Origin of the sequence: Chromobacterium sp. LK1 (assembly GCF_001043555.1) — a bacterium.
Taxonomy (GTDB): Bacteria; Pseudomonadota; Gammaproteobacteria; order Burkholderiales; family Chromobacteriaceae; genus Chromobacterium; species Chromobacterium aquaticum.
In genome coordinates this window covers 1-56,394 of sequence record NZ_LDUI01000015.1, presented here as the reverse complement: position 1 = coordinate 56,394, position 56,394 = coordinate 1, and the positions used below count along the sequence as shown (strand labels likewise).

The 56,394-nt window shown below is 62.0% G+C and carries 53 protein-coding genes and 3 tRNA genes (1 of these 56 only partly in view); 38 read left to right on the top strand and 18 right to left on the bottom strand.

What is annotated here, in order from left to right; all coding sequences use genetic code 11:
* From VI26_RS07240 to greB, 13 genes are all read left to right on the top strand, one after another.
* Positions 1-411, top strand: partial view of an OmpA family protein gene (locus VI26_RS07240; protein WP_048409077.1) — the 3' portion only. 267 nt of this gene lie to the left of the window's left edge; only the last 411 of its 678 coding nucleotides appear in the window; its start codon lies off the left edge, out of view; it ends in the stop codon at positions 409-411.
* A 172-nt stretch (positions 412-583) separates the two neighbouring features.
* Positions 584-1,519: a bifunctional riboflavin kinase/FAD synthetase gene (locus tag VI26_RS07235; protein ID WP_048409076.1), complete on the top strand. Its 936-nt coding sequence runs from the start codon at positions 584-586 to the stop codon at positions 1,517-1,519.
* Entirely contained in the window at positions 1,516-4,293 is a 2,778-nt protein-coding gene (ileS, locus tag VI26_RS07230) for an isoleucine--tRNA ligase (RefSeq protein ID WP_048409075.1), read from the top strand. Before VI26_RS07235 ends, ileS begins: the two co-directional genes overlap by 4 nt.
* Positions 4,294-4,431: 138 nt before the next feature.
* Positions 4,432-4,920 carry a signal peptidase II gene (gene lspA / locus VI26_RS07225; RefSeq protein ID WP_048409074.1) on the top strand — a complete coding sequence of 163 codons (489 nt, stop codon included), beginning with the start codon at positions 4,432-4,434 and terminating at the stop codon, positions 4,918-4,920.
* Positions 4,921-4,947: 27 nt separating this feature from the next.
* On the top strand, positions 4,948-5,889 hold the full coding sequence (ispH, locus tag VI26_RS07220) for a 4-hydroxy-3-methylbut-2-enyl diphosphate reductase (RefSeq protein ID WP_048409073.1): 942 nt from the start codon (positions 4,948-4,950) through the stop codon (positions 5,887-5,889).
* A gap of 156 nt (positions 5,890-6,045) precedes the next feature.
* Complete coding sequence (gene htpG / locus VI26_RS07215; protein ID WP_048409072.1) at positions 6,046-7,941, top strand: molecular chaperone HtpG; 1,896 nt, start codon at positions 6,046-6,048, stop codon at positions 7,939-7,941.
* A gap of 128 nt (positions 7,942-8,069) precedes the next feature.
* Positions 8,070-9,575, top strand: coding sequence for a hypothetical protein (locus tag VI26_RS07210; protein WP_048409071.1), 1,506 nt, complete (start codon positions 8,070-8,072; stop codon positions 9,573-9,575).
* A 67-nt stretch (positions 9,576-9,642) separates the two neighbouring features.
* Positions 9,643-10,491, top strand: a complete 849-nt coding sequence (locus VI26_RS07205) for a ScpA family protein (RefSeq protein ID WP_048409070.1) — start codon at positions 9,643-9,645, stop codon at positions 10,489-10,491.
* A gap of 77 nt (positions 10,492-10,568) precedes the next feature.
* Entirely contained in the window at positions 10,569-11,102 is a 534-nt protein-coding gene (locus VI26_RS07200) for a GNAT family N-acetyltransferase (protein WP_048409069.1), read from the top strand.
* Between the two features lie 67 nt (positions 11,103-11,169).
* Complete coding sequence (gene scpB, locus VI26_RS07195) at positions 11,170-11,802, top strand: SMC-Scp complex subunit ScpB (RefSeq protein ID WP_048409068.1); 633 nt, start codon at positions 11,170-11,172, stop codon at positions 11,800-11,802.
* A gap of 44 nt (positions 11,803-11,846) precedes the next feature.
* Positions 11,847-13,247 (top strand): pseudouridine synthase, encoded by a 1,401-nt coding sequence (locus tag VI26_RS07190; protein ID WP_048409067.1) that lies wholly within the window; start codon positions 11,847-11,849, stop codon positions 13,245-13,247.
* Complete coding sequence (locus VI26_RS07185; RefSeq protein ID WP_156183786.1) at positions 13,172-13,750, top strand: NUDIX domain-containing protein; 579 nt, start codon at positions 13,172-13,174, stop codon at positions 13,748-13,750. Before VI26_RS07190 ends, VI26_RS07185 begins: the two co-directional genes overlap by 76 nt.
* 30 nt (positions 13,751-13,780) lie before the next feature.
* Positions 13,781-14,335, top strand: a complete 555-nt coding sequence (gene greB, locus VI26_RS07180; RefSeq protein WP_048409066.1) for a transcription elongation factor GreB — start codon at positions 13,781-13,783, stop codon at positions 14,333-14,335.
* A gap of 69 nt (positions 14,336-14,404) precedes the next feature.
* On the opposite strand, the gene VI26_RS07175 is transcribed toward greB, so the two are convergent.
* On the bottom strand, positions 14,405-14,674 hold the full coding sequence (locus VI26_RS07175) for a zf-TFIIB domain-containing protein (protein ID WP_048409065.1): 270 nt from the start codon (positions 14,672-14,674) through the stop codon (positions 14,405-14,407).
* Between the two features lie 77 nt (positions 14,675-14,751).
* Positions 14,752-15,219: a MarR family winged helix-turn-helix transcriptional regulator gene (locus VI26_RS07170; RefSeq protein ID WP_048409064.1), complete on the bottom strand. Its 468-nt coding sequence runs from the start codon at positions 15,217-15,219 to the stop codon at positions 14,752-14,754.
* Between the two features lie 86 nt (positions 15,220-15,305).
* Between VI26_RS07170 and VI26_RS07165 the strand changes: the two genes are divergently transcribed.
* Positions 15,306-16,463, top strand: coding sequence for a PLP-dependent aminotransferase family protein (locus VI26_RS07165; protein ID WP_048409063.1), 1,158 nt, complete (start codon positions 15,306-15,308; stop codon positions 16,461-16,463).
* 43 nt (positions 16,464-16,506) lie between these two features.
* Here the strand turns inward: VI26_RS07165 and VI26_RS07160 are convergent, their stop codons facing one another.
* From VI26_RS07160 to minC, 6 genes are all read right to left on the bottom strand, one after another.
* Positions 16,507-18,543, bottom strand: a complete 2,037-nt coding sequence (locus VI26_RS07160; RefSeq protein WP_048409062.1) for a M3 family metallopeptidase — start codon at positions 18,541-18,543, stop codon at positions 16,507-16,509.
* A 152-nt stretch (positions 18,544-18,695) separates the two neighbouring features.
* Positions 18,696-19,055, bottom strand: coding sequence for a VOC family protein (locus VI26_RS07155; RefSeq protein ID WP_048409061.1), 360 nt, complete (start codon positions 19,053-19,055; stop codon positions 18,696-18,698).
* An 86-nt stretch (positions 19,056-19,141) separates the two neighbouring features.
* On the bottom strand, positions 19,142-20,080 hold the full coding sequence (locus VI26_RS07150) for a LysR substrate-binding domain-containing protein (protein ID WP_048409060.1): 939 nt from the start codon (positions 20,078-20,080) through the stop codon (positions 19,142-19,144).
* A gap of 3 nt (positions 20,081-20,083) precedes the next feature.
* Positions 20,084-20,341 carry a cell division topological specificity factor MinE gene (gene minE, locus VI26_RS07145; RefSeq protein ID WP_019104116.1) on the bottom strand — a complete coding sequence of 86 codons (258 nt, stop codon included), beginning with the start codon at positions 20,339-20,341 and terminating at the stop codon, positions 20,084-20,086.
* 3 nt (positions 20,342-20,344) lie between these two features.
* On the bottom strand, positions 20,345-21,157 hold the full coding sequence (gene minD / locus VI26_RS07140) for a septum site-determining protein MinD (protein WP_048409059.1): 813 nt from the start codon (positions 21,155-21,157) through the stop codon (positions 20,345-20,347).
* A 26-nt stretch (positions 21,158-21,183) separates the two neighbouring features.
* Positions 21,184-21,900, bottom strand: coding sequence for a septum site-determining protein MinC (gene minC, locus VI26_RS07135; protein ID WP_048409058.1), 717 nt, complete (start codon positions 21,898-21,900; stop codon positions 21,184-21,186).
* 382 nt (positions 21,901-22,282) lie between these two features.
* Here minC and VI26_RS07130 point away from each other — a divergent pair, with 382 nt between their 5' ends.
* Positions 22,283-22,849 (top strand): phasin family protein, encoded by a 567-nt coding sequence (locus VI26_RS07130; RefSeq protein WP_048409057.1) that lies wholly within the window; start codon positions 22,283-22,285, stop codon positions 22,847-22,849.
* 47 nt (positions 22,850-22,896) lie between these two features.
* Here VI26_RS07130 and VI26_RS07125 read toward each other — a convergent pair whose 3' ends face one another.
* Both VI26_RS07125 and ppa read right to left on the bottom strand, forming a co-directional pair.
* Entirely contained in the window at positions 22,897-23,622 is a 726-nt protein-coding gene (locus VI26_RS07125; protein ID WP_048409056.1) for a hypothetical protein, read from the bottom strand.
* A 290-nt stretch (positions 23,623-23,912) separates the two neighbouring features.
* A complete protein-coding gene (gene ppa, locus VI26_RS07120) occupies positions 23,913-24,440 on the bottom strand; it encodes an inorganic diphosphatase (protein ID WP_048409055.1) in 528 nt (175 codons plus the stop codon).
* Between the two features lie 131 nt (positions 24,441-24,571).
* Between ppa and coq7 the strand changes: the two genes are divergently transcribed.
* Together coq7 and VI26_RS07110 are read left to right on the top strand one after the other, a co-directional pair.
* Positions 24,572-25,192, top strand: a complete 621-nt coding sequence (gene coq7 / locus VI26_RS07115) for a 2-polyprenyl-3-methyl-6-methoxy-1,4-benzoquinone monooxygenase (RefSeq protein ID WP_048409054.1) — start codon at positions 24,572-24,574, stop codon at positions 25,190-25,192.
* A gap of 131 nt (positions 25,193-25,323) precedes the next feature.
* Positions 25,324-25,977, top strand: coding sequence for a hypothetical protein (locus VI26_RS07110; protein ID WP_156183785.1), 654 nt, complete (start codon positions 25,324-25,326; stop codon positions 25,975-25,977).
* A 56-nt stretch (positions 25,978-26,033) separates the two neighbouring features.
* Here VI26_RS07110 and VI26_RS07105 read toward each other — a convergent pair whose 3' ends face one another.
* The 4 genes from VI26_RS07105 to VI26_RS07090 form a co-directional block, all read right to left on the bottom strand.
* Positions 26,034-27,065: a DUF475 domain-containing protein gene (locus tag VI26_RS07105; RefSeq protein WP_048409052.1), complete on the bottom strand. Its 1,032-nt coding sequence runs from the start codon at positions 27,063-27,065 to the stop codon at positions 26,034-26,036.
* Between the two features lie 114 nt (positions 27,066-27,179).
* Positions 27,180-28,403 carry a DUF1615 domain-containing protein gene (locus VI26_RS07100; protein ID WP_048409051.1) on the bottom strand — a complete coding sequence of 408 codons (1,224 nt, stop codon included), beginning with the start codon at positions 28,401-28,403 and terminating at the stop codon, positions 27,180-27,182.
* A gap of 66 nt (positions 28,404-28,469) precedes the next feature.
* Positions 28,470-29,204, bottom strand: a complete 735-nt coding sequence (locus tag VI26_RS07095) for an ABC transporter substrate-binding protein (RefSeq protein WP_048409050.1) — start codon at positions 29,202-29,204, stop codon at positions 28,470-28,472.
* A 358-nt stretch (positions 29,205-29,562) separates the two neighbouring features.
* The gene (locus VI26_RS07090) at positions 29,563-30,270 is read right to left on the bottom strand and encodes a peptidoglycan DD-metalloendopeptidase family protein (RefSeq protein ID WP_048409049.1); all 708 of its coding nucleotides are present in this window, start codon (positions 30,268-30,270) and stop codon (positions 29,563-29,565) included.
* A 288-nt stretch (positions 30,271-30,558) separates the two neighbouring features.
* Between VI26_RS07090 and VI26_RS07085 the strand changes: the two genes are divergently transcribed.
* The 3 genes from VI26_RS07085 to tdh all read left to right on the top strand — a co-directional run bounded on the left by VI26_RS07085 (position 30,559) and on the right by tdh (position 33,749).
* Positions 30,559-31,278: an ABC transporter substrate-binding protein gene (locus VI26_RS07085; RefSeq protein ID WP_197081410.1), complete on the top strand. Its 720-nt coding sequence runs from the start codon at positions 30,559-30,561 to the stop codon at positions 31,276-31,278.
* 196 nt (positions 31,279-31,474) lie between these two features.
* Entirely contained in the window at positions 31,475-32,674 is a 1,200-nt protein-coding gene (locus VI26_RS07080) for a glycine C-acetyltransferase (RefSeq protein WP_048409047.1), read from the top strand.
* Between the two features lie 49 nt (positions 32,675-32,723).
* Positions 32,724-33,749 carry an L-threonine 3-dehydrogenase gene (gene tdh / locus VI26_RS07075; RefSeq protein WP_048409046.1) on the top strand — a complete coding sequence of 342 codons (1,026 nt, stop codon included), beginning with the start codon at positions 32,724-32,726 and terminating at the stop codon, positions 33,747-33,749.
* A 319-nt stretch (positions 33,750-34,068) separates the two neighbouring features.
* Here tdh and VI26_RS23765 read toward each other — a convergent pair whose 3' ends face one another.
* Positions 34,069-34,878, bottom strand: a complete 810-nt coding sequence (locus VI26_RS23765; RefSeq protein ID WP_048409045.1) for an SPOR domain-containing protein — start codon at positions 34,876-34,878, stop codon at positions 34,069-34,071.
* Positions 34,879-35,015: 137 nt separating this feature from the next.
* On the opposite strand from VI26_RS23765, the gene ndk reads away from it, so the two are divergent.
* The 17 genes from ndk to VI26_RS06985 all read left to right on the top strand — a co-directional run bounded on the left by ndk (position 35,016) and on the right by VI26_RS06985 (position 53,067).
* Positions 35,016-35,441 (top strand): nucleoside-diphosphate kinase, encoded by a 426-nt coding sequence (gene ndk, locus VI26_RS07065; protein ID WP_048409044.1) that lies wholly within the window; start codon positions 35,016-35,018, stop codon positions 35,439-35,441.
* A gap of 97 nt (positions 35,442-35,538) precedes the next feature.
* Entirely contained in the window at positions 35,539-36,633 is a 1,095-nt protein-coding gene (gene rlmN / locus VI26_RS07060) for a 23S rRNA (adenine(2503)-C(2))-methyltransferase RlmN (protein ID WP_048409043.1), read from the top strand.
* On the top strand, positions 36,630-37,373 hold the full coding sequence (gene pilW / locus VI26_RS07055; protein WP_197081409.1) for a type IV pilus biogenesis/stability protein PilW: 744 nt from the start codon (positions 36,630-36,632) through the stop codon (positions 37,371-37,373). Before rlmN ends, pilW begins: the two co-directional genes overlap by 4 nt.
* Positions 37,374-37,375: 2 nt before the next feature.
* Positions 37,376-38,305, top strand: a complete 930-nt coding sequence (locus tag VI26_RS07050; protein WP_048409042.1) for a RodZ domain-containing protein — start codon at positions 37,376-37,378, stop codon at positions 38,303-38,305.
* A gap of 13 nt (positions 38,306-38,318) precedes the next feature.
* Positions 38,319-39,602, top strand: coding sequence for a flavodoxin-dependent (E)-4-hydroxy-3-methylbut-2-enyl-diphosphate synthase (gene ispG, locus VI26_RS07045; protein WP_048409041.1), 1,284 nt, complete (start codon positions 38,319-38,321; stop codon positions 39,600-39,602).
* Positions 39,603-39,658: 56 nt separating this feature from the next.
* On the top strand, positions 39,659-40,930 hold the full coding sequence (hisS, locus tag VI26_RS07040) for a histidine--tRNA ligase (RefSeq protein ID WP_048409040.1): 1,272 nt from the start codon (positions 39,659-39,661) through the stop codon (positions 40,928-40,930).
* Positions 40,931-40,944: 14 nt separating this feature from the next.
* Positions 40,945-41,574, top strand: coding sequence for a tetratricopeptide repeat protein (locus VI26_RS07035; protein ID WP_048409039.1), 630 nt, complete (start codon positions 40,945-40,947; stop codon positions 41,572-41,574).
* 4 nt (positions 41,575-41,578) lie between these two features.
* On the top strand, positions 41,579-42,718 hold the full coding sequence (gene bamB / locus VI26_RS07030) for an outer membrane protein assembly factor BamB (RefSeq protein WP_048409038.1): 1,140 nt from the start codon (positions 41,579-41,581) through the stop codon (positions 42,716-42,718).
* Positions 42,719-42,731: 13 nt separating this feature from the next.
* Positions 42,732-44,159 (top strand): ribosome biogenesis GTPase Der, encoded by a 1,428-nt coding sequence (der, locus tag VI26_RS07025; protein ID WP_048409037.1) that lies wholly within the window; start codon positions 42,732-42,734, stop codon positions 44,157-44,159.
* A gap of 89 nt (positions 44,160-44,248) precedes the next feature.
* Positions 44,249-44,506 (top strand): RNA chaperone Hfq, encoded by a 258-nt coding sequence (hfq, locus tag VI26_RS07020; RefSeq protein ID WP_039756760.1) that lies wholly within the window; start codon positions 44,249-44,251, stop codon positions 44,504-44,506.
* Positions 44,507-44,603: 97 nt separating this feature from the next.
* The gene (gene hflX, locus VI26_RS07015; protein WP_048409036.1) at positions 44,604-45,734 is read left to right on the top strand and encodes a ribosome rescue GTPase HflX; all 1,131 of its coding nucleotides are present in this window, start codon (positions 44,604-44,606) and stop codon (positions 45,732-45,734) included.
* The gene (gene hflK, locus VI26_RS07010) at positions 45,721-46,935 is read left to right on the top strand and encodes an FtsH protease activity modulator HflK (protein WP_048409035.1); all 1,215 of its coding nucleotides are present in this window, start codon (positions 45,721-45,723) and stop codon (positions 46,933-46,935) included. The genes hflX and hflK overlap by 14 nt, the downstream gene beginning before the upstream one ends.
* Positions 46,936-46,938: 3 nt before the next feature.
* Entirely contained in the window at positions 46,939-47,820 is an 882-nt protein-coding gene (hflC, locus tag VI26_RS07005) for a protease modulator HflC (protein ID WP_048409034.1), read from the top strand.
* Positions 47,821-47,937: 117 nt separating this feature from the next.
* Positions 47,938-49,089, top strand: a complete 1,152-nt coding sequence (locus VI26_RS07000; protein WP_048409033.1) for an ATP phosphoribosyltransferase regulatory subunit — start codon at positions 47,938-47,940, stop codon at positions 49,087-49,089.
* Between the two features lie 34 nt (positions 49,090-49,123).
* Positions 49,124-50,419, top strand: coding sequence for an adenylosuccinate synthase (locus VI26_RS06995; RefSeq protein WP_048409032.1), 1,296 nt, complete (start codon positions 49,124-49,126; stop codon positions 50,417-50,419).
* 102 nt (positions 50,420-50,521) lie between these two features.
* Positions 50,522-51,565, top strand: a complete 1,044-nt coding sequence (locus tag VI26_RS06990) for an oxidoreductase (protein WP_048409031.1) — start codon at positions 50,522-50,524, stop codon at positions 51,563-51,565.
* 113 nt (positions 51,566-51,678) lie between these two features.
* Positions 51,679-53,067 (top strand): MFS transporter, encoded by a 1,389-nt coding sequence (locus tag VI26_RS06985; RefSeq protein WP_231580971.1) that lies wholly within the window; start codon positions 51,679-51,681, stop codon positions 53,065-53,067.
* Positions 53,068-53,112: 45 nt separating this feature from the next.
* Here the strand turns inward: VI26_RS06985 and VI26_RS06980 are convergent.
* The 3 genes from VI26_RS06980 to VI26_RS06970 all read right to left on the bottom strand — a co-directional run bounded on the left by VI26_RS06980 (position 53,113) and on the right by VI26_RS06970 (position 53,488).
* Positions 53,113-53,199: transfer RNA gene (locus VI26_RS06980), tRNA-Leu, on the bottom strand.
* Between the two features lie 62 nt (positions 53,200-53,261).
* Positions 53,262-53,348: transfer RNA gene (locus tag VI26_RS06975), tRNA-Leu, on the bottom strand.
* Between the two features lie 53 nt (positions 53,349-53,401).
* A tRNA-Leu gene (locus VI26_RS06970) sits at positions 53,402-53,488 on the bottom strand.
* An 81-nt stretch (positions 53,489-53,569) separates the two neighbouring features.
* On the opposite strand from VI26_RS06970, the gene rnr reads away from it, so the two are divergent.
* A complete protein-coding gene (rnr, locus tag VI26_RS06965) occupies positions 53,570-56,191 on the top strand; it encodes a ribonuclease R (RefSeq protein ID WP_082150937.1) in 2,622 nt (873 codons plus the stop codon).
* Positions 56,192-56,394: the final 203 nt, after the last annotated feature.

Below are 56,394 nucleotides of genomic sequence, written 5' to 3'. Positions count from 1 at the left end.
GTACTGTTCGACTTCGACAAAGCCAAGCTGCGCGGCGATGCCAAGAACGAACTGGACCCGCTGGTTGAAAAGCTGAAAGCCAACGCTGGCAAAGGCTACCTGAAGTCTGTTGAAGTTGCTGGCTACACCGACTTCATGGGCTCCGCTGCCTACAACAACCGTCTGTCGCAAGAACGCGCTGACGCGGTTAAGAACTACTTCGTAGCCGCTGGCGTTCCGGCCGACAAAGTGTCCTCCGTTGGTCGTGGCTCCGCTGAAGCCAAGATGACCGCCGAGTGCAAGGCCAAATTCCCGAAATTCCAGAAGAAAGGTTCCAAGCAGAACCTGGCTATCAAGGAATGCATCGAGTCTGATCGTCGCGTTGAGCTGACCATCGACGCGGTTAAAGAATCGCTGGTTGAGAAGAAGTAATCTTACTCAAACAATCGGTTTGAAAAGCCCCGCTAATAGCGGGGCTTTTTATTTTGCTGCATGGCGGAAAAGCATTGGCCCGCCGCTGGAGTCCAATTGTGTTCCATGTCTGGACGCTTTCCATGGCGGGCAGATACAATCGAAGGTTTTCAGGACGCAATAAGACCAGCACATGCAGGTATTCTTTGGAGATCCGCAGCGTTACCGGCTGTCAGCCTGCGCCTTGACCATCGGTAATTTTGACGGCGTGCATCTTGGCCATCAGAAAATGCTGCAACGGCTGCGGCTGGAGGCCGATGCGCGCGGCTTGCCGACGGCCCTGTTGACCTTCGAGCCGCACCCACGCGAATTCTTCACGCGAGATAATCCTCCTGGGCGCTTGTCCACGCTGCGCGACAAGTTGGCGTTTCTGCAGCGGCTGGGCTTGGTCGACTATGTGTTTGTCTACCGCTTCAATCGCGGCTTCGCCGGCATGTCGGCGCCGGACTTCATCGACAAAGTGCTGGTGCGGGGTTTGCAGACCAAGTATTTGCTGATTGGCGACGATTTCCAGTTCGGCGCCAAGCGTCAGGGCAATTTCGAAATGCTGAGCTCCTGTAGCCACTTCGTTACCGAGGCGATGCCCACGGTGCTGGCCATGGGCGAGCGGGCATCCAGCACCCTGGTGCGCGAACGGCTGGCCGCCGGCGACCTGGGGGGCGCGGAACACTTGCTGGGCCGTGAGTACCAGATTTCCGGCCGTGTGGTGCATGGCAAGAAACTGGGGCGTACCATAGGCTTCCCCACCGCCAACATCCATTTGCCGCATCTGCGGCCGGCGCTGCAAGGCGTGTTCGTGGTGCAGGCGGAAACCGCCGATGGCGTGCTGGGGGGCGTGGCCAGCCTGGGGCTGAACCCGACGGTCAGCGACACGCCGGACTACAAGCTGGAAGTGCACCTGTTCGATTTCGCTGGCGATCTCTACGGCCAGCGGCTGACGGTGCGATTCTTGAAGAAACTGCGCGATGAGGCGCGGTATGATGATTTATCGGCGCTGATCGCTCAGATCGAAAAAGACGCGGCCAGCGCCAAGACCTATTTGACAAGTTTGCAGCGAGAGCAGGCATGAGCATCGATTATCGTAAAACCGTAAACCTGCTGGATACCCCCTTCGCCATGCGCGGGGATCTGGCCAAACGCGAACCGGCCTGGGTCAAGCGCTGGCAAGAGGAGAAGCGCTATGAAAAGCTGCGCAAGCTCTCCGCCGGCCGACCCAAATTCATCCTGCACGATGGCCCGCCGTACGCCAACAACGATATCCACCTGGGCCACGCGGTCAACAAGGTGCTGAAGGACATCATTGTCCGCTCCAAGACGCTGGCGGGTTTCGACGCGCCCTATGTGCCGGGCTGGGACTGTCACGGTCTGCCGATCGAACTGATGGTGGAGAAGCTGCACGGCAAGGATATTCCCGCCGCCAAATTCCGCGAACTGTGCCGCGAATACGCGAAAGAGCAAGTGGCGCGTCAGAAGAAGGGCTTCATCCGCCTGGGCGTGTTGGGCGATTGGGACAATCCCTATCTGACCATGGATTTCAAGACCGAGGCCGACATCGTGCGCACCCTCGGCAAGATCTTCGAGAACGGCTATCTGAGCAAGGGCGAGAAGCCGGTGCACTGGTGCATTGAGTGCGGCTCCTCGCTGGCCGAGGCCGAAGTCGAATACGAAGACAAGGTGTCGCCGGCGATCGACGTCGGTTTCAAGCTGGTGGACACGGCCAAGGCGGGTGAAATCTTCGGCGCGGACGCCTCCGGCGCGATGGCGGTGATCTGGACCACCACGCCGTGGACCTTGCCGGCCAACCAGGCCGTCGCCGTCGGCGCGGAACTGGTTTATCAATTGCTGGATACCCCCAAGGGCAAGCTGGTCCTGGCCAAGGACCTGGCCGAGGCGGCGATGAAACGCTATGGCGTTGAATCTTGCCAAGTATTGGGCGAGGCCAAGGGCCGGGCGCTGGAGTTGTTGCAGCTGCAACACCCGTTCTACGCGCGTCAGGTGCCGGTGATCCTGGGCGATCACGTCACCACCGACGCGGGTACCGGCCTGGTGCACACCGCGCCGGCGCATGGCCTGGAAGACTTCCAGGCCGGCCTGCATTACAAGTTGCCGGTGGCCAACCCGGTGGCCGACAACGGCTGCTACAAGTCCGGCACCGAGCTGTTCGCCGGCCTGCTGGTCTGGGACGCCAATCCGCGCATCATCGAAACGCTGGAAGAGCACGGCGCGCTGGTGCACAAGGCCAAGCTGGAGCACAGCTACCCGCATTGCTGGCGCCACAAGACCCCCATCATTTTCCGCGCCACGCCGCAGTGGTTCATCGGCATGGACAAGCCCGGCCACGGCGGCGAGACCCTGCGCTCCATCAGCCAACGCGCGGTGGATGCCACCGAGTTCTTCCCGGCTTGGGGTCGCGCGCGTCTGGACGCGATGATCAAGAACAGCCCGGACTGGTGCGTGTCGCGCCAGCGTAATTGGGGCGTGCCGATGACCTTCTTCATCCACAAGGACAGCGGGGAATTGCATCCGCGCTCGGCGCAATTGCTGGAAGAAGTGGCGCTGCGCATCGAGCAGCAGGGCATCGAAGCCTGGTTCAGCCTGGATGCCAAGGAGTTGTTGGGCGAGGAGGCCGAGCACTACCGCAAGCTGTCCGATACTCTGGATGTGTGGTTCGACTCCGGCTCCACCCATTTCGCCGTGCTCAAGCAGCGCGCCGAACTGGCCTGGCCGGCGGACCTGTACCTGGAGGGCTCGGACCAGCACCGCGGCTGGTTCCAGTCCTCGCTGAAAACCGGTTGCGCCACCATAGGCCGCGCGCCGTACAAGCAGTTGCTGACCCACGGTTTCACCGTGGACGACAAGGGCTACAAGATGTCCAAGTCGCGCGGCAACGGCATTGCGCCGGAAGAGATCTGCGGCACCCTGGGCGCCGACATCCTGCGCCTGTGGGTGGCCAGCGCCGACTACTCCGGCGATATGTCGCTGTCGCAGGAAATCCTGAAGCGCACGACGGAAAGCTATCGCCGCTTGCGTAATACCATCCGCTTCCTGCTGTCCAATCTGTCGGACTTCGATCCGCTGGAACACACCGTGCCCTTGGCCAATATGGTGGAACTGGACCAGTACGCGCTGCTGCGCGCGCGCGAAGTGCAGGAAAAGGTGGTGGGCGAGTTGTACTCGCGTTATGCCTTCCATCACGTGGTGCAGGAAGTGGTGGGCTATTGCTCCGAGGACCTGGGCGCTTTCTACCTGGACGTGATCAAGGACCGGCTGTACACCACCAAGGCCGACAGCCACGCGCGCCGCAGCGCGCAGACCGCGCTGTACCATATCACCCGCAGCCTGCTGCTGATGGTGGCGCCCATCCTGTGCTTCACCGCCGACGAGGCGTGGAATGTGTTGGTGGACAGCGAGGAAGAATCGACCCTCTATCACATCTGGCACGAATTCCCGGCCCAGGCCGCCGAACGCGAAGCGGCCTTGGCCGCCAAGTGGCAGGCCATCCGCGAACTGCGCGCTCAAGTGAACAAGCAGATCGAAGAACTGCGCAGCGCCGAGCAACTGGGCTCCTCGTTGCAGGCGGAAATCGAGATTGAAGCCGACGACGTCTTGCTGCCGTGGCTGCACAGCCTGGGCGATGAACTCAAGTTCGTGCTGATTGTCTCTAAAGCCAGCGTCAAGCAAGGTGAACACACTCGCGTCAGCGTGGTGTCGTCCACGCAGCAGAAGTGCGAGCGCTGCTGGCACTACCGCGCCGACATCGGCAGTCATGCCGGCCATGGCGCGGTGTGCGGTCGTTGCGTGGATAACATCGACGGCAAGGGCGAGTTCCGCAAGTTCGCCTAAGTTTGGCGGGCCGTTAGCCATCGCTTGACGAGGCTGGGCCGGAGGCAGTGGAGCGCAAGCTCCGCGCTTCCGGCGCTTTGATATCTAGAGTGCGCGGCGCTTCGCTTAAGCGCAATGGAAGGTCTGATGGATTCTGCAATGACTATGCCCAAGGCTAGGCAATGGCCGAAGTGGTTTGCGCTGGCCGCGGTGATCGTGCTGCTGGATCAATTGTCCAAGATCTATTTCAACGGCAATTACCAGTACGGCGAAGTCCGGGAAGTCATTCCCGGCTTTTTCGGATTTACCTTGTTGTACAATCCGGGCGCGGCGTTCAGCTTCCTGCACGACGCCGGTGGCTGGCAGAAGTATCTGTTTTCCGGCCTGGCGTTCGCCGTGTCCGGCTGGCTGGGCTGGAACATCTTCAAGAACCGCTTCAGCGGGCTGATGAGCCTGGCCGCGGCCTTCATCATGGGCGGCGCGCTCGGCAATGTGATAGACCGCATCGTCCACGGCCATGTGATCGATTTCATCCAGGTGCACTACTACAGCAGCTGGTCGTACCCGGCTTTCAATCTGGCGGACTCCTTCATCTGCGTCGGAGCCGCCTTGATGGTGCTGGACAGTTTCAGAAAGCCGCGCGCCTGAGCGCCGCGGCTTGAGCAAGGATTTGTGATGACGAAGACCATCATGCTGGCCAATCCGCGCGGCTTCTGCGCCGGAGTGGACCGGGCCATCGCCATCGTCGAGCGGGCGATCGAACTCTACGGCGCGCCGATCTACGTGCGCCACGAAGTGGTGCATAACCGCTTCGTCGTCGAGAACCTGCGCGCCAAGGGCGCGGTGTTCATCGAAGAACTGAAGGACGTGCCCAGCGGCAGCACCCTGGTGTATTCCGCCCATGGCGTGCCGCTGTCGGTGCGCGAGGAGGCCGCCGCTTTGGGCCTGCAGGTATTCGACGCCACCTGTCCCTTGGTGACCAAGGTGCATGTCGAAGTCAAGCGCATGCACAAGGCGGGCATGGAAATCATCATGATAGGCCATGCCGGCCATCCCGAGGTGGAAGGCACCATGGGCCAGGTGGATGGCAATATGTATCTGGTGGAAAACGTGGCCGATGTCGCCAAGCTGCGGGTGCGCAATCCGGCGGCGCTGTCCTATGTCAGCCAGACCACGCTGTCGGTGGACGAGACCCGCGACATCATCGCCGAACTGAAGGCGCGCTTTCCCGAGATCTCCAGCCCGAAGAAGGACGATATCTGCTACGCCACGCAAAACCGCCAGGACGCGGTGAAGGTGTTGGCCGACGAGTGCGACATCGTGGTGGTGGTGGGCTCGCCCAATAGCTCCAACTCCAATCGCCTGCGCGAAGTGGCCGCGCTCAAGGGCGTGGACGCCTATATGGTGGACAACGCCGGTCAGCTGGAGGAGGCGTGGTTCGCCGGCAAGCAGCGCGTTGGCGTCACCGCCGGCGCCAGCGCGCCGGAAGTGCTGGTGCAGGCGGTGATAGACCAGATCAAGGCGTTTGGCGCCGACAGCGTCAGCGAACTGGCCGGCGTGGAGGAGAGCACCGTGTTCGCGCTACCGCCGGCCTTGCGCGAAGACAAGCGCGCCTGAGTCCATCAAGTCCTGAGCCAAACCGCCCCGCGATTTCGTCGCGGGGCTTTTTCATGTCCGCGCGGCGACGATCCTGGGTTGCGGGCAGGGGTATTGAAAACCCCGGGACAGCCCTTATCTGATGCGCATCGTTGACCAACTTTCGACCAAGTCACCATGAGCGCATTGAAAGAAACCCTGGGTTTTCAGACCGAAGTCAAGCAGCTGCTGCAGCTGATGATCCACTCCTTGTACTCCAACAAGGAAATTTTCCTGCGTGAATTGATTTCCAACGCCTCCGATGCCGCCGACAAGCTGCGTTTTGAAGGCCTGGCCAAGCCAGAGCTGTTCGAGAACGAGCCGGAGCTGAAGATCACCATCGGCTACGACGCCGAGGCGCGCACGCTGACCATCGCCGACAACGGCATCGGCATGAGCCGCGACGAAGTCATCGCCAATATCGGTACCATCGCCAAGTCCGGCACCAAGGCCTTTTTCGAGCAACTGTCCGGCGACGCCAAGAAAGACGCCAACCTGATCGGCCAGTTCGGCGTCGGCTTCTACTCCGCCTTCATCGTGGCGGACAAGGTCACGCTGACCACCCGCCGCGCCGGCGACGCCGCCGCCACGCGCTGGGAATCCCAGGGCGCCGGCGAATACACGCTGGAACAGGTGGAGAAGGCCGGCCGCGGCACCGAGATCGTGCTGCACCTGAAAGAGGGCGAGGACGAGCTGCTGAACGACTGGAAGCTCAAAGGCATCGTCCGCAAGTACTCCGACCACATCTCCATCCCGATCGAGATGAAAAAGGGCAATAGCTACGGCGAAAACGGCGAAGTCATCGTCAGCGACGAAATGGAAGCGGTGAACTCCGCCTCCGCGCTGTGGACCCGCGGCAAGAGCGAGATCAGCGAAGAGCAGTACAAGGAGTTCTACAAACACGTCGCCCACGATTTCACCGACCCGCTGGCCTGGAGCCACGCCCGCGTCGAGGGCCGCCAGGAATACACCGAGCTGCTCTACATCCCGTCGCGCGCGCCCTTCGATCTGTTCGACCGCGAGCGCAAGCAGGGCGTCAAGCTCTATGTGCGCCGCGTCTTCATCATGGAAGACACCGAGAAGCTGATGCCGCACTACCTGCGTTTCGTGCGCGGGGTGATTGACAGCAACGACCTGCCGCTGAACGTATCGCGCGAGATCCTGCAGGAAAGCAAGGACATCGATGCCATCCGCAATGGCTGCGTGAAGAAGGTATTGGGCTTGCTGGAAGACCTGTCCGCCAATCAGCCGGAAAAGTACGCCGAGTTCTGGCAAGAGTTCGGCCAAGTGTTGAAAGAAGGCGTCGGCGAGGACATGGCCAACAAGGAACGTATCGCCAAGCTGCTGCGCTTCGTTTCCACCACTTCCGAAGGCGTCGAGCCGACGGTGACGTTGGGCGACTACATCGGCCGGATGAAGGAAGGTCAGGACAAGATCTACTACATCACCGCGGACACCCTGGCCGCGGCCAAGAACAGCCCGCACCTGGAAGTGTTCAAGAAGAAGGGCGTCGAGGTGCTGCTGCTGACCGATCGCGTCGACGAGTGGGTGGTGGGTTCGTTGTTCGAATTCGACGGCAAGGCGTTGCAGTCCGTGGCCAAGGGCGCGTTGGACCTGGGCGCGTTGGAAGACGAGGCCGACAAGGAAGCGCAAAAGCAGGTGGAGGAAAGCGCCAAGCCGGTGGTGGAAAAAGTGCAGAAAGCCTTGGCCGACCGTGTCAAGGAAGTGCGCGCCACCGCTCGCCTGACCGAGAGCCCGGCCTGCTTGGTGGCTGGCGAGCACGATATGAGCGCCCACCTGGAGCGCATGCTGAAGGCGGCGGGCCAGCAAGTGGAGGCCAGCAAGCCCACGCTGGAGATCAACCCCGAGCATGTGCTGGTGAAACGATTGGCCGAGGAGGCCGACGAGGCGCGCGCCGGTGATCTGGCCCAGGTGCTGTACGACCAGGCGCTGCTGGCCGAAGGCGGCAAGCTGGAAGACCCGGCGGCCTTCGTCAAGCGCATCAACAAGCTGATGCTGGAACTGTCGGCTTAAGTCGAACACGGTCTCCCACAGCAATGCCCCGCCTCGGCGGGGCATTTTTTTGCGGCTGGCAATAATGCCGCGCTAAAAACCATGGCTGGGGGTATCATCGGCGGCGTCTCACTCGCTATGACTCGGTCATGATCGAATTGTCGCTGATTCACGCATTGCCGGAGCCGCCCTGGCAAGCCCTGGACTTGAAAGCGGCGCGCGCCCAGCTAGCCAGCCTGGCGACGCTGCCGGCGCAACTGGCCGCGAATCAGGTCGGCCAATGGCTGGCGCAATGGCAGCGCGCGGCCTTGGCGCCGGCCGAGCGCCTGGCGCTGCTGCAAACGCTGCAAGCCCCGGTGACGGCGCTGGCGGCGCGGCTGGAGAGCGGCGCGGCGCGCCAGGAGCTGTCCTGCACGCCGGAGGCGCGCGCCGGTTTGCATTCTGCTCGCCAATTGCTGCGGCAATGGCATGAACAGTGCAAGTTGCTGGCGCAGGCGTTCAGTGCTCAGGAAGCCAGCCGTTTTGCTAGTTCGCGCCCGCGGCAGGAGGCCTTGCAACTGGCGCTGGCCAGCGGCTACGACTTGCTGGCGTTGCACGCGCGCAGCTATGCGCCGCTGTACAAGGGCTTCTGGCGCGACTGCCACCACCTGTACGCTCATGCGCTATCCCAGGGTTGGGAAGGGCGGCAAGCCGGCAGCGGCACGGCGGCGCCGGGGCTCAGCTATCGCCGCCTGATGCTGCTGGGCCTGACCGCCAGCAATCGGCTGGAGCCGGCCAAGATCGCGCTGTTGCTGCAATGGCTGGAACAGCATGCCGGCCTGCTGCGCGTGGAACAACTGGATCAACCGCTGGGAGACGAGGGCGCGCTGGCGTTTCGCGCCGATGTCGATCGTCCGGCGCGCTTCTGCGCCGAACTGGACCTGGGCGGCGACGGTGTGTGGTGGCGGCTGGACGCCGGCCGCCTGCTGCAGCGCATGGATGAACTGGGCCGCCAGCGCCAGCGTCAGGGCCTGGACGACAGTCACGAAGCCTGGCTGCTGGCGAGTTTGCGCCAGGAATGGAGCGCGCCGCGCCGGCGGCGCCATGTCCGGCTGCGCCGGCTCAGTGTTGAAACCGTAGAATTGGTCAGCCTGTTGCCGCGCTGCTGGCGGCTGGCCGCCGGCGCGCCGGCCGACGGCGAATTGGAGCCTTGCCACTTGCAGATCAGCAATCTCAGCGCTTCCGGCCTGCTGTTGCAGGGCGAGTCCTTGCAGCAGCCGCTGCGCGCCGGCGAGGTGGTGATGCTGCGCCGCCGCGGTTTCGGCTGGCAGCTGGGCCTGGTGCGCTGGGTCAGTTTCGGCGGCGAGGACATGCAGACCGAGTGCGGGATCGAATTCATCGGCAAGCGTCCGCAAGCGGTGGAAGTGGCGGCGGTCACCAGCCATGCCAGCGGCGGTTTCGAGCCGGCGCTGCGCATGCAGGTAGAGCGGCATTTTCGTCTTTCCGGCATTCTGGTGCTGCCGGGGCGTTTATATCAGGCGATGCGTCCCTTTCTGTTGCGCGGCGCGGATGGCGAGAGCCGGGTGCGCGCGGTGCGCCTGCTGCAGCAAACCGCGCATTACCAGTTTGTCGAGATCAAGATCGACGAAGCGCTGCCGGCGGAGGCGCCGGCCTGAATCCACGCCCGGCGCGCGCGGGCAAGTTCCGTCACCCGTCGGGCCGCTAGCTGGTATCCTTGCCGCCATGAGCACCGCCCCATCTCCCGACACCCAGCCTGCGACCGACGATTTTCAGTTGACCGCGCCGGAATTGCCGCCCAGCGTGCCGATCGCGCACGTGTTCGGTCAGCCGGTGCTGGAAGTGCCGCAAGATCTGTTCATCCCGCCGGATGCGCTGCAGGTGATCCTGGACAGTTTCGAAGGGCCGCTGGATTTGCTGCTCTACTTGATCCGCAAGCAGAACCTGGACGTGCTGAACATCCCGATGGCGGAGATCACCGTCCAGTACATGGCCTATATCGACGCGATGAGCGACGGGCGTCTGGAACTGGCCGCCGAATACCTGCTGATGGCGGCGCTGCTGATCGAGATCAAGTCGCGGCTGCTGCTGCCGCGTCCGCAACTGGACGAAGAGGGCGAGCCGGACGATCCGCGCGCCGAACTGGTGCGCCGTCTGCTGGAATACGAGCAGATGAAGCTGGCGGGGCTGGAACTGGACAAGCTGCCGCAGGCCGACCGCGATTTCGCCTGGCTGGCGGTGCTGATCGAGCAGTCAGCGGAACAGCGACTGCCCGAGGTTTTCCCCGCCGACCTGCGCCAGGCTTGGATGGCGATTTTGTCGCGCGCGCGCCACCACCGTCATCACAAGGTGGAAAAGGACGAATTGTCGGTGCGCGAGCAGATGAGCTGGATTCTGCGTTATCTGGACGGCCGCGAATACGTGCCCTTCGAAGAACTGTTCGACGTGGACAAGGGCGTCGCCCACCTGGTGGTCAACTTCATCGCGGTGCTGGAGCTGGTGAAGGAAGGCCTGGTCAAGGTCAGCCAAGAGGCCCCGTACCAGCCTATTTATGTGCGCATCGCACTGGTCTGATCGCCATCGGCTGCGATTTGCACTTGATGTTGGCTCGCCAGCGATTAGGATAGAGGTATTCATCGCGAGAGCATGCCATGCACATTGAAGCGGCCGATCCGAAACATCAATCCGCCTACCGCCCCTTTTTCCTGGCCTGTCACGAAGAGGGGCTGGAATATTATCGCCGCGCCGGCGACGACCCGGACGCCTGGCTGGCGCAATTGCTGCGGCATGCCGCCGGGCAGGACCTGCCAGAAGGCTGGGTGCCGTGCCGCACCTGGTTCCTGATCAATGGCCAATCCGAAATCATAGGCGCGGTGCGCCAGCGGCTGGGGGACAGCGCGTTGATCGTGGAGCGCATCGGCCACATCGCTTTTGAAGTGCTGCCGGCCTGGCGCGGCCATGGCTATGGCCGCGTGCTGCTGCAATACGTGCAGACCCTGGGCGAGAAGCCGGCGCACGGCAACTGGGTGCTGGTCTGCCCGGCGGACCGGCCGGCGGCGGTGCGCACGGTGGAAGCCTGCGGCGGCCAACTGCTGGCGACGATGGAACTGGGCGACCGCACGCTGCGTCGCTACAGCCTGACCGCGCTGGCGGCATGGGACGATATGGCCGCAGGATTAATTTAGCCCCGGTCGGCAAGTTCATGTACAATAACCGGTTTACTGCGCATACGTGTTACGGCTTCACGGCTCAATGTCCACCATCACCGACCTAAAATATCTGAAGATCGTGCTGGAGACGGCCCTGCTGACCGCGCAGGAACCTCTGTCGGTTGCCATGCTCAAAAAGCTGTTCACCGAAGAGGTGAAAGCCGCATTGATCAATGACATCCTCGACGACATCCAGGGCGACTGGAGAGGGCGGGGCGTCGAACTGGTCAAGCTGGCATCGGGATGGCGCTTTCGCGCCCGGGCCGAGTTCACGCCATACCTGAACCGCCTGAACCCGGAAAAGCCGCCGCGTTACTCGCGCGCGGTAATGGAAACCTTGGCGATCATCGCCTACAAACAACCTGTGACCCGTGGCGATATCGAAGCGATACGCGGCGTATCGGTGTCCACCGGCGTGATGCAGACTCTGCTGGAACGCGGCTGGATCGAAGTCATCGGCCACAAGGACGTACCCGGCAGGCCGGGCTTGTATGCCACGACCCGAAAATTCCTGGACGACTTGAGCTTTGTCTCGCTCAAGGATCTGCCGCCGCTGGCGGAACTGGGAAGTCTGGTGGTGCCCGAGGCGGAGCCTCGGGAACAAGGCCCGGCAGCGGCCACAGACGACATCCCCCTCGACGATGAGGCGGATAATTTCGAGCCCATCGCAGAATAACTCCATATTCTGCCGGTTGCTCGCACGGAAAGAGCAAAGCACATATGTCTAAAGGACAACGCAATCACGCCCGCCAGCCGGTGGCGCGTGTCAAAGGTCGCGAAACTTCCCAAGCACGCCAGCCGGGCACCGGCGGCGTTCAGCCGCGCGGCAAGACCCAGGGCGGCATGATCAAGAACCGCAACGGCCAGCCGGCCGAGGCCAGCGCCCGCCAGGGTCAAGCTCGCGCCAACGGCGGCAAGGGCCGCGCGCCGCAGAATGGTCGCGCCGCGCGCGACGCCTACGGCAATCCGCTGATGCACGAAGGCACGCCGCTGTTCAAACTGAGCCGCCGCGAGCAGGAACAGCAACAGATGCAGCAGGCGCAAGGCCGCAACAAGCCGGTCTACCAGCGCGACAGCAATGGCGACGTCAACGGCAATGTGGCCTTGGATCATGAGCGCCGCTTCGGCAACAAGAACGCCGCGACGCCGGCTGGCCAGCCGGCCGCCGGCAAGAACGGCGGGCAGCCGCGTCAGGGCAAGCCGGAGGGCGGCAAGCCGCAATTGGTGCAGAAGGCCAAGAAGCTGCGTCTGCGCAGCCCGAACCAGGACATCAAGGACAAGGCCAAGCGCTTGCGCGAAGTCCGCGTGGACCTGGACGATATCGAGCCGGTGCGGCTGCAGAAAGCGCTGGCGGCCTCCGGCGTCGGCTCGCGCCGCGAAATGGAAGAATGGATCGAGGCCGGCCAGGTCACCGTCAACGGCAAGAAAGCCAGCCTGGGCGACCGCGTCGGCCCGCGCGACCGCGTGATGGTCAAGGGCGACCAGATCAAGCTGAAATGGCCGGACCGCCTGCCGCGCGTGATCATGTATCACAAGGAAGAGGGCGAAATCGTCAGCCGCGACGATCCGGAAGGCCGCGTCACCGTGTTCGACCGCCTGCCACAGGCCAAATCCAGCCGCTGGGTGGCCATCGGCCGCCTGGACGTCAACACTTCTGGCCTGCTGCTGATCACCACCAGCGGCGAACTGGCCAACCGCATGATGCACCCCAGCTTCGAAGTGGAGCGCGAGTATTCGGTGCGCGTGCTGGGCGAGTTGACTCCGGAAATCATGAAGGAAATGGTGGCCGGCGTGGAGCTGGAGGACGGCGAAGCGCGCTTTGACCGTATTTTCCAGAAGGGCGGCCCGGAAGAGGCGGCCAACCAGTGGTTCAACGTGGTGATCAAGGAAGGCCGCAACCGTGAAGTGCGTCGCATGTTCGAGCACTTCGGCCTGACCGTCAGCCGCCTGATCCGCGTGCGTTTCGGCAATATCGGCCTGCCGCCGCGGCTGAAGCGCGGCCAGTTCTACGAACTCAACTCCGCGGAAGTGGCGGCGGTGATGAAGTGGTCCAATCTGACCGTCACCGGCGGCAAGAAGGCGGCGCCGGTCAAGAAGGCTTCGGCCAAGGCGCATCGCTGAGCCTGCGCGCCATGCTGTGGAGCCTGGCCGTACGCATGATGTCCCGCCTGCGCGGCGCGGCGCCCGAGACGCCGCCGTTGCCGGCGGCGGCGGGCAAGCGTCAGCGCGCCGCCATCGCCATTGTCGAGGGTGGTCGCATTCTGCTGATACATCGCATCAAGCCGGGCAAGGACTACTATGTGCTGCCCGGCGGCGGCATCAAGCGGCGGGAAACCGCCGCGATTGCCTGTGTGCGCGAGACGCGCGAGGAAACCGGGCTCAACGTCCATCTGGGCGGCATCCTGTGCGTGCTGGACGCCAAGGATCGGGTCGAGCATGTGTTCCTGGCGCGCAGCCATGCCGGGGAGCTGCGCCTGGGCGGGCCGGAATTGGCCAAGATGGGGCCGGACAATCAATACCGGCTGGAATGGCTGGACCGCGAGCAATTGCAGCGGATCAAGCTCAAGCCCAAAGGCCTGCTGCCGCATTGCCTGGCGTTGTTGGAACATGTCGCCGGCCGTTGAGGCCGGCGTTTTCATTGATGGATGGGTGATATGAGCAAAGCGTTTACCAAGGAAAACGACGAGGCGGAAGAAGATCTCCCGGCCGAGCGGCGTTTGCCCGCGTCCAGCAAGAATTACATCACGCCCGGCGGCTGGCAGCGCTTGAAGGACGAGCTCTACCACCTGGTCAACCGCGAACGGCCCGAAGTGGTGCAGATCGTGAACTGGGCGGCCAGCAATGGCGACCGTTCGGAAAACGGCGACTACCTCTACGGCAAGCGCCGCCTGCGCGAAATCGACCGCCGCATCCGTTTTTTGACCAAGCGTCTGGAAATCGCGGAAGTGGTGGACCCGGAAACCCGGGAAGCGACCGACCAAGTGTTTTTTTCCGCCACCGTGCTGATCGAGCGCGGCGACGGCAGCGAGCAATTGCTGCGCATCGTCGGCGTCGACGAAATCGATCTGGCGCGCGGTCACATCAGCTGGATCTCGCCAATCGCGCGGACCCTGCTGAAGGCGCGCGAGGGCGATTCCGTGTTGTTCCGCGGCCCTGAGGGCGATGAAGACATCGAAGTGCTGGAAGTGCGCTATGAGCGCATAGACTGAAGCCCCGTGGCGCTATGGCCGAAAACAGGCCCGGACCGATGTCCGGGCCATTTTTTTGCCCGGCCGGGTTCAGTCCAGCAGCTTGCGCAGCCAGCCGCCGTGCTTGCCGCCATGGCGGCCGCCGGAGCGATGCGATTCGCCATGGCCATGCGCGGGCGCGGCCGGCGCGCAGCCGGCGGCGGCTTGGGGCGCTGCGGGCAGGGTCGGCGCCTGGGTTTGCAGCAGCCGCTCCAGCTGGCCGGGCGCTAGCCAGACGCCGCGGCACTGCGGACAGTAATCGATGGCGACGGACAAACGCTCGCCCATCAGCAGGGTGACTTGGCAAGTGGGACAGTTCATGGCGTGCTCCTTGGCGCGGTGGCTGAGTGGATGCGATGACTCGCCAGCGCATTGCAAACCATGAAGCGGCTACAGGGTCAAGCCTTGCCCTGGGGCTCCTGTGCACCGAGGCGGGTATGCGCCGCCAGGCTGTGATTCACCGCCATCCAGCCGGCGGTGGCCGGCTTGCCGGTCAGATCGAAGGCTGTCTGCAGCAATTTCAACTGCTCGCGGTGCAGGGTCTCTTCCAGCTTGCGTCCCTCCACGGTCAGCGACAATTGCTTGACCCGTTTGTCGTGATGCGCGGCGACGCTTTGCACCAAATTCATTTCCAGCAACTGACGCAAGGGCATATTGATGGCCTGCTTGGTCACGCCCAGCGCGCCTAGCAAGTCCTTGACCGACAGGCCGGGGTAGCGCGCGACGAAGAACAGGATGCGGTGGTGCACACGCGCCAGGCCGCGCTTGGCCAGCATTTCATCCGATTTGTCGGTGAAAGCCTTGTAGGCATGGAAGAAGGCTTCCATCGCGGCGCGCATGTCATCGGGTGCAGATAGGTCAGCCATGTTGACGGAGCCCGTTGTGATCGGTAGATTGAGTCAATATTATTGACATTAGTAAGAAAGCTGCGGACAAGCTTATGCAGAGTACCATGTTTTCAGAGCGCATCGAACGGCTCAGCGGATCGCTGATCCGGGAAATCCTGGCGGCGGCGCAACAGCCGCAAATGATCTCGTTCGCCGGCGGCCTGCCGGCCGGTCAATGCCTGCCGCAACTGGATTTCGCCGACATGCCGGCGGGCTTGGCGCAGTACGGCGCCAGCGAGGGCGAACCGGAGTTGCGAGAACTGATCGCGGAGCAGGCGCGACGGATGGGCATAGCTTGTGAGGCGGAGCAGGTATTGGTGCTGTCCGGCTCACAGCAAAGCATAGATTTGTGCGCCAAGCTGTTCGTTGATCCCGGCACCCCGGTGCTGACCGAGGGGCCGACCTATCTGGCGGCCTTGCAAGCCTTCAAATTGTTCGGCGCCCGCATCCATGCGGTGGCGCAGCAGGATGGACGGCTGCCGCCGCAGGCCTTGGCCGCCGCGCTGGAGCAGGCGCGGCCACGCTGCTGTTATCTGATTCCCAGCTTCCAGAACCCGGCGGGTAGCTGTTACAGCGCCGAAGACCGCCAGGCGCTGGCCGCGGCGATAGACGCCGCCGGCGTGCCCTTGATCGAGGATGATCCTTACCGCGCGCTGAGCTATGACGGCGACGCGCCGGCGCCGCTGGTCAGTCATTTGAAAACCGCGCCGTGGATTTACTCCGGTTCCTTCTCCAAGACGCTGGCGCCGGGGCTGCGCATCGGCTTCCTGATCGCCTCCCCGGATTTGTTCCCTTATCTGATGCGGCTGAAGCAGGCCACCGACTTGCACAGCAATCGGCCTGCGCAGTGGTTCATTGCCCGCCAGCTGCGCGACCCTGGTCATGAGCAACGCCTGCTGGGCCTGCGCGAGGTATACCGCGCCGGCCGCGACGCGATGCAAGCATCGTTGCAGCGCCATTTCAGCGATCTGGCCGATTGGCAATTGCCGCAGGGCGGGCTGTTCTTCTGGCTCAAATTGAAGCAGCCGCGGGATACCCGCCAAGTGTTGCCGCTGGCCTTGCAGCAAAACGTCGCCTTCATGCCGGGCGAGGCGTTTTTCCCGGATCCGGAGCGGAACTTGGGCTATCTGCGCCTGAATTTCAGCCATGCCTCTCCGGAGCGCATCGAGACCGGCATCGCGCGGCTGGCGGCCTTGCTGCGCGAGCAGGCCGCGATAGTCTAGGGAACCGCCGGCGGACTGGGGGCCGCCGGCCGCTGGGGGGCGGTCACGCGCCGAGCAGGCCGCGCTTGCGCAACATGGCGGCGGCATCGGGATCTCGGCCGCGGAAGGCGCGGAAAGCCTGGCTTTGCTCGCGGCTGTCGCCGGCGCTGTAAATATAGCGGCGCAGCTTGTCCGCCAACTCGGGATCGAAGGCGTCGCCGCGCTCCTTGAAGGCGGCGAAGGCCTCCGCTTCCAGCACCTCGGCCCAGATGTAGACATAGTAGCCGGCGGCATAACCATCGCTGGCGAAGATGTGCTGGAAGTGGGGTGGACGATGGTTCATGCCGACGGCGTCGGGCACGCCCAGGCTTTGGCGCTGCTCGGCCTCGAAGGCGGCGATGTCCACGCCGTCAACGTCGTTGCGCAGATGCAGCGCCAGGTCTATCAGCGTTGAGGCGGCGTAGCGCACGGTTTCAAAGCCTTGATTGAAGCTGCGCGCCGCCAGGATCTTGGCAATCAGCGCTTGAGGAATGGCCTCCCCACTATCGGCGTGGCGCGCGTGCTTGGCCAGCAACGCTGGTTCCAGCGCCCAGTTTTCGAATAGCTGCGATGGCAGCTCCACATAATCCCTGGGCGTGTTGGGGCCGGACAGGCTGCGGTATTCGACATCGGACAGCAAGCCATGCATGCCATGGCCGAATTCGTGGAACAAGGTGCGCACATCGTCGAAGCTGAGCAGAGTGGGGCCGTGGCTGGACTTGACGAAGTTGTTGTTGTTGATCACCACCGGCAGGGTCTTGCCGCCGTTGCGCGCCTGCTGGCGGAACAAATGCATCCAGGCGCCGCTGCGCTTGCCCTGACGCGCGAAGTTGTCGCCATAGAACACGCCGATCAACTCCGCGCCGCGATAGACCTCCCAAACCCGCACATCCGGATGGTAGCGCGGCAGTCCGGCGCGTTCGACGAAGCTGAGACCGAACAGACGGCCGGCGACATCGAACATCGCGGCTATCATATTGTCCAGGCTGAAATAGGGTTTGATTTCGGCATCATCCAGCGCGTACTGGCTTTGTCTGACCTTTTCCGCCAGGTAATACCAATCCCAGGGCTGGATGTCCTCCGGCTCTCCCAGCCGCCGCGCCTCGGCGCGCAATAGCTCCAGCTCGCGCGCGCAGCTTTGCTTGGCCGGCTCCCATACTTGCCGCATCAACTGCTCCACCGCTTGCGGCGTGCCGGCCATGCGATTGGCGAGCGCGTAGTCGGCGAAATTGGCATAACCGAGCAGGCCGGCCAGTTCGGCGCGCAGCGCCAGGATGCGGCGCGCCAGCGGACGATTGTCGCGTTCAGCGTGTTCGCCGCGGCTGGTCCATGCGCGCCACAGCTGTTCGCGCAGCCCGCGTTGGCTGGAAAAGCCGAGAAAGGCCAGCACCGACGCGCGCGACAAGGTGAACACATGGCCGGGCAGTTTGCGTTCCGCCGCGGCGGCGCGGGCGCCATCGAGGGCAAAGCCTGGCAAGCCGTCCAGTTGATCGTCGCCCACGGATAGCGCGTATTCCGCCTCGTCCGCCAGCAGGTTTTGACGGAAGCTGGTTTGCAGTTCCGCCAGCTGCGTCTGCAGCTCGGCGAAGCGCTGCCGCTGCTCGCCCTGCAGCTTGGCGCCGGCGCGGACGAAGTCGGTGTGGATGCGCTCCAGCAAGCGGCGCTGCTCTTCGCTCAGCTCCAGCGCCAGCCGCTGCTGATGAACCTGATCCAGGCGCAGGAAAAAGCCCGCGTGCATCAGGACTTGATTCTGATGCCGCGCCAGCAGCGGCGCGGTGTCGCGCTCCACCGCCTGCAACGCCGGGGTGCTGGCCGAGGCGACCAGGTTGCTCAGCAGTAGGGTGGCGCGTTCCAGCCGCAGGCCGCTGGCGTCGAAGGCGGCGGCGGTGTTGGCGAAACTGGGCGCGTCGGTCCGCTGAGCCAGCGCGTCGATTTCCGCCAGATGCTGCGTGAACAGGACTTCAAGGGCGGGGATAAAGTGCTCGGCGCGGATCGCGTCGAACGGAGGTAGTTGTTGCGGGGTGTTCCAGTCTTGCAATAAAGGATTGTCAGCTATGTTCATCGCTCATGGCTCCTGGGGTGGGTGGCAGGAAAAATCAGGATGAATGCCAATCTATCATGTTTTGTCCGCATGGCTACCATCTTGATGACAAAATCATGTCGTGGATTTGGCGGCTGTTTGTTATTCGCCACGCGAAGGCTAGGCGGCCGGGCTTACCGGTTCTGGCCGATGCGCCACAGCACGCCGCAGGGGTCGTGCAGGCAGAAGTCGAGCATGCCCCACGGCTGCTCGGTCAGTGGGCCAAGCTGGACGGCGTAGCGCTGGGCGACGCCTTGCGCCAGCAAGTGCCAGGCGGCGGCATCGCTGACTAGTAGATGCAGCATCAGGTTTTCCGCCAGTTGCGGATGATAGAAGTCCTGCAGCAGGAAGCTGCATTGGCCGTGGACGAAGTAGCTGACGCCGTGGCTGTCGGATTTTTGTTCGAAGCCCAGATCGGCATAGAAGCGCTGCGACAGCGCGTAGTCGCGGGCGGGCACGAAGGCTTTGATTTCAATGCTGCGCAATTGAGACACGGGGAAACTCCTTGCGGTGGTGGGGCGGAAAAAAACCGCTGCGGCAGGGCGCGCAGCGGTTGTCTCGTTTGGGGGCGGGGGCCGGCTTATTGCGCCGGCGCTTCGCCTTCCAGCATGGCGACGCCTTCCAGCCCGGAGCGGAAGACCGCCTGTTGCAGGGTGTCTATCGCCTTCTTGCGGAAGAACTGCTTGCGCGTCACCAACAGCACGCGGCGCTGCGGCGCCGGCGTCTTGAACGGCACCACCGACAATAAGGATTCGTCGGTGGGGCCTATCGAGGTGGACGGCATCACGGTGACGCCCATGCCGCTGGCCACCATGTGGCGGATGGTGTTGAGCGAGCTGCCCTGCAGATTGGCGGCCAGCGTGCCGCCGTGGCTCTGCCGGCTGGCCAGATCGCTGCACGCTTGCAGCACCTGATCGCGGAAGCAATTGCCCTGGGTCAGCAGCAGGACGCTTTCGTCGGCCAGCTGATTGGCGGCGATGGCGCCCAGCTTTTCCCAGGGATGGCCCTTGGGCGTGGCGACGACGAAGGGCTCGTCATACAAGGGGCAGGCCACGGTGCCGGCTTCTTCGAACGGATCGGCGACGATGATGGCGTCCACTTCGCCGCGCTTGAGCATTTCCGAGAGCCGGGAGGTGTAGTTCTCCTCCAGGATCAAGGGCATGTCCGGCGCCAGGATGCGCAAGGCCGGGATCAGCCGCGGCAGCAGATAGGGGCTGATGGTGAAAATCACCCCCAGCTTCAGCGGGCCCACCAGTTCGTTCTGATGTTCGCCGGCCAGGCGTTTGACGGTTTCGGCCTCCTCCAGCACGCGTTGCGATTGCTCGATGATGCGTTCGCCGATCTCGGTGACGCTGACTTCCTGACCGCCGCGCTCAAACAGCGTGACGCCCAGTTCGTCCTCCAGCTTCTTGATGGCGATGGACAGCGTCGGCTGGCTGACGAAGCAGCTTTGCGCGGCGCGGCCGAAGTGGCGCTCCCGCGCCACCGCGACGATATAGCGAAGTTCGGTCAGCGTCATGGCTCAGCGCTGGTGCTCCGGCAGCACGATATTGACTTCCAGCACTTCGAAGTCGTCCTGGCGCTCCACTTGCACCTTGATGTCGTCCAGATTGACCGCCACGTATTTGGAAATGACTTCCATCAATTCGCGCTGCAGCGCCGGCAGATAGTCGGGCGCGCTGCGGCCGTTGCGTTCGTGGGCCAGGATGATTTGCAGGCGTTCTCTGGCAATGGCCGCGGTTTTCTGGCGCTTGCCAAAGATCATTTCGATCAGGGACATGACTTAACCTCCAAAGAGGCGCTTCAGAATGCCCACTTTGGGGGCATCGAGGAAACGCATCGGGCGCTCTTCGCCCAGGAAACGGGCCACCACGTCGGAATAGGCGTCGGCGACGTCCGAGCCTTTCAGGTGGATGGCCGGGGTGCCGGAGTTGGAGGCTTGCAGAACGGTCTGCGACTCCGGAATCACGCCCAGCAGCGGCACGCGCAGAATCTCCTTCACATCGTCCACCGACAGCATTTCGCCCTTGTCGACGCGGCCGGCGGAGTAGCGGGTGATCAGCAGGTGTTCCTTGACCGGCTCGCGGCTTTCTTCCGCGCGCTTGGACTTGGAGGACAGAATGCCCAGGATGCGGTCGGAATCGCGCACCGAGGAGACTTCCGGATTGGTGACGATCAGCGCTTCGTCGGCGAAGTACAGCGCCATCAGCGCGCCTTTTTCAATGCCGGCCGGCGAGTCGCAGACGATGTATTCGAAGCCGGCTTCGGCCAGGTCGTTCAACACCTTCTCCACGCCGTCCAGCGTCAAGGCGTCTTTGTCGCGGGTTTGCGAGGCGGGGATGATGTAGAGGTTGTCGCAGTTCTTGTCCTTGATCAGCGCCTGGTTCAGGCTGGCTTCGCCGTTGACGACATTGATCAGGTCATAGACCACGCGGCGTTCGCAACCCATGATCAGGTCCAGGTTGCGCAGGCCGACGTCGAAGTCGATGACGACGGTTTTGTGACCGCGCAACGCCAGGCCGGAGGAGAAGCTGGCACTGGTAGTGGTTTTACCGACGCCACCCTTGCCGGACGTCACAACGATGATTTTTGCCACAGTCGATCCCTTTGAATAATGGCTTGTTACTCGCCGAGCGCGGTCATGACCAGGCGCTCGTTCTCGAGATAGATTTGAGTTGGCTTGCCCAGAATGCTGTCGGGCAAGGCTTGTTCGATAGTTCGATAGACTCCGGCGATGGATACCAGTTCGGCCTCCATGTTGCGAGCGAAAATGCGGGCGCCGGCGTTGCCGCGCGCGCCGGCGAGCGCGCGACCGCGCAAGGGCGCGTAGATGTGGATATTGCCGTCGGCGATCACTTCCGCGCCGGCGCTGACCATGGCCAGCACGATCAGATCGCAGCCCTTGGCGTAGATTTGCTGGCCGGCGCGCACGGGACGGTCGACGATCATGGCACCGGTGGCCGGGGCCGGTTCCGGCGCTGCGGGTTTGTCGGCGGGTTCCGGCGCGTTTTGCGCCGAGCGCGCCGGCGTGGCGCTGCTGGTGTAGGCCAGGCCGAACTGGCTGGCGATGCCGGCCAGCGCGGTGCTGGGGTGGCGCAGCGCCACCGCGCGGATGCCGCGACGGCTGAGCATGGGCAAGAGGCGGCCGTAGTCCAGTTCCGCCGGGGCGGGCAGGGCTTCCACATCCAGCACGAAGGCTTCGGCCGGCGCGTCGTGGCCGGTGCCGAAGCGGGCGTCCAGCGCCTGGCTCAATTCTTCCAGGTCGTCAGTGCGCAGAAGGAGCGCCAGCAGATCCAGGCTGGCGGATTTTATGTCGAATGCGTTGGCCGCAGGGCTCATTGTACTTGGCTTTATGTAGATAGATTTATTCTATGGGGCGAGTGTACTGGGTTGCAGACAGGCTTTCAATGGCGTTGCTCAGTTCCGGTGGCAAAGGCTGTGATCGGCCGGTGTGGCGGGCTTTGGCGGTGGCGAGTGTTGCAATTGAGGGAATCGTCGGTGCGGTGCGGAAAAACGGGTTGTCTTGTAATGCTTTTGGAATGTTTGTGTTGCAAAAATGCATGAAAAATAGCAGCTTAGTGGTTTGTGCGTCGCAACATTTTTCTTGACGGGGGCAGTGGCAGCAGCCACAATGGTAATTGTTGCGATGCAACATCATGAGCGCAGGTTAAGTTCGCTGTCGTTGCTGAGCTGTCAATTTTGGATATTTTTAGGAGTTGTCATGTTTACCACTACTCAAGAATTCTCCGCTCTCGGCCAGTCGCAGTTCGACAAGGCCGTGCGTTTCTCCTCCATCGTGCTGGCCGGTGCCGAGCGTCTGGCCGCGCTGCAACTGGAACTGTCGCGCAAGCTGCTGGCCGACAATGCCCAGGCCATCAAGGCCTTGAGCGAAGCCAAGGACCCGAAGGCTTTTGCCGAGGTGCAGAGCAACCTGGCTCAGCCGTCCATCGATCAGGCTTTCTCCGTGGCGCGCAATGTCTACGACGCCGCGCTGGCTACCCAGAATGAGCTGGCCGCTTTTGTCGAAGAGCAGATCGCCGAGGGCAATCAGACCCTGCTGAGCAATCTGGACCGCCTGTCCAAGAACGCACCGGCCGGCTCGGATGCCGCGGTGTCGGCGTTGAAAAGCCTGGTGAACACCTCCAACGCCGCTTTCGAAAGCGTGTCCAAGACCGCCAAGAAAGTCAGCGCGGAAATCGCCGAAGCCAGCGTGGAAGCCGCCACCAATTCGGCCAAGGCTGCCAGCGCCGCCGTCGCCCGTGGCAAGAAGGCGACCAGCGCCGCTTGATGCCTGAGCGTTACCCAATCAAAAAGCCCGCAGCAATGCGGGCTTTTTCAATTTGGCGCCGCGGGGGCATGGGCCGCCAGCGTACTCCATAATTGCTGCCAGGCTTGTTGGCAGCCGCCGGCGGCGACGATCAGGCGTGCCAGGCTGGCCGCGTAATGATGCTGCCGCCACGGCGCTTCCGCGAAGGCCTGGCGCGCAGACGCGGCGTCGGCGTCAAGGCCGTGTCGCTCGAGGTAGCGCAGGGATAGCTGGAGCAGTTTTTCCCATAGTTGCCATTGCCGACGCAGCGCGTTTTCCCAGTCCAGGGCGATCGGTGTGTCCGGTGTCGGCGGCGCATGCTGGCGCAGCATGAACAGCAAGCCTTCCCAGACTTGGCGCGTGTAGCGCGCGCTGCCCACCGGGCCGCAGCGCAGCCAGGCGGCGGGCAGCGGCGCCAGTGCGTCCAGCAGTGCCGCCGCGGCGGCGGATGGCGTCTGTTCCGCGCCCAGCAGCAGCATGAAGCCGAAGTCCCGGCCCAGGGCTTGCCAAGCGCCGTCCAATTCCAGCAACTGCGTGCCATGGTCCTGGCAATGCCGTTGGCGGGGCTGCAGCGCGGCCTGGTGATCGGTGTCGATATTGATCCAGCTGCCGGATGGCAGATAAAAGCCCTGCCAATCGGCGGGCAGCCAGGGCGGAGCGCCGCCGGCGTCGGCAAGCGCAGGCAGCCCCCGGCGAGCCAGCCGTTGCTGGAGCCAGTGCAGTTGCGTTGCTGAGCCTTGGGCGATGTAGGTCACAGTGTTTCCGATTGGGCGACCGGCCGCGTCAAGCGTCGGACGGGTGTGAGTTGCCTTGTTGAAACGATACCCGCAATGCGATGGCGGGTAAAAGTATTATTTATCGTATTTAATAACCATCACTTGCTTTTCTGGAGGCGTCCAGCGGCATCGGACAGCTGCCGACGATTGTAGCAAATCTTGTCGGCATATTGCGCTGCAATATCAGTATTGGCGAATGTGTGGGCGCGGCGGCGGATGGGCATGAAAAAACCGGCGCGGGGCGCCGGTTTGCATTGGGCTCAATGGCCTTATTTTTCGAAGCGGGCGATGCCGTCAACCAGCTCGGCCTTGGCGTCGTCCAGCGTGCCCCAGCCTTGTACCTTGACCCACTTGCCTTTTTCCAGGTCCTTGTAGTGCTCGAAGAAGTGCACCATCTGGTTGCGCAGCAGTTCCGGCAGGTCTTCCAGCTTCTGGATGGACTTGTACATCGGGCACAGTTTTTCCACCGGGACAGCCACCAGCTTGGCGTCAACGCCGGACTCGTCTTCCATCTTGATCATGCCCAGCGCGCGGCAGCGCACTACCACGCCCGGCGGCAGCGGGAACGGAGTCACCACCAGCACGTCAACCGGGTCGCCGTCGCCGGCCAGGGTTTGTGGCACGAAACCGTAGTTGGCCGGGTACATCATGGAGGTGCCCATGAAACGGTCAACCACCAGCGCATTCCAGTCCTTGTCGAATTCGTACTTGATCGGAGCGGCGTTGGCGGAGATTTCGATTACGACGTTGAAGTCGCCCGGCATGTCTTTGCCAGGACCGATGCTTGCGAGATCCATCAGCGGGAATCCTTGTAGAGCGTTAAACACAGAGTTTCGATAAACCCGGCGATTATAGCAGCAGCTGCCGCGCTGCGTATCGGCCGGGTATAATCGCCGGCGATTGTGTCAGCGCGAGAAAGAACGGATAGATGTTGGACAAATGGATAGTCGAGTTCGACAAGGGCCTGCGCACCCTGTTTGCGCCCGCGCAGAGCCTGCGCCCGCACCCGGACGCGGAACTGGAAGAGACTGAGCTGGAGGCGCAGGAAAAGCAGCATGCCTTGGGCTTGATGCGGGTAAACCACTGCGGCGAAGTGTGCGCTCAGGCCTTGTACCAGGGACAGGCCTTGACCGCGCGCACGCCGCAGGCGCGCGATGCCCTGCGCCTGGCGGCGCAGGAGGAGGTGGAGCATCTGGCCTGGACCGAGCGGCGCATACGCGAGCTGGGCGGGCGCCCCAGTCTGTTCAACCCGCTGTGGTATACCGGCTCGCTGGCGATAGGCGTGGCAGCCGGGGTCTTGGGCGACAAGTGGAATCTCGGCTTCCTGGAGGAAACCGAGCAGCAGGTGGGCGCGCATCTGGACAGCCACCTGGCCTTGTTGCCGGAAGGGGATGCCAAGAGCCGCGCCATCGTCACGCAGATGCGCGACGATGAGCTCAAGCATGCCGACATGGCCCATGAGTTGGGCGCGGCCACGCTGCCGGCTCCAGTCAAGAGCGCGATGAAGCTGTCCGCCAAATTGATGACCGGAGCCAGTTACCGTTGCTAGCGTTTCAATGAAAACCCTGGTTTAACATATATTTACATCTTTCCGCTGCGACTGGGACGATGGCTGCCGATATTGGAAAGCGAGGCTGAGGCCGGGGTTGACCCCAGCCATCCTTTATCAGGGAGAGCGCCATGTCACTCGGATCGATCAATAGCAGCTCCAGTTCGTTTTACGCCCAGTTTTCCTTGCAGGAGAGTGTGTCCCTGTCCAGCGGCCCGTCAAGCGAGGGCAGCGGGCAGGTGCAAGGCCATGGCGGCCATCACCACCATGGCGGTGGCGGTTTTGAACAGAGCGTGCTGCAGGCCTTGCAGCAGGCGGGCATCAATGTGCCGGGCACTTCCTCGGCCACGTCTTCCTCGACCGCCACAGCGAGCAGCGGTTCGGATGCCGACGCTGACGGCTCCAGTTCCGCTGGCGGGGTGCGCCAAGCGCTTCACTCCTTCATGCATGCCTTGTTTCAAGCGGTGGGCCAGCAAGGCTCAGGGTCTGAATCGGCATCCACGGACCAGGATGGCTCGGGAGGCGATGCCTCCGGTCCCAGTTCGCCATTCGGCAACTTCCAGACCAATTTGCAGCAACTGCTGCAAGATATGGCGAATGGCACGCAGAGCGACGCCACCAGCGCGCTGAGCAGCGCGTTCCAGAACTTGCAGCAAGCGCTGGGCAACTCAGGCTCTGGTCAGAGCCAGTCCTCCTTGCAGTCCTTCTTGCAGAATCTAAGCCAGGATTTATCGCAGAATGCAGCGAATGCGGGGATAGGCGCGGTGGTGAACACCTCGGCTTGAGCGGGAAAACGTTTGTCGACGGGCCCGCATGCGGGCCCGTTTGCTTTAAACCTGTTTTAGCGGCGGCGATGTTTGGACGGCAGGCTGGTGACAATGCCCAGGCCGATGATGACGACACTGATCAGACCTGTGGTCACTTCACCCAGCTCGATGTGGAGAGCGGCGGCGAACATGATGGCGACCAGGGCGGCGATTGCCCAGAACGCCGAGGTTTCCAGGTATTTGAACTGGCCGATGATATTGCGCTCCACCAGCAGTATGGTCATTGAGCGCACGAACATCGCGCCGATGCCAAGGCCGGCGGCGATCAGCCAGAAATTATTGGTGATGGCGAAGGCGGCGATGACGCCATCCATGGAAAAGCTGGCATCCAGTGTTTCCAGGTAGACGAAGCCGATCAGGCCGTTCTTGGCCGCTGCGGTCTGAATGTCCATGCCGCCGAACAGCTGCTTGAACGCATGCAGCGCCATGAATACCACATAGCCCCAGAAGCAACTACTGAGGAACTCCAGTTTCTGGCCTTCGGGGATTGCCGCCGTCACCAGCGCGATCAGCAGGATGGCGAGCAGCGACTGTGCGTTCTCCACCGAACCCAGCCGCGCCAGCAGCGGCTCGATGGCCGGCAGCCAGTGTTCGTCTTTTTCCTTCTTGACGAAATATTCCACCACCACCATCAACAGGAAGGTGGCGCCGAAGCCCATGATCATCAGGTGGGAGTCATGCATGATCTGCTGGTAGCGCTGCGGTTCGCGGGTGGCGATGGCAAAGGCTTCCAACAGCGGCGTGTCGCCGGCTACGGACACGATCAGCAGCGGAAACAGAATGCGCATGCCGAACACCGCCACCGCGATGCCCAGGGTCATGAAGATATTGCGCCACAGCGGGCTCATCGCCTGCAGCACCGTGGCGTTGACCACGGCATTGTCGAAGGACACGCTGGTTTCCAATATCGCCAGCACCAGGGCGGTGACGAGAAAAGAGCCGGCCACGGCGGGGCCGCCGACTTGAAAACCGTACCAGCCGGTGGCGGCCAGCACGATGGCGCTGAACAGCAGCGATCCGGTGAAGTAAGAGAGCGTGGTGCGCATGATGATTTCTAGCTGTTGTCAGGCCGGGCCAAGGCGCCCGGCATCCCCGCCGCAAAGCGGGGTTTGCGGCGATTATAGCAGCCCGGCTGTCAACGCTCAGGCCGCGCGGAGGTGTCAGCGCGCGCGTTCCAGGCAGCGCTGATAGCGGCCATCGACGCGTTTGGCGAACCATTCCGTGGTCAGCTTGCGGGTGATCTTGGGGCTTTTCAGATCGATCTGCGGCAGTTGTTCGCGCGCCGCGGGCTTGCCGAAGCGCTGGTCCGCCAGCGCGTAGGTTTTGCGGTAGAGCTCGCTTTGGCCAAAGGCGGCGCTTTTTTCCAGTTTAAGGTCGCGCATAATCTCGCCCTGGCCCATGCCCAGCTTGCCGCCCAGGCTGATGACCGCGCTCTGGGTGGCGCTGGCATAGACCCTGCCGTCCTTGTAGCTAAGCAGATCGCCGTCCAGCGTCAGATCCTTGCCGCTGAGTCTTTCCATCACGGCTTGGAAGGCCGCGTTGCGGCTGCTGTAGCGGCCGGCGTTGAAATCGGCGAAACGGTACAGCATCTGGCTATACGGCGCCGGGTATTGCAGCAGGATGGCGGCACCGAAATAAACGCCGCCACGGCGGGTGAACACTTCCTGGCGCACGCTGCCGCTACGCGGATAGGGGTAGGGCCAGACTTTGACGTGGCCATCGGCGAATTCGACGCTGACCTGCATCGGGCCGCCGGTGCGGATCGGGTTCTTCATATTCATCGGCAGGCCCAGCTTGCTGGCCTCGCGCGCCATGTCCTCGAACAAATCGTTCATTTCCCGCTCGGTGCGCAGGCTGTCGATGCGCGCTTTGTAACTCTTGCCGTTGGGCGAGGTTTTCAGCAAGGCCGCTTTCACCACCGGTAGCGGAATCAGATAACCGTGGGCACGCTCGGCTATCTTGTCCCAGACAATGGCGGGCAGATTGGGCACGGTGGGGTCGGCCTGCCAACTGGACTCTTGTTCGATCACCGCCGCCAGTGCGCAGAAATTCTCCGCGGTGTAGGGGATTTTCAGGTGGGTGAAGGCCGAGAGCATGTCGTTGCTCCAGCCCTGACGGTCGCGGATCTTGGGCGGCAGCACGCGATTGAGCAAGAGCCGCCCGGCCTGAGGGTCGCTGTAGGCGGGGCGGGGAGGCTGCACCGCCACTGGTGGGGTGGCTGTCGGCGTTTCAAGCGGTGGCAGCGCATCCGGCTCCGGTGGGGGCGCGGACGGCGCCACAATGATGGGGGCGGAGGGGGCAGCAGGCTGAGCGGGCCGACTCACATTGGCGCAGGCGCTCAGCAGGGCCGGCAGCAGGGCGAACAGCAGCAAGGATGGTTTCACGGTAGCGGGGTGGAACGAAATCAAACCGTGAAGGTTAGGCCATCTCGCCGTCATCGGCAATCGCGGCTAGGGGTTCTGGTAACGATTCACAATCTGCTTGTAAACACCGTTCTTTTGAATCGCGCGCAGGCCGTGGTTGAACTCATCCTTCAGTGTCGCGCTACGGAAGGCCATCCGGTACAGGGTGGGCGCGAACAGGCGATGAATGTCCACCGGCGCGGTTTTTTCCTTGAATTGGCTGCTCAGTTTGTGATTCATCCAGGCGAAGATATTGCGATCGGCCACCACCACGTCCACCGAGCCTCTGAATAGCAGCCGGTTCTGATCCACTTGGTTGGCGGTCTCGGCATAATTGGGATTGGCCTTGGCCATCTCTTTGTAGACGGGACCCAGGTATTGCTTGGCAAGGGAGAAGGCCAGCACGCGATAGGCGCCCAGTTCCTTGGGGTTGTGCAGCTGGATATGCCTGCTGGCCAGAGTGATGGCCACATCTTCGTAGCTGATGTAAACGTCGGAATACTCGGCCTGCAAGCCGGCCTGTTCGCCCACGGTCGCCACCGCGTCGATGTCTTTGCTCTTCATCGCCATCGGCAGGCGTGGTTGGGAGAAGAATACCGGTTCGATCAGATAGCCGCGCTCTTGCAGCGCGGCGCGCACGATTTCGAGTTCCAGGCCGGTCTTGCCGCCCTCCATCACATAAGGCTCCAGGGATTCGCCGAACGCCACCTTGATGGTCTTCTGAGCCCAGGCTTGGGCGGCGAGGGCCAGCAACATGCCGCCAAGTATCAGTATCCGCCGCATTGGCTTGCCTTCTTGCGTCCGCTTTGCGCCGCCGCAGTGTGCGGCGCCGGCGGCTTGGGTTGTTGCGTCTATTGTACAGAGTGGCTAAGAACCTGTTCAAAGTCTGCCGCGCTTCGTGAAGCGTTGAACGATGAATACAAGCTCAAAATGCTCATGTACCACGTGTACATTTCACTTTTTCGCTCGTTTTCGCCTTGTCTCGCTCTTGCTCGCGAGACTTTGAACAGGTTCTAACAAAAATCAGTTCTACGGCAGAGGCAATGCGCCGACACAGACTACACCGTGGCAGCTTGTTGGCAACTCTAAAGTATTGTGAGCGCCGGACGGCGAGCAGACAAGCGCCGCGTCTCCGGTGGTGTCAGTCGGCCAGATAGGGCATGGGGTCGACCGCCGTCGCGCGGACGCGCAATTCAAAATGCAGTTTGACCCGGTTGGCCCCGGAGTTGCCCATGGTGGCGATGGCATCGCCGGCCTTGACTGTCTGCCCTTCCTTGACCAGCAGGGATTGATTGTGAGCATAGACGGTGAGGTGGGCGTTGTCATGCTGGATGATCAGCAGATTCCCGTAGCTGCGGATGCCTTTGCCGGAGTAGGTGACCTTGCCGGACGCTGCTGCGCGTATGGTGGCGCCGGCGTCGCCGGCGATGTCTATGCCCTTGCTGCCCTGGCCGTTGAATTTGGCGATGACGGGCCCTTTGACCGGCCAGGCCAGTTTGATGCTGGCCACCGGCTTGGGGGCCGGTTTGCTGGGTTCGGAGGCCGCGGGCTTGCTTGCTGGCCGGCCAGGCGGCTGGCGTCCTGGTTTGCCCGACGCCTGCGTGGCTCCGGCGGGGGACGATACGCGCAGCAACTGCCCGGCATTGATGCTGGAAGGGTCCTTGAGGTTGTTCCAGCGCACCAGATTGGCCACGCTGACCCGGTTATTTTGGGCGATGCGAAACAGGGTGTCTCCAGGCTTGACCCGGTAAAAACCGGCGGATTCGACCGCCGCGGGCTGCGAGGTGCTGGCGCAGGCGGCGAGCAGTAAGGTCAGAGAACTGGAAATGAGGAGGGCGCGCAAGGACATGGCGCGGATTTTAGCATCGCGAGCGGTGGCTGCGCGCTTTCCGCGCGCAAATGCTGCTGGCTGAACTAAAAATCATGTTAAGGACTGCTAAGAACCTATTCAAAGTCTCGCGAGCAAGGGCGAGACAAGGCGAAAACCGCTGAGAAGGCGGAAGGTACTCGTGGTGCATGCGCATTTCGAAGCGGTACTCACCGTGCCACGTCTCACGAAGCGCAGCAGATTTTGAACAGGTTCTAACAGGTGTGATGTCTGGCGGTGGCTGGGGACATGGGCTGCGGAGGGAGAGGAATGAGGCTGGGGTGCTTGCTGGGCTTGTGGAGCATGACGGTTTTGGCGGCGGAAGCGCCTGTACTGTCGGTTTATAGCGTGGAATACCCGCCGCTGGTGATGAAGGGCGACGCCGGCAGGTCAAGTGGCATCGCCGTCGAGGTCATCGCTCAGGCGGCGCTGCTGGCCGGGCTTGGCGTGCGCATGCCGGAAATGCCGTGGAAGCGCGCCCAACTGCAAGTGCAACAGGATGCGGACAGCTGCCTGATTCCGTTCACCCGCTCCCCGGAGCGGGAAAAACTGTATCGCTGGGTAGGCCTGGTGTTGGAAAGCAACCAGTCCTTCTTCATCAATACTCATCGTTCGCTGGTGTTGAATACCCTTGATGACGTCAGAGGCAAGCGCGTGGTGGCGCTGCTGGGCTCGTCGGTGGCGGATTATTTAAGAAAAAACAATATTCCGTTCTCGGTGCTGCCAACGCCGGAAGAGGCGGAGCGTGAACTGGCGGCGGGGGTGGCGGATATCTGGGCGGTGCATGATGTGGTGGCCGCTTACACCATCAAGCAAGTGGGAGCGCCGGCTGGAAACTTCCGCGAAGGGCTGCGGATGCAGTCTACCGGTATTTACCTGGCTTGCAGTCTCAAAATGCCGGATGCTACGGCGCTGAAGCTGAGCCGGGCATTTCAGCAACTGCGCGAAAATGGAAAGCTGGAAAAGATTGTCGCCAAGTATTTGAAGTGAAGATTGTCCAAACGCGGTATCGATGGTGACAGTGCTGGTTTGGATTAAGCTTGGCTGGGTACAGTATCCGGGAAAATCGCCAGTAACTGTCACTGATCGCTGTTAAATGACTGGGCTAGAATGGTGCCAGTTTTGAGTTGTCATGAATTTGGCGGCTCGATTGGGATTCTTTTGTCATCACAGGACAAGGACAGTCATGAACCGTACCTACTTAGCCCATCTTGAGGCCACGCTGGCGCAGATCCGCGCCGACGGATTCGAAAAGCCCGAGCGCGTCATCGCCACGCCGCAGCGCGCCGACATCGCGTTGAGCAATGGCAGCCATGTATTGAATTTCTGCGCCAACAACTACCTGGGCCTGGCCGACGATCCACGCCTGGTGGCAGCGGCCAAGCAGGGCATGGACGACTACGGCTACGGCTGCGCCTCCGTCCGTTTCATCTGCGGCACCCAGCAAGTGCACAAGGATCTGGAGCAGGCGATTTCCGGCTTCCTGGGCGCCGATGACACCATCCTGTACTCCAGTTGCTTCGATGCTAACGGCGGTGTGTTCGAAACCCTGTTGGGCGAAGAAGACGCGGTGATTTCCGATGAGCTCAATCACGCGTCCATCATCGACGGCGTGCGCCTGTCCAAGGCCAAGCGCTTCCGTTACAAGAACAACGACATGGCCGATCTGGAGGCGCAGCTGGTCGCCGCCGAGCAGGCCGGCGCGCGCTTCAAGCTGATCGTCACGGACGGCGTGTTTTCCATGGACGGCATCATCGCCGATCTGAAAACCTTGTGCGAAGTGGCCGAACGCCATGGCGCGCTGGTGATGGTGGACGATTCCCACGCCGTCGGCTTCATCGGCGACAGCGGTGCTGGCACTCCGGAACTGTGCGGCGTCGCCGATCGCATCGATATCTATACCGGCACCCTGGGCAAGGCCCTGGGCGGCGCGTCCGGCGGCTATGTGTCCGGCCGCAAGGCCATCATCGACTTGCTGCGCCAGCGCTCGCGTCCCTACCTGTTCTCCAATACCCTGGCGCCAGCCATTGCCGCCGCCAGCCTGGAGGTACTGAACATTCTCAAGGGTGGCGAGGGCGCCGAGCTACGCGCCAAGGTGCGCCGCAACGCTGAAGTGTTCCGCCAGGAAATGAGCGCGGCGGGCTTTACTCTGGTGCCGGGTCAGCACCCCATCGTGCCGGTGATGCTGGGCGATGCGCGGCTGGCCGGCGAGATGGCGGCCAAGCTGCTGGAGGAGGGGGTGTACGTGATCGGCTTCTCCTTCCCGGTGGTGCCCAAGGGCAAGGCGCGCATCCGCACCCAGATGTCCGCTCGCCACAGTGAAGAACAGGTGAGGCTGGCTGTGGCGGCTTTCATCAAAGTCGGTCGTGAACTGGGCGTGATCTGAGGCGTAGCGCCGCGCGCCCGGGAGGGCGCAGCGGCGGATAGGAATAGAAATGAAAGCATTATCCAAACTCAAGTCCGAACGCGGCCTGTGGATGACCGATGTGGCCAAGCCGGAAATCGGCCATAACGATCTACTGATCCGTATTCGCAAGACCGCGATCTGTGGCACCGACATCCATATCTGGAACTGGGATGACTGGGCGCAGAAAACCATTCCGGTGCCGATGCATGTAGGCCATGAATACGTTGGCGTGATCGAGGAAATCGGCTCGGAAGTGCAGGGTTTCAGCATAGGTCAGCGCGTGTCCGGCGAAGGGCACATCACCTGTGGCCATTGCCGCAACTGTCGCGCCGGCCGCCGCCACCTGTGCCGCAACACCTTCGGCGTGGGCGTCAATCGCGAGGGCGCGTTCGCCGAATACCTGGTGATTCCAGCCTTCAACGCCTTCCCGATTCCGGATGACATTTCCGACGATCTGGCGTCCATCTTCGACCCCTTCGGCAATGCGGTGCATACCGCGCTGAGCTTCAACCTGGTGGGAGAGGACGTGCTGATCACCGGAGCGGGTCCGATCGGCATCATGGCGGTGGCGATTGCGCGCCATGTCGGCGCGCGCCATGTGGTGATCACCGATGTGAACGAATACCGCTTGGAACTGGCGCGCAAAATGGGCGCGACGCGGGCGGTGAACGTGGCCAAGCAGGACCTGAAACAGGTGATGGCCGAGTTGCACATGACCGAGGGCTTCGACGTCGGCCTGGAGATGTCCGGCAATCCGCAGGCCTTCCGCCAGATGCTGGACACCATGAACCACGGCGGCAAGGTCGCGCTGCTGGGCATTCCGCCGGCGGACACCGCCATCGACTGGAATCATGTGATCTTCAAGGGCCTGGAAATCAAGGGCATCTACGGTCGCGAGATGTTTGAAACCTGGTACAAGATGGTGGCCTTGATCCAGTCCGGTCTGGACATCACTCCCATCATCACCCATCACTTCCCGGTGGATGCGTTTGAACAGGGTTTCGAAGCGATGCTGTCCGGGCAGAGCGGCAAGGTGATTCTGGACTGGAATTGATGCCCTAACCGGTTGACAAGCCCTCTCCGCGGCGCGGGGAGGGCTTTTTTGTTTGGGTCGTGGCGTCTTGATGAATTCTTGAGACTGTTTGGGCTTGGCGCTGTCGTCGCGGGAGAATGGCCGGGCAAGGGGAGAAGGGCGGCTGCCTACGGGAGGCCGGTCTTGTTCCAATTGTCTGAGTGAGCCAGAGCTTTCCCCCGCGCCTTGGGCGCGGGGGATTTTTTTTGCCCGCGTTCTTGTCAGCGCCTATTCATGATTGGGCGGTTCGAAATCGACGCTCATCGCGCAATGTGTCGACCAACGCAATCGTGGGCTGCTGTTACTGGTTGGCCGGAGCCAGCAGCGGCGCGTATCCCAGGCCGCGCAGTTTCTCCATGGTCTCGTCGGCCTCGGCCCGGCTCTTGAACGGGCCAACCTGAACCCGGGTCACCGTGTGCGCGGGGATGCCGTGCTGCTTGAGTTCCTTGACCAGCTTCTCGGCGTTGCCGATGCTGGAAAACAGGCCCAACTGTACTTGGTAGCCGATGGAAGTACCGGCGGGGCGCGCCTTGTTTGGGCTTTCCTTGGCTGGGGGCGCGGCCGGCGTTGCGGCTTTGTCGCTTGGAGCGGCGGCGCTTTTCGCCATGGGCGCCGGCTGCGGAGCGGCGACCGGCGTCGCGGTCCGCTCGCTCGGTGCCGCTGCGTTTTTGGCTGCGGGCGCCTGTGCATGGGGCGCTGCGGCACCTTGGGCATGCTCCTGCGCGCGCGGGGCCGGGCGGTTGTTGACCACGGCCGGCGTTTTATCCAGGTCCGGCGCGCTTGGGCTGGCCGCGCTGGGAGAGCGCGGCGCGCCCGCCGCTTCTGCCGCGGGGGCGCTGCTGTCCGGTGTCGGCGCGCTGGCGACGGCCGGGGTCGCCGCCGGGGTTTCCGCCGGAGCGGAACTGGCCGGCTTGATGATCTTGCCCGAGCTGGGGCTCTGGCTGCTGGCGGTCATTTCCACCTTGGGCTTGTTGAAACTGTCGGTCAGCGGAATGGCGGCCAGCGCCACGGCGACCAGGCCGCCGGCGATCAGCAGGCGCTTTTTCAGCTTGCCGTTGAGATCGGTGTCGGCGTCGGCTTTGTCGGGGTTTTGTTGATCTTGTTCGCGCATGGTCCGTGGGGCTAGAGAAATGTGCAGCACATGGTTGAAAACACTGCTAAAATGTCGGGTTCGTCAAAATTGGGTAACCCGAGTGGCTGCATAAAACTCAAGTTTAGCCACTTGTCTTGATGTTTGGGAGAATTTATATGGCAATTGAACGCACCTTGTCCATCGTTAAGCCGGACGCCGTTGGTAAAAACGTCATCGGCAAAATCTACGATCGTTTCGAATCCGCCGGCCTGAAAATCGTGGCCGCCAAGATGAAGCAACTGTCGCGCGCCGAAGCCGAAGGCTTCTACGCCGTGCACAAAGAGCGTCCGTTCTTCAAGGACCTGGTTGACTTCATGGTATCCGGCCCGGTGATGATCCAGGCGCTGGAAGGCGAAAACGCCGTGCTGAAGAACCGTGAACTGATGGGCGCGACCGATCCGAAGAAAGCTGAAGCCGGCACCATCCGCGCCGATTTCGCCGACTCCATCGACGCTAACGCCGTGCATGGTTCCGACAGCGTCGAAAATGCCGCGATCGAAGTGGCTTATTTCTTTGCTGCATCCGAGATCAGCGCCCGCTAATCTCAAATAGTACCCAGTTGTTGCGCAGCCCGCCGCTAGCGGCGGGCTGCTGCGCGAGGCGGTCGTCCACGCCGCCTCTGCTTTTCCCGAGGAATGCATGAAAACCAACCTGCTCGACTTCAACCTGGATCAACTCACCCGGCACTTCGCCGAAATGGGCGAGAAGCCGTTTCGCGCCAAGCAAGTGATGCGCTGGATGCACCAGATGGCGGAAGACGATTTCGACGCGATGACCGACCTGGCCAAGAGCCTGCGCGCCAAGCTGCACGAACGCGCGGAAGTGAAGGTCCCCTCGCTGATGACCGGGCAGGCGTCCAGTGATGGCACCCGCAAGTGGCTGCTCGACGTCGGCACCGGCAATGGCGTCGAAACCGTATTCATCCCCGAGGATGAACGCGGCACCTTGTGCGTGTCATCCCAGGTGGGCTGTGCGCTGGAGTGCACGTTTTGCTCCACCGGCCGCCAGGGTTTCAACCGCAACCTGTCCACCGCCGAAATCATCGGCCAGCTATGGTGGGCCAACAAGGCGATGGGCGTCACGCCCAAGAACGAGCGCGTGGTGTCCAATGTGGTGATGATGGGCATGGGCGAGCCGCTGGCCAACTTCGACAATGTGGTCAGCGCGATGCAGATCATGTTGGACGACCATGGCTATGGCCTGTCGCGCCGGCGGGTGACGTTGTCCACTTCCGGGCTGGTGCCGCAGATGGATCGCTTGCGCGAAGAGTGCCCGGTGGCGCTGGCGGTGTCCCTGCACGCGCCCAACGACGCCATCCGCGACGTGATCGTGCCGATCAACAAGAAATACCCGCTGGCGCAACTGATGGCCGCATGCCAGCGTTATCTGGAAAAAGCGCCGCGCGACTTCATCACTTTCGAGTATGTGATGCTTGACGGTGTCAACGATAGGCCGGAACATGCTCGCCAACTGCTGGAGCTGGTGCGGGACGTGCCGTGCAAGTTCAATCTGATACCGTTCAATCCGTTTCCGAACTCCGGTTACGAGCGTTCCAGCAATAACGCGATTCGCGCGTTCCGCGAAATCTTGCAGGAACGCGGTTATGTGGTGACGGTGCGGAAAACCCGTGGCGACGACATCGACGCCGCCTGTGGCCAGTTGGCCGGCCAGGTGATGGACAAGACCCGCCGTCAGGCCAAGTGGATGCAGATCGTAGAGGACAGCAAGCAATGACGATACGGCAAATGGGGTTGATGGCCTGCTTATGGATGGCTGCAAGTTCAACCGCATTTGCCGCCGATCCCGGCACCTCGCGCGAACTGGCGACGATACGCAGCCAGCTGGCGGTCGAATACGCCAAGATCGGCAATTACAAAGTGGCGCTCGAAACGGCGGATCAGGCCGTGGCCGCGGATGCGGCCTATGTGCCCGCCTATGTGTCGCGGGCCTATGTGCTGACCCTGTTGCGCGAGGATGGGCCGGCGGAGGCCAATTACCTCAAGGCCCTGCAACTGGATCCCAGCAGTCCCGAGGCCAATAATAATTACGGTTTGTTCCTGTGTGATCGAAACCGGTCCCAAGATTCCTTGTCCTATTTTCAGAAAGCGCTGGCCAACCCGCTGTATGATTCGCCGCAAACCGCTTATTTGAATTTGGGGCACTGCAGCGCCAAGATGGGCAATAAGGAACAAGCCAATGATTATTTGCTGGCGGCACTGCGCGCCGCGCCCAATTTCGCGCCGGCGTTGCGGGAATTAGCACAGTTGCATCTTGGGCTGGGTAATGCCAAATTGGCTGCTTTCTATTTCGAACGGATGGGCAAGGGAGCTGCGCTGCAAGCCGACGACTTATGGCTTGGGGTGCAGATTGGGCGTGCCAGCGGCAACAGGGTTTTGGAAAGTGAAAGTTCCGCCGCGCTCAAGAACCGCTATCCGGATTCCAAAGAAACACAACTGCTGTTGAGTGGAAGCTGAGGATGGAGCAACAATTCGAACAACAGGGACAGCCGGCGGACGCGCGCGTCGGCGCCCGGCTGAAAGCCGCTCGCGAAGCGGCTGGCATGGGTTTGGGGGAGGTCGCGGATCGCTTGAAATTGTCGATGCGGCAATTGGAGGCGATTGAACGCGACGATTTTGCAATCTTGCCGGGCGCAACCTTTGTGCGCGGCTTCGTGCGCAACTATGCCCGCTTTCTGCAGATCGACCCCGAGCCGTTGATGCACGCGCTGGATAGGCAATTTCCTTCCGCGGTCAACGACGTCGCCAACCTGGTGCGTGATGGTGGTCACGATAGTCAGCCGCAACCGACGGAAACGCTTGAGTCTTCGGGTGGTGGCGGATCGTCTGGGAAATGGATCGTCGCCTTGCTGGTGCTGGCGGCTTTGGGCGGCGGCGTGGCCTGGCTGGCCAGCAATCACGAAAGCGACAGCCGACAAGCTGGAGGCGAGTCCTCTGTCCCGTTGGCTAGCGAACTGGCCTCCGCGCCATCCGGTGAGTCTTCCGCACCGATGTTGGCGATCGACGCGCCGGCGTCCACGCCGGTAGTCGCGCCAGTAGCGGTTCCGGCCTCAGCACCGCAGGCGGTGAAAATCGTCAACGCGGCCAGCGCGCCCGTCCAATCGGTGTCGCCGGCGGCCAAGCCTCAGGCCAGCGCCGCGGCGGCGGCCAGCGGCAAGCTGGTGCTGACGGTCAAGGACGCCGAGGCCTGGGTGTCGGTAGTGGATGCCACCGGCAAAAAGCTGGTGTTCCAGACGCTGCAGCCGGGCAGCACCCAGGAAGCGGTCGGCACGCCACCGTTCAAGCTGGTGATCGGCAATGCCGCGCAAGTGGCGGTGAATTTCAATGGCCAAGCGGTGGACCTCTCGGACAAGATCCGCGGCACCACGGCAAAGCTGGAACTCAAGTAATTCAAGGTAGCGAATGGATAGCGTGAACATCGCGCGACGCCCCACTCTGCAGGCTAGGGTGGGGCATGTCATTGTAGGTTCGGACGCGCCGGTGGTGGTGCAGTCGATGACCAATACCGATACCGCCGATGTGGCGGCCACGGTGCGGCAGGTGATGGAACTGGCCGAGGCCGGTTCGGAGCTGGTGCGCATTACCGTCAATTCGCCGGAGGCGGCAGCCAAGGTGGCGGAAATCCGTCAGCGCCTGGACGACGCCGGCTGTGCGGTTCCCTTGGTCGGCGATTTCCATTTCAATGGCGATCGCCTGCTGAGAGAGTATCCGGATTGCGCGCGCGCGCTGGCCAAGTACCGGATCAATCCGGGCAATGTCGGCAAGGGCGCCAAGGGCGACGACAAATTCGCCTTCATGATCCGCACCGCCATCGAATACGGCAAACCGGTGCGCATCGGCGTTAACTGGGGCAGCCTGGACCAGGCCTTGCTGGCGCGGATGATGGACGCCAACAATCGCGTCGCTCAGCCCTTGCCCCTGGAGCAACTGATGCGCGAGGCCTTGATTGTTTCCGCGCTGGAGTCCGCCGACAAGGCGATGGAGTTGGGCCTGCCGGCCGAGCAGATCCTGCTGTCCTGCAAGGTCAGCAATGTGCAGGATCTGATTACCGTATACCGCGACCTGGGCAGCCGCTGCAATTTCCCGCTACATCTGGGCCTGACTGAGGCCGGCATGGGCTCGAAAGGCATCGTCGCGTCCAGCGCCGCGCTGGCGATCTTGCTGCAGCAAGGCATAGGCGACACCATTCGCATCTCGCTGACGCCGCAGCCGGGCGAGGCGCGCACCAAGGAAGTGGTGGTGGCGCAGGAACTGCTGCAAACCATGGGCCTGCGCAGCTTTACCCCGCTGGTGACCGCTTGTCCGGGCTGCGGCCGCACCACCAGCACCTTTTTCCAGGAACTGGCGGATCAGATCCAGAACCATTTGCGCACGCAGATGCCGGTGTGGCGTTTGCAATATCCGGGCGTGGAGGACATGAAGGTGGCGGTGATGGGCTGCGTGGTCAACGGCCCGGGAGAGAGCAAGCTGGCCGACATCGGCATCTCGCTGCCCGGCACCGGCGAAGTGCCGGTGGCGCCGGTTTACGTCGACGGCCAAAAGGATGTTACCCTCAAGGGCGACAACATCGCCGCCGAGTTCACGGCCCTGGTTGATCGCTATGTGGAAAGCCGCTACGGCGAAGGCGGCGCCAAGCGTCGCGAGGGCGGCAGCCGTACCATCCCGATTCGTCCGGTAGGCGTTTGAGCGCGTTTGGCGCAATGACCGGGCACTGATTCAAGCGATATACAAGAAAACAAGCAATGGCACAAAAATATCAAGCGGTCAAAGGCATGAATGACGTGCTGCCGGCCGAGTCCTATCAGTGGGAGTTCTTTGAAGGCAAGCTGCGCGAGTTGCTGGCCGACTACGGCTACCAGAACATCCGCACTCCCATTGTCGAAACCACCCCGCTCTTCGTCCGCGCCATCGGCGAAGTCACCGATGTGGTGGAGAAGGAGATGTACACCTTCATCGACAGCCTGAACGGCGACAGCCTGACCTTGCGCCCCGAAGGCACCGCCGGCACCCTGCGCGCGGTGGTCGAGCACAACCTTCTGTACAATGCCACCCAGAAACTATGGTATATGGGGCCGATGTTCCGCCATGAGCGTCCGCAGAAGGGCCGCTATCGTCAGTTCCATCAAATGGGCGTGGAAGCGCTGGGTTTCGCCGGTCCGGACATTGACGCCGAAATCATCGCGATGACCGCGGACTTGTGGCGTCGTCTGGGCCTGTCCCAGTTTGTGCGTCTGGAAATCAACTCGCTGGGCAATCAGGAAGAACGCGCAGCTCATCGCCAGGCGCTGATCGCCTATCTTGAGCAGCATGTGGATATCCTGGACGAAGACGGCAAGCGCCGCATGTACAGCAACCCGCTGCGGGTGTTGGACACCAAGAACCCGGCGCTGCAACAGATGGCCGATGGAGCGCCCAAGTTGTCCGACTACCTGGGCGAAGCGTCGCGCGCGCATTACGAAGGTTGGAAGGCGATGATCCGCGAACTGGGCGTCGACTTCGTCGAGAACCCGCGGCTGGTGCGCGGGCTCGACTACTACAATCAGTCGGTGTTCGAATGGGTGACCAATGAGCTGGGCGCGCAAGGCACCGTTTGCGCCGGCGGTCGTTACGATGGTCTGATCGAGCAACTGGGCGGCAAGCCCGCTGCCGGCATCGGTTTTGGCATGGGCTTGGAGCGCGTGGTGCTGTTGCTGCAGGACAAGCAACTGCTGCCGGCGCAGCGCAGTGTCGATGTCTACCTGGTGAACCAGGGCGAAGGCGCGGCCTTGTATGCGATGAAGCTGGCGCAAAGCCTGCGCGCCGCTGGTCTATCCGTGGTGCAGCACTTGGGCGAGGGCAGTTTCAAGTCGCAAATGAAAAAAGCCGATGGCTGCGGCGCGCAGTTCGCCGTCATCGTCGGCGAGAATGAAATCAAAACTGGTCAGGCGGTGATCAAGGCGCTGCGCGCCGAGATCGAGCAACAAACCGTGGCGGCGGATGCGGTTGCCGCCGTGTTGACCTCGCTGAAAGCTTAAGGGAGAGGGGCGCAATGGCGTTCGACTTGCAGGAACAAGAACAGATTGATTCGATCAAGGCCTTCTGGCAGCAGTGGGGCAAGCTGATTGCCGGCGTGCTGGCCGCGTCTGCGATCGCCTACCTGGGTTTCAAGGGCTATCGTTATTACCAGGAAGACCAGGCGCAAAAAGCCGCCGCCGCTTACGAGAACGTGGATGCGGCGGTGACGGCCAAGGATATCGCCAAGCTGAAGTCGGCGGTCACTCTGCTGCAGAACGACTTCGGCTCCACGGCGTACGCCACCCGCGGTTCGCTGATCCTGGCCAAGGCCGCTTTCGACAAGAGCGACCTCGCGCTGGCCAAGAGCCAGCTGGAATGGGTGCTGGCCAATAGCAAGGATGTATCGGTGAGCGCCATCGCCCGCCTGCGTCTGGCCTCGCTGCTGCTGGATCAGAAAACCTACGACGCGGCGATCGCCGAACTGAACAAGGAGCATCCGGCTGGTTTCGACGCGCTGTTCCTGGATTTGAAGGGCGATGTGCTGGTCGCCAAGGGCGATGCCGCCGCCGCGCGCGACGCTTATAAATCCGCTTTGGCCAAACTGGTGGGCGACTCTCCGAACCGCCAGTTCATCCAGACCAAACTCGACGCGCTGGGAGGCTGATCGCATGCGCCGCCAATTGTTGCTTACCGCTGTGCTGTCCACTTCCTTGCTGGCCGGCTGCGCCAGCTGGTTTGAGAGCAATAGCCAGTTCAAGCCCACGCCGCTGGTCACGATCAAGCCCTTACAGGGGCTGGAGGTCAAATGGACCGCGGGCCAGGCCGCGCCGGCCGCAGGTTTCCTGCCGGTCTACGCCAACGGCCTGGTGGTGAGCGCCGACGCCGACGGCCGCGTGCGCAGCATAGACGCGCTCAGCGGTCGCGTCAGCGCCGATGTGGATCTCAAGCGCAAGTTGAGCGCCGGCGTGGCCGTGGCCGGCGACACGGTGCTGGTGGGTACCCAGGACGCCAAGCTGCTGGCCGTGGAGCGTGCCAGCGGCAAGGTATTGTGGCAGCAGCCGCTGACCAGTTTGATGTTGGAAGCTCCGCAAGTGGCCGGCGACATGGTGCTGGTGCGTACCAACGACGCGCGGCTGACCGGCTTCTCCCTGGCCGAAGGCGGCAAGCAACTGTGGTCCAGCGGCAATGTGCTGCCACAGCTGACCGTGCGCAATAATGGCTCGATGCAGGCGGTGGGCAAGGAAGCGGTGATGGTGGGGCAGGCCGGCGGCCGTCTCGACATCATCAATCCGCAAACCGGCAATCCGCTGTGGCAGGGCGCGGTGGCCAATCCGCGCGGCGCCACCGAGTTGGAGCGCATGACCGATGTGACCTCGCGGCCGGTGTTCGACGGCGGCCAGGTGTGCGCCGTCGCCTACCAGGGGCGCGTGGCCTGCTTCGAGGCGCGTTCCGGCAATCTGCTGTGGGCGCGTGAGATCTCTTCCAGCCGCGGCCTGGCCGTGGATGGCCGCAATGTCTACGTGACCGCGGAAGATGGTTCGGTGTGGGCGTTTGATCGCGGCACCGGCCGCAATCTCTGGAAAACCGACGACCTGAAATATCGGGACGTCACCGGACCCGCGCTGTTGGGCCGCTTCGTGCTGGTTGGAGATGGCGAAGGTTACGCCCATCTGCTATCCAATGAGAGCGGCAGCATCGTGGGCCGAGTCAAGGTCGGGTCCGGCCTGGCCAATCAACCGGTATCGCTGGGTTCGTCCGCCTTGATGCAAGGCAAGGACGGCCGCCTGGCGCTGCTGACTTTGGGATAATAAAGCAGTACTCATGAAACCTACCGTAGCTCTGGTCGGCCGCCCCAATGTGGGCAAGTCGACCTTATTCAACCGGCTGACCCGCAGCCGTGACGCCCTGGTCGCCGACCAGCCGGGCCTGACGCGCGACCGCCATTATGGCCAAGGCCGCGTCGGCGAAAAACCGTACCTGGTGGTGGATACCGGCGGCTTCGAGCCGGTGGTGGACGAAGGCATTCTGTTCGAGATGGCCAAGCAGACCCTGCAGGCCGTGGATGAAGCCGACGCCGTGGTGTTCCTGGTGGATGGCCGCAATGGCCTGACCCCGCAAGACAAAATCATCGCCAATCGCCTGCGACAGCTGCAGCGGCCGGTCTTCCTCGCCGTCAACAAGGCGGAAGGCATGCGCCACGCGATCGCCGGCGCCGAGTTCCATGAACTGGCGCTGGGCGAGCCGCTGGTGATCTCCGCCGCTCATGGCGATGGCGTGCGCGAATTGATGGAACTGGTGCTGGCCGACTTCCCGGATGAAGTGGAAGAAGAAGCCTCGCGCCATCCCAAGTTCGCGGTGATCGGCCGTCCCAATGTCGGCAAGTCCACCCTGGTTAACGCCATCCTGGGCGAAGAGCGCGTGATCGCCTTCGACCAGGCCGGCACCACTCGCGACAGCATATATATTGATTTTGAGCGAGATGGCCATACTTACACCATCATTGATACCGCGGGCGTGCGTCGCCGGGCCAAGGTCAGCGAGATGCTGGAAAAGTTCTCGGTGATCAAGACCATGAAGGCGATCGAAGACGCCAATGTGGCGGTGCTGGTGCTGGACGCCCAACTGGATATTTCCGAGCAGGACGCCACCATCGCCGGTTTCGCGTTGGAAGCGGGTCGGGCTCTGGTGGTGGCGGTGAACAAATGGGACAACCTGGATGGCGAGCAGAAGGAAACAGTGCGCCGCGAGATCGCGCGCAAGCTGAACTTCCTCGACTTTGCAAAGTTCCATTACATCTCCGCCATTGAAGGCCGCGGCGTGGCAGACTTGTTCAAGTCCATCGACGAGGCCTATCGGGCTGCGATGGCCAAGCTGGCGACGCCCAAGCTGACCCGGGTGCTGCAAGTGGCGCTGGAACGTCAGCAACCGCCGCGCTCCGGGCTGATCCGCCCCAAGATGCGCTACGCGCACCAAGGTGGGCAGAACCCGCCCATCATCGTGGTGCACGGCAATGCCTTGGACGCGGTGCCGAACAGTTATACCCGCTATCTGGAACATACTTTCCGGAAAGTGTTCAAGCTGCAGGGCACGCCGCTGCGCGTGCAGTACAAGTCTTCGGACAATCCGTTCGACAACGACGACGGCAAGGAGAAGTCCCGCGCCAAGCCCAAGCCGATGTCCAAGATGCGCGGACGCGAAAAAGAAGTGCGTTACGGCAAGAGCGGCAAGGGCAGCAGCAGTAAAAAATAGTACGCCGGGATGTTTTCTGCTAATAATAAGCAGACAACCGGGCTGTAAGGTTCAGTTAATACAACAATCAACGATTCGGAGAATAACGAATGAGCTCTAAAGGGCAAATGTTACAAGACCCGTTCCTGAACATCCTGCGTAAGGAACATGTGCCGGTGTCCATCTACCTGGTCAACGGTATCAAACTTCAGGGTCAGGTAGAATCCTTTGACCAGTACGTGGTGCTGCTGAAAAACACGGTGACCCAGATGGTGTACAAACACGCCATTTCCACCGTCGTGCCCGCCCGTCCGGTCAATCTTCCCCATGAACACCCGGTGCAAAAACAGGAGCAGCAAGACGCCTAAAGCGTTGCTGTGTTTGTGACCGGGCCGATCGGCCGCGCCAAGTTGGCGCGGCTTGTCGGCCTTTTGTCTTTTGCGCCCCAACTATGGTTTTCAAATAGTGTTTGATCGTCCCGACTTAGGCGACCAGGCGGTGCTGGTCTGCCTGGATTTTGGAGATGCCGACTACCAGGAAAACATTGCCGAGTGCGCCGAGCTGGTCAAGAGCGCCGGCGTTGAAGTGATGGGCATCGTGCAGGGCAAGCGCCAGCGACCGGATGCCGCCTTGTTCGCAGGCAAGGGCAAGGTCGAGGAAATCGGCCTGCTGGTGCGCGCCACCGATGCCAATGTAGTGATATTCAACCATGCGTTGGCGCCGGGTCAGGAGCGCAATCTGGAGCGTGCGCTGCAATGCCGCGTCATAGACCGCAACAGCCTGATCCTGGATATTTTCGCGCAGCGCGCGCGCAGCCACGAAGGCAAGCTGCAAGTCGAACTGGCGCAGCTGTCGCATATGTCCACCCGCCTAGTGCGCGGCTGGACTCATCTGGAGCGACAGAAGGGCGGTATCGGCCTGCGCGGTCCCGGCGAAACCCAGCTTGAAACCGACCGCCGCCTGCTCGGCATCCGCGTCAAGGCGTTGAAAGAGCGATTGGCGCAAGTGCAGAAGCAGCGCCATACCCAGCGCAAGGGGCGCGGGCGCGCCGGCATCGCCTCGGTGTCCATTGTCGGTTACACCAATGCCGGCAAGTCCACCCTGTTCAATGCGCTGACCAAGGCGCGCATCTATGCGGCGGACCAATTGTTCGCCACGCTGGACACCACCAGCCGCAAGCTGTTCCTGAATCACCAGACCTCCATCGTCATTTCTGATACCGTGGGCTTTATCCGCGATTTGCCGCATACCCTGGTGGCGGCCTTCCGCGCCACCCTGGAGGAAACGGTGCAGGCGGACTTGCTGCTGCACGTGGTGGATTGCTCCAGCGATATGCGCGATGTGCAGATCGAGGAGGTCAACAAGGTGCTGGCCGAGATCGGCGCCGACGGCATTCCACAGTTGCTGGTTTGGAATAAGTGCGATCTACGCGCGATGGAGCCGGAAATTGAGCGCGACGCCGCCGGCCGTCCGGTTTCGGTGCGGGTTTCGGCTTTGACCGGCGCTGGCCTGGAACTCTTGCGAACCGCGGTTGCCGAATGCGTGCAACCTTCCCAAAACAACCATAAAGACTATTACGAGCATGTCGCAGAATGACCCTAACCGGGGCCGCCGAGGCAATGAAGGGCCGCCGGACCTCGACGAAGTATTCCGCAACCTCAACCAGAAGCTGTCGCGACTGCTAGGCGCCAAAGGCAATGGCGGCGCTGGCGGATCCGGCTCGGCCAACGCCAAGCCGCCGTTCAAGGGCGGCGTCGTCGCCGTGGTCGGCGTGCTGGCGGCCTTGTGGCTGGCCAGCGGCTTCTACGTGGTGGACGCGCGCGAGCAGGGCGTGGTATTGCGCCTGGGCAGCTTCAACCGCGTGACCGAGCCGGGCCTGCAATGGCACGCGCCGTTCCCGTTTGAAAAGGTCGAGATCGTCAACCTGACCGAAGTGCGCAGCGTGGAAGTGGGCTACCGCAACACCGCCCAAACGCGGGTGGCGGAGGAGTCGCTGATGCTGACTTCCGACCAGAACATCATCGATGTGCAGCTGTCGGTGCAATACGACATCAAGGATGCGCGCGCCTTCCTGTTCAACAACGCCTCGCGCGAGCGAGACGCCAAGGACATCGTCAAGCAGGCGACCGAAACCGCGATCCGCGAAGTGGTGGGTCGCAACAAGGTCGATTTCGTGCTGAACGAAGGCCGCGCCCAGATCGCGGTGGATACCCAGAAACTGATCCAGGAGGTGCTGGATCGTTACTCTCTGGGCATACGCATCGCCAAGGTCAACATCAATGCGGTGCAGCCGCCCGAGCAAGTGCTGGCGGCGTTCGACGACGCGGTGAAAGCCGGCCAGGACAAGGACAAGCTGCGCAACGAAGGCCTGGCCTACGCCAATGAAGTGTTGCCCAAGGCGCAAGGCCTGGCCGCGCGCCTGCAGCAAGAGGCCGAGGCTTACCAGCAGAAAGTGGTGTCTCGCGCCGAAGGCGATGCGTCGCGTTTCAAACAAGTGTTGTCCGAATACAACAAAGCGCCCAAGGTCATGCGTGACCGCCTCTACCTGGACATGATGCAGCAAATCATGAGCAGCACCACCAAGGTGGTGGTGGATCAGAAGGGCGGTAACAACCTGCTGTACCTGCCGCTGGACAAGTTGATTCAGCAGAGCAACCCGGGTGCGTCCGCAGCAGCGCCCGCCGCCAGTGCCGCGCCGCAAGCCGCGGAACAGGCGGCGCCGGCTGCACCGGCCGGTAGCGGCAAGGGAGGGCGGGACGTAACTCGCGGACGTGATTTTTTTGGGGCGGAGCGATAAGCAATGGATAGACTGATTCCGACTGTTGTAGCCATAGCCGGTGTGCTATTTGTTGCCAGCCTGTCGCTGTTCACCGTGGATCAGCGCCAGTACGCGCTGGTTTTCCAGTTTGGCGAAGTGGTGCGCATCATCAAGGAGCCGGGCATCCAGTTCAAGGTGCCGCTGCTGCAGAACGTGCGTTATTTCGATCGCCGGGTACAGACCATAGACGCGGAAGCGCCGGAACTGTTCAATACCCGCGAGAAGAAGAACGTGCTGGTGGACAGCTTCGTCAAGTGGCGCGTGGTGGACGTTGAGCAGTTCTACAAGAGCGTGGGCTCGGAAGCGGCCGCTGTGGCGCGATTGAAACAGACCATCAACGACGGTTTACGCGCGGAATTCGGCCAAAAGATGGTTGCCGACGTCATTTCCGGCAAGCGCGACCAGGTCATGGACACGGTTCGCAAGCGCGCGGACGCGGATGCGCGTAAAATAGGGGTAGAAATTCTCGATGTACGCTTAAAACGAGTCGATTTTCCGGATAAAATAAGCAGTTCGGTTTTCGATCGCATGCAGTCCGAGCGCCGCACCGTCGCCAGCCAGTTGCGCAGCGAAGGCGCCGCCGACGCGGAACGCATCCGCGCCGAAGCGGACAAGCAGCGTGAAGTGATCCTGGCCGAAGCGTATCGCCAGGCTCAGGACCTGAAGGGCAAGGGCGATGCCAAGGCGGCGGCGATTTACGCCGAAGCCTATGGCAAGAATCCCGACTTCTATGCGTTCTGGCGCAGCATGGATGCCTACAAGGAATCGTTCAAGAACAAGAGCGACGTGCTGGTGCTGGAACCGAGCAGCGAGTTCTTCAAGTACTTCAAGAACCCGCAGTCCGGAGCAGGCAAGAGCAAGTAAGCGGCGGCGGACGCCGCGCAGCACAATCGAGTAATGGAACACTGGCCGGGGCGACCTGGCCAGTTTGCTGATAACAAGGCGGGATGCTTCCCGCCTTTTATTCTGTTGAAAAGAATCATGCGCAATTGGCTGTTACCGGAGTACATCGCGGATATCCTGCCCGCCACCGCGCGCCAGGTGGAGTCCGCCAAGGCTGCGATGCTGGAAGGCTTTCGCGTGGCGGGCTACGAGTTGGTGCTGCCTCCGCTGGTCGAATACATCGATTCGCTGGTGAGCGAGGAAGACGCCTCCCTGGAGTTGAAAACCTTCAAGCTGGACGATTATCTGTCCGGCCGGCAGATGGGCCTGCGCGCCGACATCACGCCACAGGTATCGCGCATTGACGCGCATCTGCTGGGCGAGCGTACCGGCGTGACCCGGCTGTGCTACGCCGGCAGCGTGGTGCACACTCGCCCGGATGGCGCCACCGGTTCCCGCGAACCGATGCAGGTGGGCGCGGAGCTTTACGGTTATGCCGGCATCGAGGCGGATCTGGAAGTCATAGAATTGATGCTGGCGACGCTGGAGCGCGCCGGGGTGAGTGGGGTACGACTGGATATCGGTCATATGGCCATTTATCGCGGGCTTTCCGCCGCGGCGGGCCTGTCCAGCGAGACTAGCCGCGCCTTGTTCGCCAAGTTGCAGAGCAAGGACGTGGCCAGCATCCGCGAGCTGGTGCGCGATGTCGCCGAGCCGTATCGCAGCGCTTTCCTGGCGCTGCCTGAATTATATGGCCCGATAGCTGGCCTGGAGCGCGCGCGCTCCTGCCTGCCATCGCTGCCGGAAGTGGAGCTGGGCCTGATGCAGTTGTCCGCGGTGGCCAAGGCGCTGGAGGGTCGCGTGGCCCTGAGCTTTGATCTGACCGAGCTGCGTGGCACCCAGTATCACAATGGCCTGCTGTTCGCGGCCTACGCCGAAGGCTGGGCCGAGGAATTGGCGCGAGGCGGCCGTTACGACAATGTCGGCCGGCGTTTCGGCCGCGCTCGTCCGGCCACCGGTTTCAGCCTGGACCTGCGCGATCTGATCCGCATCCTGCCGGAGCAAGGCTCGGTCAGGGGTATTCGCCTGGCCGCCAAGCACTGGCCGCAGGCGCGGGCCGAGGTGGCGCGCTTGCGCGCCGCCGGCGAAATGGTGGTGATTGATTACCTGGGCGAGTCGGCCCAGGCGCTGAATTGCGATCGCGAGCTGACTCCGGATGGCTCGGGTTGGCAAGTGGTTTCATTTAACTGATTTTTGAATCTGACTGAAGAAGAGGTTTTTTCCAATGTCCAAGAACGTTGTCGTGATCGGTACCCAGTGGGGTGATGAAGGCAAGGGCAAGATCGTTGACTGGCTGACCGACCACGCGCGTGCGGTGGTTCGCTTCCAGGGCGGCCACAACGCGGGTCACACTCTGGTGGTCGGCGGCAAGAAAACCGTGCTGCGTCTGATCCCGTCCGGCATTCTGCGCGATGATGTCGAGTGCTTCATCGGCAATGGCGTGGTGCTGTCCCCGGAGGCCTTGCTCAAAGAGATCGACGAGCTGGAAACCGCGGGCGTGAACGTTGCCGCCCGCCTGAAGATTTCCGAAGGCTGCCCGCTGATCCTGCCTTACCACGTTGCTCTGGACCAGGCGCGCGAAGCGGCCAAGGGCGCCGGCAAGATCGGCACCACCGGTCGCGGCATCGGCCCTTGCTACGAAGACAAGGTAGCGCGTCGCGCGCTGAAGGTGATCGATCTGTTCGACACTGCCCGCTTTGCCGAGAAGCTGAAGGAAAACGTCGAGTACTACAACTTCATGCTGACCAAGCTGTTCCAGGCTGAGCCGGTAAGCTTTGACGTGATCCTGGCCGACACCCTGAAACTGGCCGAGCGCATCAAGCCGATGGTGGCCGATGTGTCCCGCACTCTGTACGACATGAACCAGGCGGACATTCCGCTGCTGTTCGAGGGCGCGCAAGGCACTTTGCTGGACATCGACCACGGTACTTATCCGTACGTGACTTCGTCCAACTGCGTGGCCGGCGCGGCCGCTCCGGGCGCCGGCGTGGCGCCGCAGATGCTTAACTACGTGCTGGGCATCGTCAAGGGTTACACCACTCGCGTGGGTTCCGGCCCGTTCCCGACCGAGCAGGAAAACGAAATCGGCATGTTCCTGGCCAAGCGCGGCAACGAGTTCGGCTCGGTGACCGGCCGTCCGCGCCGCTGTGGTTGGTTTGACGCCGCCGCGCTCAAGCGCTCCATTCAGATCAACGGCGTGTCCGGCCTGTGCGTGACCAAGCTGGACGTGATGGATGGTCTGGAAGAAATCAAGCTGTGCGTGGGCTATACCCTGGACGGCGAGAAAGTGGACATCCTGCCCTTCGGTTCCGACGCGGTCAGCAAGTGCGTGCCGGTGTACGAAACCATGCCGGGCTGGACTGAAAGCACTTTCGGCGCCAAGCGCTGGGAAGATCTGCCTGCCAATGCCCAGGCCTATCTGACCCGCATCGCCGAAGTGTGCGGCGCTCCGGTGGACATCATCTCCACCGGTCCGGATCGCGAAGAAACCATCGTGATGCGTCACCCCTACGGTCTGTAAGCCTGCTTGCGGTCCTGGAGGAAAACCCGCCTTAACCGGCGGGTTTTTTCATGTCCGCGGCCAGCGTAGACTGTTTGCGAAATCGTTCCGGAAAGCGAAAACATGCAACCTTTGAATGTCGCCCTGGTTGGCTATGGCTATGCCGGCAAGACTTTTCACGCGCCTTTGATTGCCGCCGTCCCCGAGCTGAGACTGGCCGCCGTGGTCAGCAGCCGGCCGGGCGCGGTTCAGGCCGACTGGCCGCAACTGCCGGTGTTGGCCAGCTTGGAGCAGGCCTTGACCGATCCGGCGATTGATATGGTCGTTATCGCCAGTCCCAACCAGCGGCATTATCCGCAGGCGCGCGCGGCTTTGCTCGCTGGCAAGCACGTGGTGGTGGACAAGCCGTTCACGGTTGCGTCGGAGCAGGCGCGCGAGCTGTGCTTGTTGGCCGAGCGGCCGGATAGCCCGTTGTTGTCGGTATTTCATAACCGGCGTTGGGACTCGGATTTTCTGGCGCTGCAAGCCTTGCTGGCCAGTGGCGAATTGGGTGCTCTCAGTCATTTCGAGTCCCATTTCGACCGCTATCGGCCAGAAGTGCGCGCGCGCTGGCGCGAGCAGGATGAGCCTGGAGCGGGGCTGTGGTATGACCTGGGGCCGCATCTGCTGGACCAGGCCTTGCTGCTGCTGGGCTGGCCGCAGACGATTTATGCGAACCTGTCCCGGCAGAGAGCCGGCGCGCAGGCGACGGATTACTTTCATGTGCAGCTGGGATACGGAAAATACCAGGCAATATTGCATGGCTCCTGCCTGGTGAGCGGCGGGGCACCGCGTTTCAGCCTGCATGGCGCCAGTGCCAGTTATGTGAAGTTTGGTCTGGATACTCAGGAAGAGCTCTTGAAAGCCGGGGGGCGTCCCGGGTCAAGCGGCTGGGGCCATGATTCCGAACCCGGCATCGTGTACCGCCCGCCGCCGGCTGTCGGCGAGTGTCGGCCGGCACCGGATGGGGACTATCTCGAGTATTACCGCGCGGTGGCCGGCGCCGCGCGCGGTCAGCGCGCCAATCCGGTGACGGCGCGGGAGGCGTGGCGAGTGATTTCCTTGCTGGAACTGGCGGAGCGTAGCGCGGTGGATGGCCGGCGCCTGTTTTGCCATCCGCTGGCTTGATCCTTGGCGGGTTGAGGCCGCTTTACGTTTAGACATCATTTGCGCCGCTCCGCCTGCTCGTCGCGGCGGAGACGGGTGCTACACTGATTGTGTTTTTCCGAAATTCTATCATCATGCAGCTCAAGCTTGCCGCCGGCATGGTCACGCCCCTGATCGTGGCCACCGCCTTGTTCATGGAGAACATGGACGCCACCGTGATTGCCACGTCCTTGCCGGCGATTGCACATGATCTTCACGTCGATCCCATTGGTCTGAAACTGGCCTTGACCTCTTACCTGGTGAGTCTGGCGGTCTTCATTCCCATTAGCGGCTGGATGGCCGATCGCTTTGGCGCGCGCCGTATTTTCCGCTCAGCCATCGTGGTGTTTGTGTTGGGTTCTTTATTGTGCGCCGCCAGTGCTTCCTTGAGCAGCTTCGTGTTGGCGCGCTTCGTACAAGGCATGGGCGGCGCGATGATGGTGCCGGTGGGGCGGCTAGTCATTCTGCGCACCACGGACAAGGCGGATCTGGTGCGCGCGCTCAGCTATCTGACCGTGCCGGCTTTGCTGGGGCCGGTGATAGGTCCACCGCTGGGCGGGTTCATCAGTACCTATTTTCATTGGCGCTGGATCTTTCTGATCAATATTCCCATCGGGGTATTGGGCTGGTGGCTGGCCCGTCGGCATATAGAAGACTTGAGGGACGAGGCGGTGCCGCCGCTGGATTGGGCGGGCTTTGCGTTGACCGGAGTGGGCTTGTCGCTGCTGATGTTGGGTCTGGCCTCGGAGGGCAAGCATCTGGTGTCGACCGGGTGGTCGCTCGCGCTGGGAGGCATGGGCATGGCCTTGCTATTGCTGTATCTGGCGCACTACCGCAAGGCGGTCCATCCCTTGCTGGATTTGTCCTTATTGCGTCTGCCGACGTTTCATGCCGGTGTGGTTGGCGGCTTCATGTTCCGGGTCGGCATCGGAGCGACGCCGTTTCTGCTGCCCTTGATGCTGCAACTGGGCTTGGGCTTTAGTCCCTTCGTATCTGGTTTGCTGACCTGCGCCACCGCCGTTGGCGCCATTTTCATGAAAACCATAGTGGCTCGCATCTTGCGGCGCTTTGGTTTCCGTCGGGTGCTGATCGTCAATAGCGTGCTGGCAGGGCTGTCCATTGCGGCCTATGCGCTGTTCTACGAAGCGCCAAGCTATGTCTGGATGCTGGCGGTGTTTATCCTCGGCGGTTGCCTGCGTTCCCTGCAGTTCACCAGCCTCAATGCGATTTCTTTTGCCGACGTTACGCCGGCCAGCATGAGCCATGCCACCAGCCTCTCCGGTGTGGCGCAGCAACTGGCCGCTGGCTTCGGGGTGACGGTGGGTGCTTTCGTGGTGCAAGGGGTGGCGACGCTGCGTGGTCATGAACAACTGGGGGTTGGCGACTTTGCCTGGGCCTTCGTCGTAATGGGTGTGCTGACCATGTTGTCTGGGTTGATGTTCGTGCGGCTGGATCGGCGTTCCGGCGAGGCGCTGGCGGGGTAGGGGAAAAGCAAAAACCCCGATGATCATTGATCATCGGGGTTTTATTGGTGCCCAAGAGAAGACTCGAACTTCCACACCCTTGCGGGCGCTAGGACCTGAACCTAGTGCGTCTACCAATTCCGCCACCTGGGCATAAACCTGGATTGTATTACTGCTGGGTATTAGTCCAAAAAGACTAAGAACCTGAAAACTGTTGGTGCCCAAGAGAAGACTCGAACTTCCACACCCTTGCGGGCGCTAGGACCTGAACCTAGTGCGTCTACCAATTCCGCCACCTGGGCCAACCAGATTGTTACTATACAGAGCGAAGGACTCGATTACAATTAATAATCGATGGTGCCCAAGAGAAGACTCGAACTTCCACACCCTTGCGGGCGCTAGGACCTGAACCTAGTGCGTCTACCAATTCCGCCACCTGGGCTTCGCTTTGCTGTATTATTCGCTGCATCTCTGCAACGAGATGCGAATTATAGACATATTCTTGAGGGTGTCAATGGCTAGAATACAAAAAAAACAAAAATCCCTGTCCCTGCGCGAACAGGACCCCCATCTGGAACGGGAAAAACTCAAATATTCCAATCCCTTGCCGAGCAGAGAATTCGTTTTGCAGATTTTGGCAGAGCAAGGGGTTCCGCTGTTTCCTGACGAATTAGCGCGCATGTTATCGATTAAACGCGCCGAATCGGTTTACTTCGAGCGCCGTTTACGCGCAATGGAACGCGATGGTGAAATCATCATCAATCGCAAAGGCGCGGTTTGTGTTGCGCAAAAACTCGATCTGATCAAGTGCAAGGTATCGGGCCATCGTGATGGCTATGGCTTTGCCATTCCAGATGAGGGCGAAGGGCAGGGTGGAGATATCTTCCTGCCCGAGCGGGAAATGAAAAAGGCGATGCATGGCGATCGCGTCATGGTTCGGCCATCCGGCGTCGACCGCCGCGGTCGCCAGGAGGGCAAGATCGTCGAGGTGCTCGACCATGTGGTGAGCAAACTGGTTGGCCGCATCAACCGTGTGCGCGGTGTTTGGGTGGTAACGCCCGAGGACCGGAAGCTGAATCACGATATCTTGATCGAACCGGGCGGCGAAGCCGGCGCCAGGGATGGTCAAGTGGTGATGGTGGAAATCCTCCAATACCCGGACGCTTATCGCCAGCCGATCGGCAAAGTGATTGAAGTGCTCGGCAACTATGCCGATCCGGGCATGGAAATCGAAATCGCGCTGCGCAAGCACGATCTGCCGCACCAGTTCCCCGAAGATGCGCTGGCCCAGGCCAAGGCAACGCCGAAGAAAGTGCGCAAGAAGGATTGGACCAAGGATCGCGTCGATCTGAGAGAACTGCCGCTGGTGACCATAGATGGCGAAACCGCGCGTGATTTCGACGATGCGGTCTACGCGGAGAAACAAGGCAAGGGCTTCCGCCTGGTGGTGGCCATTGCCGATGTCAGCTTCTATGTCCAACCGGGCGATGCGCTGGATCAGGAAGCGATCAATCGCGGTACCTCGGTTTATTTTCCGCGCCGGGTGATTCCGATGTTGCCGGAGGCGCTGTCCAATGGCATCTGCTCCTTGAACCCGGATGTGGAACGGATGTGCATGGTCTGCGATATGCAGATCAACGCCAAGGGCGTGGTCAAGCGTTACCAGTTCTATCCCGCGGTGATGTTGTCCAAAGCCAGGCTGACGTATACCCAAGTATGGGACTGGATTCAGAATGGCAGCGACAATCCCTTGTTGCCGCAGATCCAGACCTTGTATGCCTTGTTCAAGGTCTTGCTGGGCGCGCGCTGCCAGCGCGGCGCCATTGAGTTCGACTCCACCGAAACTCAGATGATCTTTAACGATGCGGGTAAGATCGAACGCATCGTGCCGGTGGTGCGCAACGACGCGCACCGCCTGATTGAGGAATGCATGCTGGCGGCCAATGTCTGCGCGGCCGACTTCCTGGAACAGAACGGCCACAAGGCGCTGTATCGGGTGCACGAAGGGCCGACCGAGGAAAAGCTGGAAAATCTGCGCAACTACCTGCGTCTGGTCGGTTTGAGTCTGGGTGGCGGGGAAAAGCCCACCGCCAAGGACTACGCCAAACTGGCTGAGCAGATCCATGGACGGCCGGATGCGCCGGTATTGCAAACCATGCTGCTGCGTTCCATGCAGCAGGCGGTTTACACGCCGGACAACAACGGCCACTTTGGCCTGGCTTACGAAGCTTATGCGCACTTCACCTCGCCGATCCGCCGTTACCCCGATTTGTTGGTGCATCGTTCGATCAAGGCGGTACTCAATGGCGGCAAGTACAAGCCTGGCAAGTGGGCCGCTTTGGGGGTGCATTGCTCGATGACGGAGCGGCGCGCCGACGATGCCAGCCGAGACGTGGAGTCCTGGCTGAAGACCTACTATATGCGCGACAAGATCGGCGAGGTCTTCAAGGGCAAGATCAGCGCGGTCACCAGCTTTGGCGTTTTTGTACTGCTAGATGATGTGTATGTGGAAGGGCTGGTGCACATCTCCGAGCTTGGCAAGGACTATTTCCACTTCAAGAAAGACATTCAGGCGATAGTCGGCGAGAAGAGCGGCATGCAATACCGCTTGGGCGACACTTTGACGGTCAAGGTGATGAGCGCCAACCTGGAAAGCGCGCAAGTCGACTTCGCGCTGATCAAAGAGGGTGATGTTCGTTCTACGGCGCCGTCGATTCCCGCTCGCAGTGCTGGCGCACGTCCTGGTAGTTCGCCTCGTGGGGCTGCTCCCAAGGTTGTGGAGGCAAAGCCCGCGGCCTTGCCGGCTGCGCCCAAGGGACGAAGCCGGAGTGCTGTTCAAGGTCAGCCGGTAGCGGCTAAGCCTGTGGCGAGTAAACCGGTAGCAACCAAACCGGTAACAGCCAAACCGGTAACAGCCAAACCAGTGGCGACCAAACCCACAGCCGCTAAAACTGGCGGTAGGTCCGTTGCGGGGAAGCCGCCAGTGAAGCCTGGGACGGTACTGCCGTCGGCTGTTTCCGGCGCAGAAGCAATCGATAAGCCTGCTACAACAGTAGCCAAACCGTCTCCGGTTGGGGCTACGCCATCGCAGCAGCGCAAGCCGGCGGTGCGACGTAGAAGTAGTAAGCGTAATAATGAGGACTGATGTTTATCAGACAGTATCTATATAAATAGGTATCGGAAGCAGGCGGGTTGGAGTGGATCTCCGGCCCGTTTTGCTAGGTGTTTCGCGGGTGTGATGGGGCTTTATTAAATACCCCTTGTGGATATCCTCTGACGTATCAATGGTTTGGAGTGTGTGCCCCGCTTTTGTTGCGGTTTTTGTGGTGAAAGGTGTTGACGGGTGAG

Bases quoted from the DNA above. Each gene is read 5' to 3' on its own strand.
- VI26_RS07235 (WP_048409076.1), top strand. From the start codon at position 584: ATGCAGGTATTCTTTGGAGATCCGCAGCGTTACCGGCTGTCAGCCTGC.
- ileS (WP_048409075.1), top strand. From the start codon at position 1,516: ATGAGCATCGATTATCGTAAAACCGTAAACCTGCTGGATACCCCCTTC.
- lspA (WP_048409074.1), top strand. From the start codon at position 4,432: ATGACTATGCCCAAGGCTAGGCAATGGCCGAAGTGGTTTGCGCTGGCC.
- ispH (WP_048409073.1), top strand. From the start codon at position 4,948: ATGACGAAGACCATCATGCTGGCCAATCCGCGCGGCTTCTGCGCCGGA.
- htpG (WP_048409072.1), top strand. From the start codon at position 6,046: ATGAGCGCATTGAAAGAAACCCTGGGTTTTCAGACCGAAGTCAAGCAG.
- VI26_RS07210 (WP_048409071.1), top strand. From the start codon at position 8,070: ATGATCGAATTGTCGCTGATTCACGCATTGCCGGAGCCGCCCTGGCAA.
- VI26_RS07205 (WP_048409070.1), top strand. From the start codon at position 9,643: ATGAGCACCGCCCCATCTCCCGACACCCAGCCTGCGACCGACGATTTT.
- VI26_RS07200 (WP_048409069.1), top strand. From the start codon at position 10,569: ATGCACATTGAAGCGGCCGATCCGAAACATCAATCCGCCTACCGCCCC.
- scpB (WP_048409068.1), top strand. From the start codon at position 11,170: ATGTCCACCATCACCGACCTAAAATATCTGAAGATCGTGCTGGAGACG.
- VI26_RS07190 (WP_048409067.1), top strand. From the start codon at position 11,847: ATGTCTAAAGGACAACGCAATCACGCCCGCCAGCCGGTGGCGCGTGTC.
- greB (WP_048409066.1), top strand. From the start codon at position 13,781: ATGAGCAAAGCGTTTACCAAGGAAAACGACGAGGCGGAAGAAGATCTC.
- VI26_RS07175 (WP_048409065.1), bottom strand. From the start codon at position 14,674: ATGAACTGTCCCACTTGCCAAGTCACCCTGCTGATGGGCGAGCGTTTG.
- VI26_RS07170 (WP_048409064.1), bottom strand. From the start codon at position 15,219: ATGGCTGACCTATCTGCACCCGATGACATGCGCGCCGCGATGGAAGCC.
- VI26_RS07165 (WP_048409063.1), top strand. From the start codon at position 15,306: ATGTTTTCAGAGCGCATCGAACGGCTCAGCGGATCGCTGATCCGGGAA.
- VI26_RS07160 (WP_048409062.1), bottom strand. From the start codon at position 18,543: ATGAACATAGCTGACAATCCTTTATTGCAAGACTGGAACACCCCGCAA.
- VI26_RS07150 (WP_048409060.1), bottom strand. From the start codon at position 20,080: ATGACGCTGACCGAACTTCGCTATATCGTCGCGGTGGCGCGGGAGCGC.
- minE (WP_019104116.1), bottom strand. From the start codon at position 20,341: ATGTCCCTGATCGAAATGATCTTTGGCAAGCGCCAGAAAACCGCGGCC.
- minC (WP_048409058.1), bottom strand. From the start codon at position 21,900: ATGAGCCCTGCGGCCAACGCATTCGACATAAAATCCGCCAGCCTGGAT.
- VI26_RS07130 (WP_048409057.1), top strand. From the start codon at position 22,283: ATGTTTACCACTACTCAAGAATTCTCCGCTCTCGGCCAGTCGCAGTTC.
- ppa (WP_048409055.1), bottom strand. From the start codon at position 24,440: ATGGATCTCGCAAGCATCGGTCCTGGCAAAGACATGCCGGGCGACTTC.
- coq7 (WP_048409054.1), top strand. From the start codon at position 24,572: ATGTTGGACAAATGGATAGTCGAGTTCGACAAGGGCCTGCGCACCCTG.
- VI26_RS07110 (WP_156183785.1), top strand. From the start codon at position 25,324: ATGTCACTCGGATCGATCAATAGCAGCTCCAGTTCGTTTTACGCCCAG.
- VI26_RS07105 (WP_048409052.1), bottom strand. From the start codon at position 27,065: ATGCGCACCACGCTCTCTTACTTCACCGGATCGCTGCTGTTCAGCGCC.
- VI26_RS07095 (WP_048409050.1), bottom strand. From the start codon at position 29,204: ATGCGGCGGATACTGATACTTGGCGGCATGTTGCTGGCCCTCGCCGCC.
- VI26_RS07090 (WP_048409049.1), bottom strand. From the start codon at position 30,270: ATGTCCTTGCGCGCCCTCCTCATTTCCAGTTCTCTGACCTTACTGCTC.
- VI26_RS07085 (WP_197081410.1), top strand. From the start codon at position 30,559: ATGAGGCTGGGGTGCTTGCTGGGCTTGTGGAGCATGACGGTTTTGGCG.
- VI26_RS07080 (WP_048409047.1), top strand. From the start codon at position 31,475: ATGAACCGTACCTACTTAGCCCATCTTGAGGCCACGCTGGCGCAGATC.
- tdh (WP_048409046.1), top strand. From the start codon at position 32,724: ATGAAAGCATTATCCAAACTCAAGTCCGAACGCGGCCTGTGGATGACC.
- VI26_RS23765 (WP_048409045.1), bottom strand. From the start codon at position 34,878: ATGCGCGAACAAGATCAACAAAACCCCGACAAAGCCGACGCCGACACC.
- ndk (WP_048409044.1), top strand. From the start codon at position 35,016: ATGGCAATTGAACGCACCTTGTCCATCGTTAAGCCGGACGCCGTTGGT.
- rlmN (WP_048409043.1), top strand. From the start codon at position 35,539: ATGAAAACCAACCTGCTCGACTTCAACCTGGATCAACTCACCCGGCAC.
- pilW (WP_197081409.1), top strand. From the start codon at position 36,630: ATGACGATACGGCAAATGGGGTTGATGGCCTGCTTATGGATGGCTGCA.
- VI26_RS07050 (WP_048409042.1), top strand. From the start codon at position 37,376: ATGGAGCAACAATTCGAACAACAGGGACAGCCGGCGGACGCGCGCGTC.
- ispG (WP_048409041.1), top strand. From the start codon at position 38,319: ATGGATAGCGTGAACATCGCGCGACGCCCCACTCTGCAGGCTAGGGTG.
- hisS (WP_048409040.1), top strand. From the start codon at position 39,659: ATGGCACAAAAATATCAAGCGGTCAAAGGCATGAATGACGTGCTGCCG.
- VI26_RS07035 (WP_048409039.1), top strand. From the start codon at position 40,945: ATGGCGTTCGACTTGCAGGAACAAGAACAGATTGATTCGATCAAGGCC.
- bamB (WP_048409038.1), top strand. From the start codon at position 41,579: ATGCGCCGCCAATTGTTGCTTACCGCTGTGCTGTCCACTTCCTTGCTG.
- der (WP_048409037.1), top strand. From the start codon at position 42,732: ATGAAACCTACCGTAGCTCTGGTCGGCCGCCCCAATGTGGGCAAGTCG.
- hfq (WP_039756760.1), top strand. From the start codon at position 44,249: ATGAGCTCTAAAGGGCAAATGTTACAAGACCCGTTCCTGAACATCCTG.
- hflK (WP_048409035.1), top strand. From the start codon at position 45,721: ATGTCGCAGAATGACCCTAACCGGGGCCGCCGAGGCAATGAAGGGCCG.
- hflC (WP_048409034.1), top strand. From the start codon at position 46,939: ATGGATAGACTGATTCCGACTGTTGTAGCCATAGCCGGTGTGCTATTT.
- VI26_RS07000 (WP_048409033.1), top strand. From the start codon at position 47,938: ATGCGCAATTGGCTGTTACCGGAGTACATCGCGGATATCCTGCCCGCC.
- VI26_RS06995 (WP_048409032.1), top strand. From the start codon at position 49,124: ATGTCCAAGAACGTTGTCGTGATCGGTACCCAGTGGGGTGATGAAGGC.
- VI26_RS06990 (WP_048409031.1), top strand. From the start codon at position 50,522: ATGCAACCTTTGAATGTCGCCCTGGTTGGCTATGGCTATGCCGGCAAG.
- VI26_RS06985 (WP_231580971.1), top strand. From the start codon at position 51,679: ATGCAGCTCAAGCTTGCCGCCGGCATGGTCACGCCCCTGATCGTGGCC.